Source organism: Aquicoccus sp. SU-CL01552 (genome assembly GCF_040365005.1).
In the GTDB taxonomy this organism is placed as follows: domain Bacteria; phylum Pseudomonadota; class Alphaproteobacteria; order Rhodobacterales; family Rhodobacteraceae; genus Antarcticimicrobium.
In genome coordinates this window covers 1-56,174 of record NZ_BAABWV010000017.1, presented here as the reverse complement: position 1 = coordinate 56,174, position 56,174 = coordinate 1, and the positions used below count along the sequence as shown (strand labels likewise).

At 64.9% G+C, this 56,174-nt stretch carries 54 protein-coding genes, 1 tRNA gene, 1 other RNA gene and 1 other annotated feature (1 of these 57 running past the window's edge); of the genes, 29 read left to right on the top strand and 27 right to left on the bottom strand.

Features of this window, described 5'->3' with window-relative positions; all coding sequences use genetic code 11:
- From ABWV23_RS18035 to ABWV23_RS18005, 7 genes are all read right to left on the bottom strand, one after another.
- Positions 1-14 carry the 5' portion of an ABC transporter permease gene (locus ABWV23_RS18035; RefSeq protein ID WP_353350239.1) on the bottom strand. The gene continues 802 nt to the left of window position 1, outside the view, so 14 of the gene's 816 nt are visible here — the first part of the coding sequence; its start codon is at positions 12-14; its stop codon lies beyond the left edge, outside the window.
- The gene (locus ABWV23_RS18030; protein WP_353350237.1) at positions 11-970 is read right to left on the bottom strand and encodes an ABC transporter permease; all 960 of its coding nucleotides are present in this window, start codon (positions 968-970) and stop codon (positions 11-13) included. The genes ABWV23_RS18035 and ABWV23_RS18030 overlap by 4 nt, the downstream gene beginning before the upstream one ends.
- A gap of 1 nt (position 971) precedes the next feature.
- A complete protein-coding gene (locus tag ABWV23_RS18025; RefSeq protein ID WP_353350235.1) occupies positions 972-2,558 on the bottom strand; it encodes an ABC transporter substrate-binding protein in 1,587 nt (528 codons plus the stop codon).
- A gap of 121 nt (positions 2,559-2,679) precedes the next feature.
- Positions 2,680-4,677 (bottom strand): CocE/NonD family hydrolase, encoded by a 1,998-nt coding sequence (locus ABWV23_RS18020; protein ID WP_353350233.1) that lies wholly within the window; start codon positions 4,675-4,677, stop codon positions 2,680-2,682.
- 31 nt (positions 4,678-4,708) lie between these two features.
- On the bottom strand, positions 4,709-5,812 hold the full coding sequence (locus tag ABWV23_RS18015) for a glycerate kinase type-2 family protein (protein WP_353350231.1): 1,104 nt from the start codon (positions 5,810-5,812) through the stop codon (positions 4,709-4,711).
- Positions 5,813-6,250: a D-aminoacyl-tRNA deacylase gene (gene dtd, locus ABWV23_RS18010; RefSeq protein WP_353350229.1), complete on the bottom strand. Its 438-nt coding sequence runs from the start codon at positions 6,248-6,250 to the stop codon at positions 5,813-5,815.
- Between the two features lie 85 nt (positions 6,251-6,335).
- Positions 6,336-7,004 carry a nitroreductase gene (locus ABWV23_RS18005; RefSeq protein WP_353350227.1) on the bottom strand — a complete coding sequence of 223 codons (669 nt, stop codon included), beginning with the start codon at positions 7,002-7,004 and terminating at the stop codon, positions 6,336-6,338.
- Between the two features lie 155 nt (positions 7,005-7,159).
- On the opposite strand from ABWV23_RS18005, the gene ABWV23_RS18000 reads away from it, so the two are divergent.
- Positions 7,160-7,579 carry an Hsp20/alpha crystallin family protein gene (locus tag ABWV23_RS18000; protein WP_353350225.1) on the top strand — a complete coding sequence of 140 codons (420 nt, stop codon included), beginning with the start codon at positions 7,160-7,162 and terminating at the stop codon, positions 7,577-7,579.
- Positions 7,580-7,714: 135 nt separating this feature from the next.
- Here the strand turns inward: ABWV23_RS18000 and ABWV23_RS17995 are convergent, their stop codons facing one another.
- From ABWV23_RS17995 to ABWV23_RS17970, 6 genes are all read right to left on the bottom strand, one after another.
- The gene (locus ABWV23_RS17995; protein ID WP_353350223.1) at positions 7,715-8,845 is read right to left on the bottom strand and encodes a TFIIB-type zinc finger domain-containing protein; all 1,131 of its coding nucleotides are present in this window, start codon (positions 8,843-8,845) and stop codon (positions 7,715-7,717) included.
- Between the two features lie 51 nt (positions 8,846-8,896).
- The gene (locus ABWV23_RS17990) at positions 8,897-10,021 is read right to left on the bottom strand and encodes an SPFH domain-containing protein (protein WP_353350221.1); all 1,125 of its coding nucleotides are present in this window, start codon (positions 10,019-10,021) and stop codon (positions 8,897-8,899) included.
- Between the two features lie 36 nt (positions 10,022-10,057).
- Positions 10,058-11,029 carry a DUF2927 domain-containing protein gene (locus ABWV23_RS17985; protein ID WP_353350219.1) on the bottom strand — a complete coding sequence of 324 codons (972 nt, stop codon included), beginning with the start codon at positions 11,027-11,029 and terminating at the stop codon, positions 10,058-10,060.
- A gap of 6 nt (positions 11,030-11,035) precedes the next feature.
- Positions 11,036-12,226, bottom strand: a complete 1,191-nt coding sequence (locus ABWV23_RS17980) for a toxic anion resistance protein (protein ID WP_353350217.1) — start codon at positions 12,224-12,226, stop codon at positions 11,036-11,038.
- Positions 12,227-12,258: 32 nt separating this feature from the next.
- The gene (locus ABWV23_RS17975; protein WP_353350215.1) at positions 12,259-13,161 is read right to left on the bottom strand and encodes a 5-bromo-4-chloroindolyl phosphate hydrolysis family protein; all 903 of its coding nucleotides are present in this window, start codon (positions 13,159-13,161) and stop codon (positions 12,259-12,261) included.
- Between the two features lie 192 nt (positions 13,162-13,353).
- Positions 13,354-14,328, bottom strand: coding sequence for a pseudouridine synthase (locus tag ABWV23_RS17970; protein ID WP_353350213.1), 975 nt, complete (start codon positions 14,326-14,328; stop codon positions 13,354-13,356).
- Between the two features lie 62 nt (positions 14,329-14,390).
- On the opposite strand from ABWV23_RS17970, the gene ABWV23_RS17965 reads away from it, so the two are divergent.
- Complete coding sequence (locus tag ABWV23_RS17965) at positions 14,391-14,849, top strand: nucleoside deaminase (protein WP_353350211.1); 459 nt, start codon at positions 14,391-14,393, stop codon at positions 14,847-14,849.
- A 180-nt stretch (positions 14,850-15,029) separates the two neighbouring features.
- Here ABWV23_RS17965 and ABWV23_RS17960 read toward each other — a convergent pair whose 3' ends face one another.
- Entirely contained in the window at positions 15,030-15,725 is a 696-nt protein-coding gene (locus ABWV23_RS17960) for a metal-dependent hydrolase (protein WP_353350209.1), read from the bottom strand.
- A 181-nt stretch (positions 15,726-15,906) separates the two neighbouring features.
- Here ABWV23_RS17960 and ABWV23_RS17955 point away from each other — a divergent pair, with 181 nt between their 5' ends.
- Positions 15,907-17,112: an MFS transporter gene (locus tag ABWV23_RS17955; RefSeq protein WP_353350207.1), complete on the top strand. Its 1,206-nt coding sequence runs from the start codon at positions 15,907-15,909 to the stop codon at positions 17,110-17,112.
- Here ABWV23_RS17955 and ABWV23_RS17950 read toward each other — a convergent pair.
- Complete coding sequence (locus tag ABWV23_RS17950) at positions 16,995-18,887, bottom strand: ATP-binding protein (protein ID WP_353350205.1); 1,893 nt, start codon at positions 18,885-18,887, stop codon at positions 16,995-16,997. The two genes, ABWV23_RS17955 and ABWV23_RS17950, sit on opposite strands and share 118 nt — an antisense overlap.
- A gap of 162 nt (positions 18,888-19,049) precedes the next feature.
- Between ABWV23_RS17950 and gatC the strand changes: the two genes are divergently transcribed.
- The 8 genes from gatC (at position 19,050) to ABWV23_RS17910 (ending at position 25,176) form a co-directional block, all read left to right on the top strand.
- On the top strand, positions 19,050-19,337 hold the full coding sequence (gatC, locus tag ABWV23_RS17945; protein ID WP_353350203.1) for an Asp-tRNA(Asn)/Glu-tRNA(Gln) amidotransferase subunit GatC: 288 nt from the start codon (positions 19,050-19,052) through the stop codon (positions 19,335-19,337).
- Between the two features lie 3 nt (positions 19,338-19,340).
- Complete coding sequence (gene gatA / locus ABWV23_RS17940) at positions 19,341-20,828, top strand: Asp-tRNA(Asn)/Glu-tRNA(Gln) amidotransferase subunit GatA (protein WP_353350201.1); 1,488 nt, start codon at positions 19,341-19,343, stop codon at positions 20,826-20,828.
- A gap of 40 nt (positions 20,829-20,868) precedes the next feature.
- Positions 20,869-21,669, top strand: a complete 801-nt coding sequence (locus ABWV23_RS17935; RefSeq protein WP_353350199.1) for a hypothetical protein — start codon at positions 20,869-20,871, stop codon at positions 21,667-21,669.
- Entirely contained in the window at positions 21,620-22,363 is a 744-nt protein-coding gene (locus ABWV23_RS17930; RefSeq protein WP_353350197.1) for an N-acetylmuramoyl-L-alanine amidase, read from the top strand. The genes ABWV23_RS17935 and ABWV23_RS17930 overlap by 50 nt, the downstream gene beginning before the upstream one ends.
- Positions 22,364-22,433: 70 nt before the next feature.
- Positions 22,434-22,830: RNase P RNA component class A (gene rnpB / locus ABWV23_RS17925), an RNA gene on the top strand.
- Between the two features lie 199 nt (positions 22,831-23,029).
- Positions 23,030-23,197, top strand: coding sequence for a 50S ribosomal protein L33 (gene rpmG, locus ABWV23_RS17920; protein ID WP_007814563.1), 168 nt, complete (start codon positions 23,030-23,032; stop codon positions 23,195-23,197).
- Between the two features lie 138 nt (positions 23,198-23,335).
- Positions 23,336-23,842: a hypothetical protein gene (locus ABWV23_RS17915; RefSeq protein WP_353350195.1), complete on the top strand. Its 507-nt coding sequence runs from the start codon at positions 23,336-23,338 to the stop codon at positions 23,840-23,842.
- 92 nt (positions 23,843-23,934) lie between these two features.
- The gene (locus tag ABWV23_RS17910) at positions 23,935-25,176 is read left to right on the top strand and encodes an Hsp70 family protein (protein ID WP_353350193.1); all 1,242 of its coding nucleotides are present in this window, start codon (positions 23,935-23,937) and stop codon (positions 25,174-25,176) included.
- Between the two features lie 77 nt (positions 25,177-25,253).
- Here ABWV23_RS17910 and ABWV23_RS17905 read toward each other — a convergent pair whose 3' ends face one another.
- Together ABWV23_RS17905 and ABWV23_RS17900 are read right to left on the bottom strand one after the other, a co-directional pair.
- Positions 25,254-25,991: a Bax inhibitor-1/YccA family protein gene (locus tag ABWV23_RS17905; protein WP_353350190.1), complete on the bottom strand. Its 738-nt coding sequence runs from the start codon at positions 25,989-25,991 to the stop codon at positions 25,254-25,256.
- Between the two features lie 191 nt (positions 25,992-26,182).
- The gene (locus tag ABWV23_RS17900; RefSeq protein WP_353350188.1) at positions 26,183-26,392 is read right to left on the bottom strand and encodes a DUF1127 domain-containing protein; all 210 of its coding nucleotides are present in this window, start codon (positions 26,390-26,392) and stop codon (positions 26,183-26,185) included.
- A gap of 123 nt (positions 26,393-26,515) precedes the next feature.
- On the opposite strand from ABWV23_RS17900, the gene ABWV23_RS17895 reads away from it, so the two are divergent.
- The gene (locus tag ABWV23_RS17895) at positions 26,516-27,397 is read left to right on the top strand and encodes a LysR family transcriptional regulator (RefSeq protein ID WP_353350356.1); all 882 of its coding nucleotides are present in this window, start codon (positions 26,516-26,518) and stop codon (positions 27,395-27,397) included.
- Positions 27,398-27,414: 17 nt separating this feature from the next.
- On the opposite strand, the gene ABWV23_RS17890 is transcribed toward ABWV23_RS17895, so the two are convergent.
- Positions 27,415-28,371, bottom strand: a complete 957-nt coding sequence (locus ABWV23_RS17890) for an NADPH:quinone oxidoreductase family protein (protein ID WP_353350186.1) — start codon at positions 28,369-28,371, stop codon at positions 27,415-27,417.
- Positions 28,372-28,643: 272 nt separating this feature from the next.
- Here ABWV23_RS17890 and ABWV23_RS17885 point away from each other — a divergent pair, with 272 nt between their 5' ends.
- From ABWV23_RS17885 to ABWV23_RS17875, 3 genes are all read left to right on the top strand, one after another.
- Entirely contained in the window at positions 28,644-29,015 is a 372-nt protein-coding gene (locus ABWV23_RS17885; protein WP_353350184.1) for a helix-turn-helix domain-containing protein, read from the top strand.
- A gap of 54 nt (positions 29,016-29,069) precedes the next feature.
- Positions 29,070-29,861, top strand: coding sequence for a histidinol-phosphatase (gene hisN, locus ABWV23_RS17880; RefSeq protein ID WP_353350182.1), 792 nt, complete (start codon positions 29,070-29,072; stop codon positions 29,859-29,861).
- 122 nt (positions 29,862-29,983) lie between these two features.
- On the top strand, positions 29,984-31,318 hold the full coding sequence (locus tag ABWV23_RS17875) for an 8-oxoguanine deaminase (protein ID WP_353350180.1): 1,335 nt from the start codon (positions 29,984-29,986) through the stop codon (positions 31,316-31,318).
- An 83-nt stretch (positions 31,319-31,401) separates the two neighbouring features.
- On the opposite strand, the gene ABWV23_RS17870 is transcribed toward ABWV23_RS17875, so the two are convergent.
- From ABWV23_RS17870 to ABWV23_RS17850, 5 genes are all read right to left on the bottom strand, one after another.
- Positions 31,402-33,900, bottom strand: a complete 2,499-nt coding sequence (locus ABWV23_RS17870; RefSeq protein ID WP_353350178.1) for a GcvT family protein — start codon at positions 33,898-33,900, stop codon at positions 31,402-31,404.
- A 222-nt stretch (positions 33,901-34,122) separates the two neighbouring features.
- The gene (locus tag ABWV23_RS17865; protein WP_353350176.1) at positions 34,123-35,520 is read right to left on the bottom strand and encodes an FAD-binding oxidoreductase; all 1,398 of its coding nucleotides are present in this window, start codon (positions 35,518-35,520) and stop codon (positions 34,123-34,125) included.
- A 74-nt stretch (positions 35,521-35,594) separates the two neighbouring features.
- Positions 35,595-37,376: a gamma-glutamyltransferase gene (ggt, locus tag ABWV23_RS17860; RefSeq protein ID WP_353350174.1), complete on the bottom strand. Its 1,782-nt coding sequence runs from the start codon at positions 37,374-37,376 to the stop codon at positions 35,595-35,597.
- Between the two features lie 125 nt (positions 37,377-37,501).
- A complete protein-coding gene (gene thpR / locus ABWV23_RS17855; RefSeq protein WP_353350171.1) occupies positions 37,502-38,044 on the bottom strand; it encodes an RNA 2',3'-cyclic phosphodiesterase in 543 nt (180 codons plus the stop codon).
- Positions 38,045-38,048: 4 nt separating this feature from the next.
- Complete coding sequence (locus tag ABWV23_RS17850; protein ID WP_353350169.1) at positions 38,049-39,035, bottom strand: 2-hydroxyacid dehydrogenase; 987 nt, start codon at positions 39,033-39,035, stop codon at positions 38,049-38,051.
- Between the two features lie 177 nt (positions 39,036-39,212).
- Here ABWV23_RS17850 and ABWV23_RS17845 point away from each other — a divergent pair, with 177 nt between their 5' ends.
- From ABWV23_RS17845 to ABWV23_RS17835, 3 genes are all read left to right on the top strand, one after another.
- Positions 39,213-39,692, top strand: coding sequence for an SH3 domain-containing protein (locus ABWV23_RS17845; protein WP_353350354.1), 480 nt, complete (start codon positions 39,213-39,215; stop codon positions 39,690-39,692).
- Positions 39,693-39,787: 95 nt separating this feature from the next.
- Positions 39,788-39,862 (top strand) — tRNA-Gln (locus ABWV23_RS17840).
- Between the two features lie 292 nt (positions 39,863-40,154).
- Complete coding sequence (locus ABWV23_RS17835) at positions 40,155-42,734, top strand: tyrosine-type recombinase/integrase (RefSeq protein ID WP_353350167.1); 2,580 nt, start codon at positions 40,155-40,157, stop codon at positions 42,732-42,734.
- A gap of 47 nt (positions 42,735-42,781) precedes the next feature.
- Here ABWV23_RS17835 and ABWV23_RS17830 read toward each other — a convergent pair whose 3' ends face one another.
- Entirely contained in the window at positions 42,782-42,985 is a 204-nt protein-coding gene (locus ABWV23_RS17830; protein WP_353350165.1) for a hypothetical protein, read from the bottom strand.
- 57 nt (positions 42,986-43,042) lie between these two features.
- Here ABWV23_RS17830 and ABWV23_RS17825 point away from each other — a divergent pair, with 57 nt between their 5' ends.
- Positions 43,043-43,618, top strand: coding sequence for a DNA-binding protein (locus ABWV23_RS17825; protein WP_353350163.1), 576 nt, complete (start codon positions 43,043-43,045; stop codon positions 43,616-43,618).
- A 265-nt stretch (positions 43,619-43,883) separates the two neighbouring features.
- Here ABWV23_RS17825 and ABWV23_RS17820 read toward each other — a convergent pair whose 3' ends face one another.
- A complete protein-coding gene (locus ABWV23_RS17820) occupies positions 43,884-44,075 on the bottom strand; it encodes a hypothetical protein (protein WP_353350161.1) in 192 nt (63 codons plus the stop codon).
- A gap of 261 nt (positions 44,076-44,336) precedes the next feature.
- On the opposite strand from ABWV23_RS17820, the gene ABWV23_RS17815 reads away from it, so the two are divergent.
- Positions 44,337-45,565 (top strand): IS3 family transposase gene (locus ABWV23_RS17815; protein ID WP_353350159.1). Its coding sequence is split into 2 segments (ribosomal slippage): positions 44,337-44,625 and positions 44,625-45,565, totalling 1,230 coding nucleotides; the frame shifts between segments, so codons are not numbered across the junction.
- Positions 44,618-44,734 (top strand) — a sequence feature (AL1L pseudoknot). Its footprint overlaps the gene before it by 117 nt.
- A 259-nt stretch (positions 45,566-45,824) precedes the next feature.
- Here ABWV23_RS17815 and ribD read toward each other — a convergent pair.
- Together ribD and hisI are read right to left on the bottom strand one after the other, a co-directional pair.
- Positions 45,825-46,511, bottom strand: a complete 687-nt coding sequence (gene ribD, locus ABWV23_RS17810) for a bifunctional diaminohydroxyphosphoribosylaminopyrimidine deaminase/5-amino-6-(5-phosphoribosylamino)uracil reductase RibD (RefSeq protein WP_353350157.1) — start codon at positions 46,509-46,511, stop codon at positions 45,825-45,827.
- A 10-nt stretch (positions 46,512-46,521) separates the two neighbouring features.
- Entirely contained in the window at positions 46,522-46,995 is a 474-nt protein-coding gene (gene hisI / locus ABWV23_RS17805; protein WP_353350155.1) for a phosphoribosyl-AMP cyclohydrolase, read from the bottom strand.
- A 91-nt stretch (positions 46,996-47,086) separates the two neighbouring features.
- Here hisI and ABWV23_RS17800 point away from each other — a divergent pair, with 91 nt between their 5' ends.
- The 9 genes from ABWV23_RS17800 to ABWV23_RS17760 all read left to right on the top strand — a co-directional run bounded on the left by ABWV23_RS17800 (position 47,087) and on the right by ABWV23_RS17760 (position 55,963).
- Complete coding sequence (locus tag ABWV23_RS17800; RefSeq protein ID WP_353350153.1) at positions 47,087-47,548, top strand: CobW family GTP-binding protein; 462 nt, start codon at positions 47,087-47,089, stop codon at positions 47,546-47,548.
- Positions 47,545-47,793: a hypothetical protein gene (locus tag ABWV23_RS17795; RefSeq protein ID WP_353350151.1), complete on the top strand. Its 249-nt coding sequence runs from the start codon at positions 47,545-47,547 to the stop codon at positions 47,791-47,793. The genes ABWV23_RS17800 and ABWV23_RS17795 overlap by 4 nt, the downstream gene beginning before the upstream one ends.
- A gap of 239 nt (positions 47,794-48,032) precedes the next feature.
- Positions 48,033-48,974, top strand: a complete 942-nt coding sequence (locus ABWV23_RS17790; RefSeq protein WP_353350149.1) for an ABC transporter permease — start codon at positions 48,033-48,035, stop codon at positions 48,972-48,974.
- A gap of 89 nt (positions 48,975-49,063) precedes the next feature.
- Positions 49,064-49,849: an ABC transporter permease gene (locus tag ABWV23_RS17785; RefSeq protein ID WP_353350147.1), complete on the top strand. Its 786-nt coding sequence runs from the start codon at positions 49,064-49,066 to the stop codon at positions 49,847-49,849.
- Positions 49,850-49,853: 4 nt separating this feature from the next.
- On the top strand, positions 49,854-51,395 hold the full coding sequence (locus tag ABWV23_RS17780; protein ID WP_353350145.1) for an ABC transporter substrate-binding protein: 1,542 nt from the start codon (positions 49,854-49,856) through the stop codon (positions 51,393-51,395).
- A 71-nt stretch (positions 51,396-51,466) separates the two neighbouring features.
- A complete protein-coding gene (locus ABWV23_RS17775) occupies positions 51,467-52,489 on the top strand; it encodes an MsnO8 family LLM class oxidoreductase (RefSeq protein ID WP_353350143.1) in 1,023 nt (340 codons plus the stop codon).
- A gap of 91 nt (positions 52,490-52,580) precedes the next feature.
- The gene (locus ABWV23_RS17770; protein WP_353350141.1) at positions 52,581-53,183 is read left to right on the top strand and encodes a hypothetical protein; all 603 of its coding nucleotides are present in this window, start codon (positions 52,581-52,583) and stop codon (positions 53,181-53,183) included.
- A complete protein-coding gene (locus ABWV23_RS17765; RefSeq protein ID WP_353350139.1) occupies positions 53,174-53,779 on the top strand; it encodes a hypothetical protein in 606 nt (201 codons plus the stop codon). The genes ABWV23_RS17770 and ABWV23_RS17765 overlap by 10 nt, the downstream gene beginning before the upstream one ends.
- 720 nt (positions 53,780-54,499) lie before the next feature.
- A complete protein-coding gene (locus ABWV23_RS17760) occupies positions 54,500-55,963 on the top strand; it encodes a PAS domain-containing sensor histidine kinase (RefSeq protein WP_353350137.1) in 1,464 nt (487 codons plus the stop codon).
- Positions 55,964-56,174: the final 211 nt, after the last annotated feature.

The window sequence follows — 56,174 nt, the reverse complement described above, 5'->3', positions numbered from 1 at the left end:
GGAATTCTCTTCATTTCGGATGCCTCAGCCGCGGGTTGGACAGGATCGACACGATATCGGCGATCATGTTGAGGCCGATATAGACGGCGGCAAAGATCAGCCCGCAGGCCTGCACCACCGGCAGGTCACGCTTGGAAACGTGATCGACCAGGTACTGTCCCATGCCGGGATAGACAAAGACCACTTCGATCACCACGACGCCGACCACAAGGTAGGCCAGGTTCAGCATCACCACGTTGACGATCGGCGCCACCGCGTTGGGAAAGGCGTGGCGCAGGATGATGTTGAACAGCGTCAGCCCCTTCAACTCGGCGGTTTCGATATAGGCCGATTGCATCACGTTCAGGATGGCGGCGCGGGTCATCCGCATCATGTGGGCCAGCACCACCAGCGTCAGCACCGAGATCGGCAGCGCGATCGCCTGCAACCGGGTGAGCAGGTCGGCGTCGGGCCGGTAGGAGATTGCCGTGCTGGGCAGCCAGCCCAGTTTCACGCCGACCACGAACATCAGCAGGTAGCCGATCAGGAACTCCGGGATCGAGATCGACGCCAGCGTGACCGCCGAGATCAGCTTGTCGGGCCAGCGATCGCGGTAGCGCACCGCCAGCAGGCCAAGGAAGATCGCCAGCGGCACGGCGACGATGGCCGCCCAGAAGGCCAGGAACAGGGTATTGCCAAGTCGTTTGGAAATCTCGGTCGCGATGTCCAGCCCCGAGGTCAGCGCGGTGCCTAGGTCCCCGGTCAGCGCCGCGCCCAGCCACGAGAAGTAGCGGCTCAGCGCCGGTTCGTTCAGCCCCAGTTCGGCGCGCAGGTTGGCCAGCGCCTCGGGCGTGGCGGACTGTCCGAGGATGGATTGGGCGACGTCCCCGGGCAGGATGTTGGTGCCGGCAAAGATCAGGACCGAGACCATCAAAAGCAGAAGCAGGCCCAGCGCGATGCGCTGGACCAGTAGTTTCAGAAGCTGCCCCATGTCAGGCGGCGACCCACATCTTCATCGGGGCGTAGAGATCCATCAGGTCAAAACCCTTGTGATCCTCGACCCAGCCGGCGACGCGGTCGGAGGTGGCGCCGATGAAGTCGTTGAACATCGGGCAGATCAAGCCGCCTTCGTCGCGCACGATGGTGCCCAGGTCGGCATACATCTGCGTCCGCTTGGCTTCGTCCAGCTCGCCGCGGGCAGCGACCAGGAGCTGGTCGAAGGTCTCGTTGCTGAACCGGGTGTCGTTCCAGTCCGCGGTGGAGAGGTAGGCGGTGGAATACATCTGGTCCTGGATCGGGCGGCCGCTCCAGTAGCTGGTGCAGAACGGCTGCTTGTTCCAGACCTCGGACCAGTAGCCGTCATTGGGCTCGCGCTTGATCTCAAGGTTGATGCCCGCCGAGGCCAGCGATTGCTGGAACAGCGCCGCGGCATCGGGTGCGCCGGGGAACGAGTTGTCCGAGGTGCGCAGCAGGACCGAGCCGTCGAAGCCCGACTTCTCGAAGTGGAACTTGGCCTTGTCCGGATCGTATTCGCGCTGTTCGAGTTCCGAGTACAGCGGGTAGGAGGCGTTGATCGGGGTGTCGTTGCCGATCGTGCCGTAGCCGAACAGGATCTTGTCGACCAGCTCCTTGCGGTTGATGCCGTATTTCAGCGCCAGCCGCAGGTCGTTGTTGTCGAACGGCGCGGTGTTGCAGTGCATGATGAACACGTAGTGCCCCGACCCGGCCGCCGAGCGGACCGAGATGTTCGGCGCCCGGTCGACAAGACCGGCGGTGCGCGGCGGCACCCGGTCGATCATGTCGACCTGGCCCGACTGCAGCGCCGCGACGCGCGCGGTGCTGTCGTTGATGACGATGACCTCGATCTCTGCCGCGTGCCCCAGGTCAGCGTCCCAGTAGTCCGGGTTCTTCTCGGCGACGAAGCGCACGCCCATGTCGACTTCCTTGAGGACATAGGGGCCGGTGCCGATCGCCGCAGAGGGGTCGTCCTTGCCGCCGTTGGGCTGGATGATCAGGTGATAATCGGCCATCAGATAGGGCAGGTCGGCGTTGGCCTGTTCCAGTTCGATGATGAACTGGTCGCCCTCGGCGCGCATCGACTTGATGTCACGCAGCAGCCCCAGTGCGCCCGACTTGGTCTCTTCCCCGGAATGGCGTTCGAGGGTGGCCAGAACGTCCTCTGCCGTCACCGTCTTGCCGTTCGAGAAGGTGATGCCGCTGCGGATCGTGAAGGTCCAGGTCTTGGCGTCGGCCGAGGCCTCGTAGCTTTCGGCGACCTTGGGGTCCAATCCGCCATGCGGCGCCAGAACCACCAGCGGTTCGCCCCACAGCCGGCTGACCATAGTCATGGCCGTGTTGGTCGTGGTGGCGGGATCGAGGCTGTCGGTGGTGCTTGCCCCCTGGATGCCGGCACGGATCGTGCCGCCCTTCATCGGGCCGGCGGCCTGCACGGCCTGGGCGAACATCGTGTTCGCCATCGCGGCACCGATCCCGAGCGCACCGGCACGGCCGATGAATTCCCGGCGGCTCATTTTTCCGACGCCGGCACGCGCCGCGAGATAGCTCAGATGGTCGTTCATGGTTGTCTCCCGTTAGTGATTTCCACGACTTGCGCGCGGTTCTTTTTTGATTGGACAGTCAATCGTTGCTCAATCGTTTCACGCTCGCAAGTGTTTAATGGCATGCTGTGGACCGAGGGCGTCACAGGTGATCGCGATCAATGCTATCGGTAATGTCGCGGACGTACAACAAGTTGTCGTTTTCAAAGGCTTCTATTCGGGCGGCCAGGTGGAATTGCGTCGCGTCACTCCACATCTCGCAGCGGGTCTCGGTGCGCAGCCTCCAATCGCCGCGTTCACGCTCGTCGGTCCAGTGGCACCAGCCGCGCGCCGACAGCGGATCGTCGGGGTGGATGCTCCAGCGTTCGCGCGCGATGGTGCCGCCGATCAGCCCATGATCGAGATCCTCGCGCTTGCCGAAATCATCCTCGATCACCAGGGTCACGGTGCCGCTGACCATGTCGGTTTCGCTCTGGCGAACGTGGTTTTCCGGGCGCAGGGCACGGGTCTGCCACGGGGCCTCGGCCTGGGGCGGGGGAAAGGCCCACTCGTCGCCCGCTGCGGGCGCGCGCACCGGCAGGTCCAGCCGCCCGGCCTCCAGCGTAAGCGTGGCGCTTTCGGGGGCCGGCCAGAGCAGCGGCCAATAGGTCGAGGAGATCGCGACGCGGATCCGGTGGCCCGCTGGCACCCGGTAGGCGATCTGATCGAGCGGCACGGCGATGTCATAGGCATGGCCAGGCTCCAAAAGGTGCGGGTCGGCCGGCCCGTCGCGGTGGGACAGGTTCAGCACGCCATAGGTGATCCGCGACGCGGCTCCGTCGGGGTGGACATGGGTCAGCCGCACCGCGATCTGCGCCTGTGGCTTGTCCGCCCGTAGCCGCAGGTGCAGCACCGGCGCGCCGACGATATCGGTGTCGGCCTCCAGCGGGGCGCTGTCGAAACAGGTTGACAGGGCGTCATCGCAACGCTGGTCGCCCGGCATCTCCGGCCCCAGCCAGATCGCGCAATACTCACCGGCGGCCATGCCGCAATGCTGCGGCGAGTTGACGGTGGCGCTGAGCGGGGCGGGGGCGCGGCACAGCCCGGCATCGCCCAGGTGCCAGGCCTCGACTGGAATGTGCGATGTCGCGCCGGTCTGCTCGGCGATCCAGCGACCGGGGCGTTCGGTGTACCAGGCGGCTGGGCGCAGACCGTCCATCAGGTAGGCGCGGTAATCCGGGTCGTCCTCGACCCCGGTGTCGATCCCCTTCAGCCAGCGATCCCACCAGCGCAGCGCCTCTTGCAGGAACCCGATGCGCGGTTCGGGCACGGCGAAATGCGGGTACTTGTGCACCCAGGGGCCGACGATGCCCTTGGCGCCGGGGATATTCTCGACGATCCGCGGTACCGTGTTCTTGTAGGCATCGCCCCAGCCGCCCACCGCCAGCACGCGCGCCTTGATCGCGCTGTAATCCTCGCAGACCGACCCATGCCGCCAATAGGCGTCGCGCCGCTGGTGGCGCAGCCATGTCGCCGGAAGAAAAGGCTCATTCTCCAGCCGCTGCATCCACATCTCGCGCCAGGCCTCGCCGACCAGCGCCGGATCCGGCGCGCGCGAGGAATAGGACCACATCGTTGCGCCCCAGCCGAGGTTCTCGTTCAGCAGGCAGCCGCCCTTGTAGTGGATGTCGTCGGCGAACCGGTCCACGGTCGAGCAGAGTGTGATCACCGCCTTCAACGGCTCTGGCGCAAGCACGGCGACCTGCAACCCGTTGAAGCCGCCCCAGCTGATCCCCATCATGCCGACCGTGCCGCTGCACCAGCCTTGCGCGGCCAGCCAAGTTATCACCTCGACCGCGTCGTCAAGCTCCTGCTGGGTGTATTCGTCCGTCATCACCCCTTGGCTGTCGCCATTGCCGCGCATGTCCACCCGCACGCAGGCATAGCCGCGCTTGGCGAACCAGGGATGCGTCAGCGCATCGCGCGCCGTTGTGCCGTCGCGTTTGCGATAGGGCAGATATTCGAGGATCACCGGCACCGGGTCTTGCGTCGCATCCACCGGGCGCCAGATCCGCGCCGAGAGCCGGCAGCCATCGGAGAGCGTGATGCCCAGGTCGGGCAGTTCTTCGATCTCGCGCAGGGCGTTCAGGGATTTTGTCATGGGGCGACCTTTTGCATCGGGGCAAGGTCTGTCAAGCGCGCAGGGCGATCACCAGATCCATGACGTTGGTGCCGGTGGGGCCGGTGACCAGCAGGGCGTCCTGCGCGGCGAGGAAGCTGCCGCTGTCAGCCCGGTCCAATGCCTCTTGCGCGCCCGGCCCCCAGGTGGCGCCGGTGACAAGGCCGCCGGCGGCCTCGGTCGGCCCGTCGGTGCCATCGGTGCCGCCCACCAACACGGTGATCCCCGTGGTGCCGGCGATCTCCCGCGCCAGCGCCAGCGCGAGCGCCTGGTTGCGGCCACCCCGGCCCGGATTATCGGGCAGAACCACCGTGGGTTCACCGCCAAGGATGATCGCGCCCCGCTCCATCGACCGGAGGCGCGGCCCCCAGTGCCGAGCCAGCGCGTTCATGTCGTCGTGCAGCGCCTCACCCTGTTCCAGCACCTCGATCCCCCGCGCGCGGGCCGCCTGTTCCGCTGCCATGCGGGCGTGTGCATTGCTCGCCACGATGCGGGCGCCATAGGCAAAATCGGGGGCGGCGGGGGCGGCGCCGATGCCCGATCCGATCACCGCGATATCGTCGCCCGGAACGTCCGAGATCGCCAGCACCGAGGCCCGCGCGCCGCGGAAATGCGACAGCAACCCGCCGCCCTTGATCCGAGACAGCCTGCGCCGTTCCGCGTTCATCGCGGCGATGTCCAGCCCGGCACCGAGCAGACGGCGATTAATCGTGGCAAGATCTTCCAGCGTGTTGCCCTCGACCAGATCCTCGGCCAAAGACGAGGCCCCGCCAGAGACCAGCAGCAACAGCTCAGAGCCTTCGGGCATCGCCTCGACCGCTTCGCGCAGCGCCTTGCCGCCGCGCAGGCTGCGGGCGTCGGGCACCGGGTGCGCGGCCTCGATCACCTCGGCCGCCTCGGGCAACCCGTCGCCGTGGCCGTCCTTGGTGACTACCAGCGCGGGAACCTGGGGAAACCGCTCAAGCGCGGCCCGCGCCATTGCCCCGGCGGCCTTGCCGACGGCGAGGATGCGATCAGGCCGCGCGATGCCCTCCAGCGCCACCTTGGTCGCCGCGTATCCATCGACGGCATCCACGCCGGCCTGCCAGAGTGTCACTGCGGTGTCGCGCGGGTCCATTCAGACCTCCATCCAGATGGTGATCGGCCCGTCATTGACCAACGCCACCTTCATGTCGGCGGCAAAGCGGCCGGTCTGCACCGGTACTCCCTGCGCGGCCATCCGGTCCGCGAAATACGTGTACAACCGCTTGCCCTCGTCCGGCGGCGCGGCGGTGGAAAACCCGGGGCGGTTGCCGCTGCGGGTATCGGCGGCCAGGGTGAACTGGCTGACCACCAGCGCCGCGCCGCCCACGTCGAGCAGCGATCGGTTCATCTTGTCCGCGTCGTCCTTGAAGATGCGCAGCTTGGCCACCTTTGCGGCCAGCTTGTCGGCCTGGGCCTCGGTATCGCCCTGCATGGCACAGACCAGGATCAACAGGCCGGGGCCGATCTTTCCGATGATCTCCTCATCGACCGTGACGCTGGCCTCGGTGACACGTTGGATCAGGGCGCGCATGGGGTCTCCTTGCATCTGGGGGCATCGGGGTACGGCACGGCGATGCCATGGGACAGGGCGGCGTGCAACGCCCACATTGGCCGGTTCATCCCCGCCAGTCGACGATATCGCCCACCCCGGCCCGTTCGGTGCGAAACCCATTGGCGGGGTGGTCAGGATCGGCATAGCCGAAGGAAATGGCACAAAGCACCAACCGATCCTCGGGAATGTCGAACCAGCGGTGCAGGAACGGCGCGTGGGAGGCGACGGCGGCCTGCGGGATGCTCGCCACCCCGGCGGCCTGTGCGGCCAGCGTAAAGGCGGTGACGAAGCCGCCGCAATCCAGCGCACCATAGGCCCCAAGTTCCGCCGGGCTGGTGACGATGGCGCAATGGGGTGCGCCGAACAGCGCGAAGTTCTCCATCATCTGCCGGGCCGAGCCGTCGCGGTCGCCCTTTTCCACGCCCACCGCCTCGTAGAGCTGCCAGCCGCAGGTGCGTCGGCGGTCGCGGTAGGCGCCGGAATAGCCGGTGGGAAAGGCAAGGTCGGGATCGTGGGTGCCGGTCCGCGCCTCTTCGATCAGCGCGGCGCGAAAGCGGTCGGTCTCTTCGCCGCTGGTGAGGATCACCTGCCAGGGTTGGGCATTGCACCAGGACGGCACCCGCCGGGCGGCGCCCACGATCCCTTCGATCACATCGCGCGGCACCGGGTCGGGGCGAAAGCCGCGGCAGGAAAAACGCTGCGCCATCAGCGTGTCGAAATCGTCCAAAGTCATGAAATCCCCCAAGGTCCTGCCGGTCTGCCCGCCTGTCGCGGCGCAGAATGGCGGTGGCGCGCCTGGGGTGCAAGGGGTGTGATTTGAGCCGGATCAAGGAAACAAGGTCGCGACTCGGCAAAAATCCGGCCATCCGATTCACAAGGAGAATATCAATGGTTGAGAAATCCGAAACCTCCGGTCTCTGGCCTTCGCTCTATGATCCGCTGCGGGCGCTGGGCACCCGTATTGCCGATTGGCTGAGCCCGGCGACCGAGGCATCGAGTAATGACAATGCCTATGATATCAGCATGGAACTGCCCGGGGTCTCCGAGGACGATATCGAACTGACCGTCGAGGATGGCGTTGTCACCGTGCGCGGCGAGAAGAAGACGCAGCAGGAGAAAAAGGGCGACACCTGGTACTTCAGCGAACGCCAGTACGGGGCCTTTCGCCGCTCGTTCCGCTTGCCCGAGGATGCCGACGGCGACAAGGCCAGCGCCAGGATGGCCGATGGCGTGCTGCACGTGACGGTGCCCCGGCGCAGCCTTGAGACCGCCAAGTCGGCGCGCAAGATCGACATCGCGCGCGGGTAAGCGTTGCGGGAGCGGCCCGTTTTCGACTGGCCACCCTTCCTCGAACACGCACGGGCCGCGCCCACTCATTTCGCTTGTGTCGTCCCCGCTTTTGCGGGGATGACAGTCGGACCATGCCTTGGGCCGGGCCGTCGCCTATTGGTTCATCGCCACGACATAGCCGATGCCACCGGCGACGATCAGCCCCAGCGCCACCGCGATGGCGATCTTGATCGCCGACCACGGGCGTTCGCCCTGCACGCGCCCGGTGCGGCCGTTGACCACGAAACGGTACGTTTTGCCGCGATATTTGTACGCCGCCAGCCAGACCGGCAGCAGGATATGCTTGAAGGTGACGGCAGAGATGTCGGTGTCGATGTCGTGGATGCGCTGGCGGTCACCGCCGATGTCGAACCGCACGTCGCGTTCGATCACCCGGGCCATGTGGTCGCGCGCCTGGGCATAGCCCTCGTCCAGCTCCACCGTATAGGCCTCGGCGCGAAAGCCGGCCAGGTACTCGGGCCGGTAGGGTTCCAGCGCCGGCAGGTCCCAAGGCTCCAGCGCGTCGGTATAGCGTTTCGGCAGGCTTTTCGAGGCCAGCACCAGCACGTCGTCGAAGAACCGCGCGACGCGGCCCGAAGCGGGGGACCAGCGCACCTTAGCCACCTGCTGCTGCACCCGCTTGCCGTCGCGCACCACGGTGCGGGTCTCATAGTAAACGATGCCGCGTTCGCCGCGATAGCGTGATTTGGTATCGGCGTCGAAGGTCCAGTAAGGCACGTAGATGCCCTGCATCCTGCGCCCCTTGCGGGCATAATCCTTGAGCCCGTTCGGCGCGAACCACAGCCGCCCGAGCCAGTCGTTCATTGCCTTGTGGGCCGCGCGTTCGTCGAGGGCAAAGGGCAGCACGCCGCGCGGCTTGATGTGGCGGCTGACGCCGGTGTCGGTGACCACCGGGGTGGCGCAGAACGGGCATTCGGCGGCATGGGTCGCCGGGTCGAACTCGACCTGCGCGCCGCAATTGGGGCAGGAGAGGATGCGGGTTTCCTCGGTCTCGCTGGAGTCGAGTTGCCCGGCGCGGGCGGCGTCGAAATCCAGCTCGCGCAGCCGCGCACCGCCCCAGGGGCCGTTGTCCACCGGCTGCTCATTCCCGCAATGCTCGCAGACCAGCATCCCGCGCGCCGGGTCGAAGCGGTAATCGGCGCCACATTGCTCGCAGGGAAAGCGGTGTTCGTCGGGCGCGGGGGCGGTGGAGGTTGCGGGGGCCGTGGGGGCGGCGTCGGACATGGGAATTTCAGGACTCCGGCGGGGTTGTTTCCGGTGAAAGGACGGGGCGGATCAAACGCCCGGCGGCGGGGGCGGCGGCAGGATGGTAAAGAGCTGCGCCAGTTCTTGAACGTCCTCGGCATGTTTCCAGCCGTCCTGACCGGCGGTCCAGACGTAGCTTTCGCGCGTCAACTCGCCCGCGGTTGCCATCCGGCCCAGGTCGGCGCGGGAGAACGGCCCCTTGGTCTCGCCGCCCTCGGCGATGTGCCAGACATGTTCGACCGGCGGCGGCGGGGGCACCGGGGCGGCGGCCTGTTGCTGGGGTTGCGGTGCCGCGCCCCAGGGGCCGGGCCGGGCCATGTTCTGCGCCATCGCCATCCCCATTCCGGCGCCAAGACCGGCGGCCATGCCACCACCGGCGGGGTTGGAGGCGGCTGCCGTCATCGCCTCGGCCGCCGAGTACTGGGTGAACTTGCCCAGGTCGCCCGCCAGCCCCATCGAGGTGCGCTTGTCCAGCGCCTGTTCCACCGCCGGCGGCAGCGAGATGTTCTCGATGTAGAACTCGGGCATCTCCAGCCCGTATTGCTCGAGCGTGGGCGCGACCTCGGCCACGATCAGCTTGCCCAGGTCGGCGGTATTGGCGGCCATGTCCAGCACCGGGATGCCCGAACCGGCGATCGCGCGGGAAAACTCCTGCACGATGATGTTGCGGATCTGGAAGCTGATCTCGTCCATGGTGAACTCGCCGTCGGTGCCGACGATCTCGACCATGAAGCGGGCCGGCTCCTTGATCCGGATGGTATAGGTGCCGAAGGCGCGGATGCGGGTCGGCCCGAACTCCGGGTCGCGCAGCATGATCGGGTTCTTGGTGCCCCACTTGAGGTTGTTGAACCGGGTCGTGTTGACGAAGTAGATCTCGGATTTGAACGGCGATTTGAAGCCGTGGTCCCAGTGCTGCAGCGTCGTCAGGATCGGCATGTTGTTGGTCTCGAGCATGTAGAGACCGGGGGTAAAGACATCGGCCAGCTGTCCTTCGTGGACGAACACCGCCGCCTGCCCCTCGCGTACGGTCAGCTTGGCGCCGTACTTGATCTCGTGTCCCTCGCGCTGGAACCGCCAGACCATGGTGTCGCGGGTGTCGTCGGTCCAGTGGATGACGTCGATGAATTCGCCGGTGAGAAAGTCGAAGATTCCCATAAAGCCGATCCTTTTTCTGTCAATTCGGGCAGGCGATCACAGCGCCTGTCCCATCAGTTCGCGGGCGATGATCCGGGTGATCGGGCGGGCCTCGGCGGCGGTCATGCCCGGGGTCAGGCGCGGATCGTAGAGCATGTTCAAGAGCAGTTCGTCGTGGTTGGTCAGCAGCGCGAACTCGTCGTCATCGTTGAAGATCGACGGGCGTGCCTCGGGGCTGTCGTTGGGCAGGCCGAGACCCTGTGCGAGTTCCTCGTGGATGCAAGACAGCCGCACCAGGTCCGGGTGTTCGGCCCGGATCAGCGCCACCGCGCGGGTATAGGTGTTGGGATTTCGGCTGCCCGAGACCGCCACGACAAGGCAGTAGAACGAGCGCGGCAGGTTGCGGAACAGCGCCAGTTCCTGGGCGCTGATCGAGGGGATCAGCTGTTGCAGGCGGGTCTGGAAATAGTCGCGATCGTCCTCGCCGGCGACAAAGACGTGGAAGTTCGCGGTCGTGCCGCGCGTGACCGAGACCGGGTGCCCGGTGATCCGGCCCAGCCGGGCGGCATAGCCGGTGATGCTGTTGGTGTCGCGGGTGCGCTGGGCGGGCTGCACGCTGGCGCCGAACTCGATTCCGATCTGCACTGGCGCCGCCCAGCGGCTGAGCTCGCCGCCGGCGCCGCGGGTGCGCCGGGCCGGGATCGCGCCGCCCGCGTATTCCTCGAAAAAGGCGATGGTCTCGAAGTTGTCGACCAGTTGGTCGGCGGTGAACGGGGTGTCGGGGCCGCCGCCGTCGGTGCGCAGCAGGCCCCGGGTGAGCAGATCGCTTTGCACTGCGCGGTAATAGCGGGCCAGCGCGCGGCTTTTCTCGGAGCGCGGTTGCGGCTCCTGCGGCGTGAGCGCGGCGGGGCGTGCCTGCGGCGTGGGCGAGCTGACCAGTCCGGCTTCTTCGCAGCCCGACAGCAGCAGCGGCCCGGCCAGGGCCAGGGCCGCGAGGCCGGATTGCCCTATGCGGCGCATACCGCGCATCCCGCCTCAGCCCGGGACCGCGGTGCCGGCGGTATCGCCCAGCCCGGTCTTTTTCGCCTTGGCGGCGGCCAGCGTGTCGCGCAGCTCGGCCTCCATCTTTTTCAGCTCGGCCTCGGCTACGGCGCGTTTGGCCTTGCCCTCGTCGGCGATCTGAAGGCTCTCCTCGATGGTGCCGATCAGGTCGGCATTGGCCTGTTTCACCGCCTCGATGTCGAACACGCCGCGCTCCATTTCCTCGCGGATCATCTTGTTGCTGTCGCGCAGGTTCTTGGCATTCGCCGTCAACAACTCGTTGGTGAGGTCGTTGGCGTCGCGCACCGCCGCGGCGGCCTCTGCGCTGCGCTGGATGGTGACGGCCTGGGCCAGTTGGGTTTCCCACAGCGGCACGGTGTTGACCATGGTCGAGTTGATCTTGGTCACCAGGCTCTTGTCGTTCTCCTGCACCAGCCGGATCGAGGGCAGCGATTGCATCGTCACCTGGCGGGTGAGTTTCAGGTCATGCACCCGGCGTTCCAGATCGTCGCGCGCAGCGCGAAGGTCGCGCAGCTCCTGTGCTTTCATCACCTGATCTTTTTCGGCGGCCGCCTGCACCTCGGCCTCCTTGGCGGGGATGTCGCTGCGGTCGAGTTCGGCCAGCTTCTCCTCGCCCGCCGCGATGTAAAGCGCCAGCTCGTCGTAGAAATCCAGCGTCTTGGCATAGAGCATGTCGAGCGACTTGATGTCCTTGAGCAGCGTATGCTCATGCTTGAGCAGGTCGTCGGTGATGCGGTCGATCTGGCCTTGCACCTCTTCGTAGCGGGCGGTGAACTTGGCAAAGGGGGCGGCGCGGCCCAGCAGCTTTTCCCAGAACGAGCGTTCGCGCCGCACGTCCAGTTCCGAGACCGAGAAGCCGCGGATCGCGGTGACGATGGTGCGCAGGCTGTCGCCGGCGGGGCCGACGTCCTTGTTGCGCACACCGGCCAGCATCGCCTGGCTGATCTCCTGCAACTCGGCCTGGGCGCCGGAGCCGAAGGCGACGATCGAATTGGTGTCGGACATGTCGATTTCGCCCATGCGCTTGCGGATGTTGGCGCCGACCTCTTCGCCGGCCTCCTCCATCACCACGATGTCGCCGGACGGATCAGAGAGTACGACGGCGGTGACCTCTTCGATCTCGGACAGGGTTTTCTCGGCTTGCTTGCGGACAGTTTCAGACATGGGAGAATATCCTCGTTGAAAAGGGATTTGGGTCAGTCAAGGCGGACGCCCTCGCGGTTCAGCCGGTCACGCAGCACCTCGATCTCGACGGTCAGGTCGCTGTGATCGTCGGTCAGCATCTTGCGGGTGCGGGCGGCGAAATTCTGTTCCAGGTCGTCCAGCAGCGCGGTGTAATCGACGCGGGCCTGTCGGTCGGGGGTGCGGGCATAGAGATCGGCGAACTTGATCGTCGCGTCCCGCGCGCCCATCAGGTAGACGCTCATGTACTTGCGGGCGCCGGTCAGATCGCGGGGGTCCTCTTCGACGGTGCGAAAGAGATCTCGGGCTATTTTCTGGAACTGCTCGACACGGGCCTCGATCTTGCGGTCGCCGGCGCGGCGCACCGCCTCGGACATCGTCGCGAGATAGCCCTCGGCCTCGGCCACGGCGCGGGCGACGCGATCCTGCTGAAAACTGTCGATCCCCTCCATCCCCTTGTTGCGCAGCGGGTCGATGCCAAAGGCCAGTGCGTGCAGCCCCAGCGCCGCCCCACCGTAGAGCAGCGGTGCCACCAGACCCGGTTCGGTCCGGTAGGCGGCCAGCCCGGCGCCGATCCCGGTGAGCAGGCTGGCCAGCATCTTGCGCGGCAGGACCGGGCGGCGCGCCACCCGGCGGGCGGCATAGGCGGCCTCGGCGCGCAGCCCCTCGCGCACCAGCCAGGCCGCCAGCGCCAGAGTGCCGGCGGCAGCAAGTCCCAGCGCCATCGAGACGGCACCGCCGCCGAAGGAGAGAAAGACCAAGAGCGCGGCAGGCAGGAACAGTGCGTTGGCGCGCGCGCCCACCGGATCGACCTGCGCCCCGTGATAGGCGCCGCGCAGGGGCGCGCCCGCGTCGGCGTCGCCCTCTGGCGCTGCCTCGGGGTCCGGGCTGAACTTGCCGCCGAAACGCTGGGCCATCTGCTACAGCCCCCCGAGCCAGCCGGTCGCCACCCCGAAGAGCAGCACCAGAAGCGCCGCGTAGGCGATTTTTTGCATTCCGCTCCGAGACATCGGGCACCCCAGCCTATCGTTACACACCGAAAGGTATGCGATGCGGGGCAGGCTTGCTAGGGGGAACCGCAGCGCGGGCGTGTCAGGTCGTCTCGCCGTCTAATGTCCGCGCGGGGTCGGGGGGCGTTTGCCACCGGGGCGGGGCTTGCCGCCGCGCGCGTCGGGTTTGCCACCGCGCGCCGTGGGCTTGCCGCCGCGTGCGTCGGGTTTGCCTCCGCGCGTCGTGGGTTTGCCGCCACGTGCCTCGGGCTTGCCGCCCCGCGTATCGGGCTTGGACGTCGGGTTGCGGCGCAGCCGGGGTTTGGGCTGCGGGGCCGGGGCCTCCTGCTCGGCCTCAAGGCCAAGCTGGTCGCGCATCACCCGGCGGCGAACCTCTTCGACCTCGCCGGATTTCAGGTTGCCCAGTTGGAACGGCCCGTAAGAAACCCGGATCAGCCGGTTCACGGTAAAGCCCATCTCCTCCATGGCGCGGCGGATCTCGCGGTTCTTGCCCTCGCGCAGCCCGATGGTGAGCCAGGCGTTGGCGCCCTGTTGTCGGTCGAGGGTCACGATCATCGGCTGGAACCGTTCACCGTCGATGGTGATCCCCTTGCGCAGGGGGGCGAAATCCTCGTCCTTGGGGCGTCCCTTGATGCGGGCGCGGTACTTGCGCAGCCAGCCGGTCGAGGGCAGTTCGAGCTGACGCTTGATCGCGCCGTCATTGGTCAGCAGCAGCAACCCCTCGGAGTTGAGGTCGAGTCGTCCGACGCTCATCACCCGCGGCAGTTCCTCGGGCAGGTCGTCGAAGATGGTCGGGCGACCCAACTCGTCGCGCGCCGTGGTCACGCGCCCGGTCGGCTTGTGATACAGCCAGAGCCGCGCCGGTTCTGGCGCGGTCAGCGGCTTGCCGTCGACAGTGATGCGGTCCTTGTCGGTGACGTTCAGCGCCGGGCTGTCGATCTGCTTGCCGTTCACGCTGACGCGGCCGGCCTCGATCATGCGCTCGGCCTCGCGGCGCGAGGCGACGCCGGCGCGGGCCAGCACCTTGGCGATGCGGTCGCCTTTTGGCGTGTCGGGGGGCGGTTGGGTGCTCATGCTTCGGCCTTAGCCGATCAGACGGTCTTGCGAAAGCGTCGATTGCGGGGCAGGGAGGGGTCATGATGTTCCGATCCCACATGGACAAGGCGCTGGAGCAGGCGCGGGCGGCGGCGGCGCGCGGCGAGGTGCCGGTGGGCGCGGTGATCGTCGATCCCTTTGGCCAGGTGGTCGCGACGGCGGGCAATCGCACCCGCGAATTGAACGATCCCACCGCCCATGCCGAGATCCTGGCGATCCGCGCCGCCTGTGCCGCCGCCGGGTCCGAGCGGCTGGGCGGCCATGACCTCTATGTCACGCTGGAACCCTGCGCCATGTGCGCCGCCGCCATCGCCGCCGCCCGCATCGCGCGGGTGTATTACGGCGCTTCGGACCCGAAATCGGGCGGCGTGGCGCATGGGGCGCGGGTGTTCTCGCACGCCCAGGCGCATCACGTGCCGGAGGTGTACGACGGCATCGGCGCGCGCGAAGCCGAGGGTCTGCTGAAGCGGTTTTTCGCGGAGAGACGGGGGAAGGGCTGACCGGGGCGAGGCCGTGTCTGCCCCCCCAGTCACCCACCTGTCACCCCGGGCTTGATCCGGGGTCTCTCCAAGGGGAGCAGGCCGATCCCGGATCAGGTCCGGGATGACAGGATCAAGTCCGGGATGACAGGGCTATGCCGGCAGGGGCAGGGGCCGCCGGTTGGCGACCCGCGCGCCGCCTCAGACCTCGATCGCCTGCATCACCTGCGGTTCGATCACATCGACGCCGGGCAGGGCGGCGGCGAGTTTCTCGGCCGACTGCTCCAGGATCGGGAAGGTGCGGTAATGCCCCGGGATCAGCGTCTTGAAGTTGAAGTACCGCTCGGCGGCATAGGCGACCTTGTCCATGTCCATGGTGAAATAGCCGCCCGCCGACAGGATGCCGATGTCGGGCTTGTAGTAATCGCCCATCCACTCCATGTCCGCCATGATGTCGGTGTCGCCGCTGCAATAGACGGTCTTGCCCTCGGCGTGGATCATGAAGCCGGCCTCGGTGCCGCCGCTGCGCGGCCCCTCCGAGGTGGAGAAAGTCGAGGAATGCACCGCGTTGACCATCGACACCCTGACATCACCGCCCAGGTCGATGGTGCCGCCCTTGTTGAAGCCGACGGTCTCGATCCCCTCGGTCTCGCCCCAATGGGTCATCACGTCGTACTGGCCATGCACCGCGACGCCCAGCTTTTTCGACAGCGCCACCGCGTCGGCGGAGTGGTCGAAATGCGCATGGGTCATCAGGATATGGGTGGCGCCTGCGACGGCGGCGTCGTGGCTTTCCTCGGGCAGCACCGGGTTGCCGGTGAGCCAGGGATCGAGCAGCAGCACGTGGTCGCCGATCTCGAAGCGGAACGAGCCATGGCCAAGCCAGATGATTTTCATGATGGGCCTCCTTCTTGATTTCTGCGGACCCTATCACCGGCGGCGGGAGAATCCATGGCCTGGAAGGGCGACATCTTTGCCCGTCGCGGTGGGCCGATGCCATCAACCTGGCTTCGGCGATGGACCACCCGGGGGTGATCCGTTAACAGTTGAAACAAGGCAAGGGAGAGGGAGGGGCGCCATGCAAGCGCGCTATTTGGTCGTGGCGGGCGCCTGCCTGACGCAGTTCACCATCATCGGGCTGATGTTTTCCTTTGGCCTGTTCTTCAAGGTCTTCGAGGCCGAGTACGGCTGGTCGCGCACGCTGATGTCGGCGGCCTCGGCGCTGTCCTTCCTGGCGATGGGGGTGCTGGGCATGATCGGCGGGCGGCTGAACGACCGGTTCGGCCCGACCCGGGTTCTGGCGGTGACCGGCGTGCTTTACGGGCTGGGCTTTGCACTGCTGTCGCAGGTGAGCCAGCCTTGGCAGCTTTTCGCCATTTGCGGCAGCTTCATCGGGCTGGGGCTGAGCACCCATGACGTGGTCACGCTGTCGACCGTGGCGCGCTGGTTCGAGGGGCGGCGCGGCATCATGACGGCGGTGGTCAAGGTGGGCACGGCGGTCGGCCAGGTGACGGTGCCGCCGGTGGCGGCGCTTATGATCTCGGGGATGGGATGGCAGCCGGCGGTGATGGTGATGGGCGGCGGCGCGGTCGTGTTGCTGGTGTTTGCCGCGCTGATCATGAAGAGCCCGCCGGTGCGGACCGGGCTCTCGGAACAGGCCACCGCGCCTGCCGCGGGGGCGAGCTTTGCCGAGGCGCGGCGCAGCCGGGTGCTCTGGACGCTTTGCGCGGTGCAGTTCTGTTTCTTTTCCGCGCTGATGACGGTGCCGCTGCACCTGCCGATCCACGGTATGGACCTCGGGATGAGCCCAGCGGCGGCGGCGACGTTGCTGTCGGTGGTGGGCGGTGCCAGCGTGGCGGGGCGGCTGGCGGTCGGGCGGCTGGCCGACGTGATCGGCGGACGCCGGGCCTTTGCCCTGTGTTTCGTGGTGCTGATCGCCGGGCTGGGCGGGTTGACCGGGCTGACCGTGCCCTGGTTGCTGTTCACGGCAGTGGCGGTTTACGGGTTTGCGCATGGCGCGCTGTTCGTCGTGGTCTCGCCCACTGTGGCGGAGTATTTCGGAATGCGCGCTCATGGGGCGATCTTCGGCACGGTGCTGTTCTGCGGCACCCTCGGCGGGGCGGTTGGCCCGATCCTCACCGGCATGGTGTTTGACCGCAGCGACAGCTACCTGCCCGCCTTTGTCACCTTGACGGGGATGGCGGTGCTGGCGCTGCTGCTGGTGTTGTCGTTGCCGCGCCCCGATGCGGCGCCACTGGCGACCGCGGAGGGCGCCGCCTCCTGATCACCGGGCACGACGAACCGGTCAAGGCTGGCGGTGATATCGCCCAGATTGAAGGGTTTGCCGATGCAACCGTTCATTCCGGCAGCGAGATAGGCGGCCCTTTGTTCCGGCATCACGTTGGCCGACAGCGCGACGATGGGCGTGTCCTTGTTCAACCCGCCCTTGCGGATATCGCGGGTGGCCTCGATGCCCGATTTGCGCGGCATCTGGATGTCCATGAAGATCAGCTCGAACCGCCGGCGCGCGGCGACCTCGACCGCCTCGACCCCGTCGGCGGCGATCTCGGGATCGACCCCCAGCCTGGCCAGGAACTTGCGGATGATGAACTGGTTGGTCCTGTTGTCCTCGACCACCATGACCCGGGCGTGATCGAACCGCGCAGGGCCCGGGGCGGGCGCCACCCTGATCTGTTCGGTGGGGCGGGCGCCGGCGACCAGCGGAAAGGTGAACCAGAAGGTGCTGCCCTTGCCTGGTGTGCTGCGCACCCCGGTTTCGCCGCCGTGAAGCTTGGCCAGGTTGCGGGCGATGGGCAGCCCCAGCCCGGTGCCGCCATAGATCCGCGCGGTCGCGTTTTCCGCCTGTTCGAATGTCTCGAAGACTCGCGCGGCGGCCTCCTCGGTCAGGCCGATCCCCTCGTCGCGCACCTCGACGCGGATCATCTCGCGCGCGGCCACCTCCTTGTGTGGGATGTCCGGCGCAACTTCGCGCGACACCCGGACCTCCACCGTGCCGCCGTCGGAGAATTTCACCGCGTTGCCGACATAGTTCATCACGATCTGCGACAGCCGCGTCGGATCGCCGACCAGGTAGGGCGGCACATCCTCGGCGAAGGTCTGGCGCAGGGTGATTCCCTTTTGTTCGGCGGGAACGGCCAGCGCGGAAAACACGTTGGTCACCAGATCCTCGCGCCGGAAGGGGATCTTTTCCAGCCGGATCCCGTGTTCGACGATCCGCGAGAAGTCCAGGATGTCGTTGACGATGCGCAAAAGCGCCCGGCCAGAGGTCTCGGCGGTGCGCAACAGCTCCTTCTGGTCCTGCGTGGCAACCTGGTCCTCCAGCAGTTGCACGGCGCCGATCACCCCGTTCAGCGGGGTGCGGATCTCATGGCTGACATTGGCGAGGAAAAAGGATTTCGCACGGTCGGCCGCCTGCGCCTCGCGGCGCAGCCTGTCGAGGTGTTTGGTCGTCTTCTCGATCTCGGAAACAAAGATCAGGATGCCGATGGTGGTCGCGGCGATCACGTTGATCAGGATGACGCCGATCGGTCGCGGGATCGTGCCATGGGTCAGCCAGACCAGGCAGGCGACCACTACCACGCTGAGGGTGGCGCCGTTTCGTGGCCCAAGAAGGGCAATGGAAATCGGCGGAACCACGAAGAACTTGAGAACCATGGCCCAGGACAGCCCCACCGGCGACAGCATCTGGACCCCGATCACGAACAGGAAATAAGAGACCAGGACGACGGAGGCGACCCGCAGTTGCCCGGTCCACCACAGAATGGCAGGCGGTATGAAAAAGGCAAAGGCGGACCAGAGCGTCCAGCCGGCGCGGCTCGGCGAAAGGCCATGTGTTTCGTCGAACCAGGTCAGCCCCTCGATCACGCCCGCGACAGCGGCAATCAACGACAGCGAGGTGAGGATCCGCCGCCGCGCCGAGGTCAGCCTGTCGTCGGGATCGACAGCCGGCCAGGCGAACTCCCGGAGGAAACTCGCAATTCCGTTGGGGGCGACGACAGACAGGGCGCATGCTCCGCAGAATGACCATTCGCAGGTCAAGTTGACGCAAGTGTATTGACAGATCGTTAGCCCGGATCTGCGTGTCTCAGGGCAACAGTGTCGGGGCCGCCGGGGGCGTTCCGGGGGACCGGAGCGAAGCGCAGTCTTGAAGGCGGCGCGCCGGAGGGGTAAACGCCGCAGGGATACAACGAGAGGTCTTCCATGTCGATTGACGAAAGCACCGCCGCCCGCGTGGCCAAGCTTGCCCGTATCCGGGTCGAGGAGGAGGCGCTGCCCGCCCTTGCGGGCGAGTTCAACACCATTCTCGGCTTCATCGAGCAGCTCAACGAGGTCGATGTCGAGGGCGTCGAGCCGATGACCGGGGTCACGCCGATGCGGCTGAAACGGCGCGAGGACGTGGTGACGGACGGCAACCAGCAGGACAAGATCCTGAGCAATGCCCCCGATGCGCGCGAGGGGTTCTTCGCGGTGCCCAGGGTGGTGGAGTAAGACATGAGCGATCTGAACAAACTGGGCCTGGCCGAGGCGCGCGACGCGCTGCGCAAGGGCGATGTCACCTCGGTCGAGCTGACCGAGGCCTGCCTGTCCGAGATCGAGGGCGCGGGGGCGCTCAACGCCTTCGTGCACAAGACCCCGGAGGTCGCGCTGGAGCGCGCCCGGGCAGCGGACGCGCGGATCAAGGCGGGCGATGCCCCGGCGATGTGCGGCCTGCCGATCGGGATCAAGGACCTGTTTTGCACCAAGGGCGTGCCCAGCCAGGCCGGCAGCCGCATCCTCGAAGGCTTCCTGCCGGAATACGAATCGACCGTCAGCCAGCAACTCGCCGATGCCGGTGCGGTGATGCTGGGCAAGCTCAACATGGACGAATTCGCCATGGGGTCGTCCAACGAAACCAGCGTCTATGGCAACGCGGTCAGCCCCTGGCGGCGTGGCGGTGACGATGCGGCGCTGACGCCGGGCGGGTCCTCGGGCGGATCGGCCGCCGCCGTGGCCGCCGACCTGTGCCTGGCCGCGACCGGTACCGATACCGGCGGTTCGATCCGCCAGCCCGCCGCCTTTACCGGCACCGTCGGGCTCAAACCCACCTACGGGCGTTGCTCGCGCTGGGGCGTGGTGGCCTTTGCCTCTTCGCTCGACCAGGCCGGGCCGATGACCAAATCGGTGCGCGACGCGGCGATCATGCTGGGTGCGATGGCCGGGCACGATCCCAAGGATTCCACCTCTGTCGACCTGGCGGTGCCGGATTTCGAGGCGGTGCTGAGCGGCGATATCAAGGGCAAGAAGATCGGCATTCCCCGGGAATACCGCATGGACGGCATGCCCGAAGAGATCGAGACGCTCTGGCACGAGGGCGCCGAGATGCTGAAATCGGCGGGTGCCGAGATCGTCGACATCAGCCTGCCGCACACCAAGTACGCGCTGCCGGCTTATTACGTGATCGCCCCGGCCGAGGCCTCGTCGAACCTGGCGCGCTATGACGGGGTGCGCTATGGCCACCGCGCCACGCTGGAGGCGGGCGACGGCATCACCGAGATGTACGAAAAGACCCGCGCCGAGGGCTTCGGCGCCGAGGTTCAGCGCCGGGTGATGGTGGGCACCTACGTGCTGTCGGCGGGGTTCTACGACGCCTATTACAACCGCGCCCGCAAGGTGCGGACCCTGATCAAGAAGGATTTCGAGGACGCCTTTGCCCAAGGGGTCGACGCGATCCTGACGCCGGCCACGCCGTCGGCGGCCTTCGGGCTGGGCGAGATGGGCCAGGCCGACCCGGTGCAGATGTATCTCAACGATGTCTTCACCGTGACCGTGAACCTTGCCGGGCTGCCCGGAATCGCGGTTCCGACCGGGGTCGACCGCCAGGGGCTGCCGCTGGGGCTGCAACTGATCGGGCGCCCGTGGGAAGAGGGCGATCTGCTGAACACCGCCTACGCGCTGGAGCAGGCAGCCGGATTTGTGGCCAAACCGGAGAAATGGTGGTAAAACGCCCGCCAACAAGAGCAAGAACGGCAGGACAGCAGCCATGCGTTTTCTCCATGCGGCCCTGATCATGGGCGGTTTGAGTGCCTGTGCTCCGGCAATCCCGGACAGCGCGGCAGGGGTCGGGTTCAACACTTCGGTCGAGGCCCAGCGCGCCCGCGAGGCGCAGCTCGCCGGGTTGGCGCCTACCACCACCGGGGTGGCCCCGCCGCTTGCTGTGTCGTCCGAGCCGCTCTCGGCGGCGGGCACCGTTTCGGCCCAGCAATCGCCGCAAGGCACGCAGCCGGTGCAGACCGCAGCGGTCGCCTCCGCCGCGCAAACCGGCGACAGTGCCGCCGATATCGCGGCCGAGACCGCCGCCGCGCTGCAGGCGGCGCGCGCCAATTCCGGGCAGATGCCGTTGCAGGCCAGCCCCTTGAACCCCGCGCCCACGGCGGTCAACAACCCGGGGATCTCGGACGAGAACGATTTCCAGGCTGTCTCCACGCGCGAGTCGATCCAGAGCGACGCTGAGCGCATCGCCCACAACCGCCAGCTCTATACCCAGATCGCCCCGACCGAGGTGCCACGCCGACCGGGTGACCAGCAGCCGAACATCGTGCAATACGCGCTGAAGACCAACAATCCGCGCGGCGTGCAGCTTTACACCCGCGGCGGGCTGACCCCGAACCCGAGGGCGAAGATGGAGCGCAACTGCGCCAAGTACGGCTCGCCCGACCTGGCGCAGATGGCCTTCCTGTCCAAGGGCGGGCCCAAGCGTGACCGGATGGGCCTCGATCCCGATGGTGACGGCTATGCCTGCAGCTGGGATCCCGCGCCGTTCCGCCAGGCGGTCAAGAACTGATCGGGTGACGCCGCTCTGGCATCCGTCCCCCAATTTCGGCGCGCGGCGCGATGGGCTGCGTCCGTCTCTGATCGTGCTGCATTACACCGCGATGAAGGGCGCCCGTGCGGCGCTGGAGCGGCTCTGCGATCCGGCGGCCGAGGTTTCGGCGCATTACCTGATCGGTGCCGATGGCACGGTCTGGCAGATGGTGCGCGAGGCCGACCGCGCCTGGCATGCCGGGGCCGGATCGTGGCGGGGCTGTGATGACATCAACTCGCGCTCCATCGGGATCGAACTGGACAATCTCGGCACGCATCCCTTTTCCGAACCGCAGATCTCGGCGCTGGAGGCGCTGCTGGCGGGGATCATGATCCGCTGGGGCATTGGCCCGGCGGGGGTTATCGGCCATTCCGACATGGCGCCGGGGCGCAAATGCGATCCCGGCCCGCGCTTTGACTGGTCGCGGCTGGCCCGGCAGGGGCTGGCGCTGGCGCATCATCCGCAGGCCGGCGGTGTTGCAGAGGCACAGGGCTTTCGCGCGCTGGCGCGGCGGGCCGGCTATCCGGAGGCCGATGACGGGGATCTGCTGAGTGCGGTGCGCCACCGTCTCCGGCCCTGGGGCAGGGGGCCGCTGTCGCCGGCGGACATGGAGGCGCTGGCGGGCTTCGTGGCGGCGCAGGAGGCCGCGGGCGGCGCCATGCGCGGCACCTGACACCGCACCGACCCGATCCGGCCTTTGCCCATTGACGCCGGCCCCCCTGACCCCCTATCCCCCCATCAGCGCGGAGGGCCGGATGGCCGCGGCGGCCTTGTGTCGTCGAGGAAAGTCCGGACTCCCTGAAGCAACGGTGCCGGGTAACGCCCGGGCGGGGCAACCCGACGGAAAGCGCCACAGAAATGAAACCGCCCCGGATGCGTCCGGGGTAAGGATGAAACGGTGGGGTAAGAGCCCACCGCGCCGCTGGCAACAGGGGCGGCACGGCAAGCCCCACCGGGAGCAATGCCAAATAGGACCCCCGCGCGGGCCGGTCCCCGCAAGGGGAAACCGCCGCTAGGCCCGCTTCAGCCGAGAGGGGTCGGGTTGGCAGCACGAGGCGCGACGCGAGTCGCGTCCCAGATGAATGGTCATCGACGGGGGCAACCCCTGAACAAAATCCGGCTTACAGGCCCTCCGCGCTTATTCTCTCTCCACACCAGGGCTTTCTCGCCCCCTTCAAAACGGGTGTTCGCCCTGGCGACCGGCCATCGCCGCCGGTCGGTTGCGCGACCTTTGGCACCGCCGGGCGAAAACGCGGTTGACTCGGGGCGCGCCATCGTTAAAAGGCAGGCTTCATGAGAATTTCACGGGCGCGGCTGTGCCCGGCGCAGGAGAGATGAAATGGCGAAACCAACGACCATCAAGATCCGCCTGAACTCGACCGCGGGCACCGGCCACTTCTACGTGACCAAGAAAAACGCCCGCACCATGACCGAGAAGATGGTGGTGCGTAAGTACGATCCCGTCGTGCGCAAGCACGTGGAGTACAAGGAAGGCAAGATCAAGTAATCTTGCAATCCGACCGGCCTTGGCCGGATGCGGGGGCCGCGCTTTTGCGCGGCCTTTTTGCGTTTTTCGCCCGGCGCTTGTGTTTTGGGGCCGCTTGGCGCTAGCGTGGCGCAACCAGACCCAACCGACGGCCCTGACATGACTCGCCTGTTTGCCTCTGCCTGCCTGATCTGCACCGTGCTCGCCGCCTGCAACGGCCCGAACTATCAACGTGGCATCGGGTTCACCGGAATCGACGGTGAACCACGTGCCGAGGCCAGCCAGGACAGTGACACCGTCAGTCGCGCGGTCGGCCCGGTCGAGGCGCTGGCGGCGCATCCGCCGCAACGGTTGCGGGTCGCCACCGGCGATCCCGCCGAAATGGCCGCCATTGCCATCGCCCATGGCGGGCAGGGGGCGGCCGATTCGATTCCCGCGACCCTTGGCGGGGCGCCGGTGCGGCTCAGCATGGTCGAGGTGAACGGTCTGCTGCACGCGGTGATGCGCCTGCCCGAGGGGCGGCGCGGCAAGCTTGCCGCCGGGAGTGGCCCGGCGTTTTCCGCCGCGGTGCCGCGCCTGACCGGATGTGTCACCGCCGGCCCGGCCTACCTGCGCGAACGCCCGGCGGCATCGGCCGGTGCGGCGGTGCCGGTCGACTGCCGCTAGGCCCCGGGCCTGACGCCGGGTCTCTGCCGGCTCGGCTTGCGCTCGTCGCCCGAACAGGGTAGCAGCGGCCCCCTTTCCGGGACGCCTGCACCATGCCGACACAGACCCTTGCCATCGACTTCGGAACCTCCAATTCCGCGGCGGCCCTCGCCACCGCGCAGGGGGTCTTTCGCATTCCCATCGAGCGCGGGAACGAAACCCTGCCCACGGCCGTGTTCTTTCCCGAGGACAAGGGCGCCATGCGGCTGGGCACCTCGGCGGCCGAGGCGCTGATCGGGGGCGAGGAGGGGCGGTACATGCGGGCGCTGAAAAGCGTGCTGGGCCTGCCGCTGTTGCATGAGACGCGGCTGATCTGCGGCCATCGTCGTGCCCTGTCCGGGATCATCGCCGATTTCCTGTCGGAATTGCGCCAGCGCGCCGAGGCGGTGACCGGGCAGCGATTCGTTCGGGCGCTGTCGGGGCGGCCGGTGCATTTTCACACCGCCGATCCAGACAAGGACACCCAGGCCGAGGCCGACCTGCGTGCCTGCTACCACGCCGCCGGGTTCGATTCGGTCGACTTCCTGCCCGAGCCTGAGGCCGCCGCCATCGCCTGCCAGGGCATGGGCGCGGAGGGGCAGATCGGGCTGATCGTCGACATCGGCGGCGGCACCTCGGATTTCTCGGTGTTCCGGACCGGCGCGGGGCGGCCCGAGATCCTGGCCAGCCACGGCATCCGCCTTGGCGGTACCGATTTCGATCACGCGGTATCCATGACCCACGCGATGCCGCACCTAGGGCTGGGCGGACAACTGCGTCGCCAGATGGGCGCGGGGCTGCTGCCGGTGCCGCGCGCACCCTATGTCGACCTGGCGACCTGGGCGAAGATCCCCTTTCTCTACACCCCCGAGACGCGGCGGATGGTGGACGACATGGCGCGCCTTGCGGTCGAGCGCGAGAGGATAGCGCGTTTTTCCGAAGTACTGGAGATGGAACTGGGCCACGAGCTGGCCTTCGCGGTCGAGCGGGGCAAGATCGCCGCCAACAGCGGCGGCGCCGGTGGGCGCATCGACATGCGGTTCATCACGCCCGGTCTGGCCGAGGAGGTGACGCCCGACAGCCTGGATACGGCTCTGTCCGAGACCCGCGCCGCACTGCGCGCGGCGGCGGCGGAAACCCTGGTGCTGGCCGGGGTCGGGCCGGAGGAGATCGGGCGAATCATCCTTGTCGGCGGCTCCAGCCTGATGCGCATCGTGTCGGAGGAGGCCCGTGCGTTGTGCCCCGGCGCCGAGGTCCTGCGATCCGAGGCGTTCACGGCGGTGGTCGACGGGCTGGCACTGGCCGCGCGGGGCTGAGTGGGAAAAACGAGCGGGCCCAAAAGAAAGGGGCCGGTCGTACAGACCGGCCCCCGAAACGTACAGGTTCGTCGCTGTTACTCGCGGTTGCCCAGCAGTTGCAGAAGGAACATGAACATGTTGATGAAGTCCAGGTAGAGGCTCAGCGCGCCCATGATGGCGGCCTTGCCCAGCCATTCGCTGTCGCCGGTGTGGGCGTGCTGCAGGTAGGTGGCCTTGATCTTCTGGGTGTCATAGGCGGTCAGGCCGGCAAAGATCAGCACCCCCAGGATCGAGATCGCGAACATGATCGCGGGCGAGCCGAGAAAGATGTTGATGATCGAGGCGACGACCAGACCGATCACGCCCATGATCAGGAAGGTGCCCATGCCGGACAGGTCCTTTTGGGTGGTGTAGCCCCAGAGGCTGAGGCCCGCGAAGGCGATCGAGGTCACCAGGAACACCTGGGCGATCGAAAAGCCGGTGAAGGCGACAAAGATCCAGCTCAGCGACAGGCCCATGACCGACGCGAAGGCATAGAAGAACAGTTGCGCACCGGCCGCCGACAGGCGGTTCAGGGCTGCGCCGAAGGCGAACACCATGATCAGCGGGGCGAACATGACGATCCACCCCAGGATATTGGGTTGCAGGGTCATCGGGTCGCGGAACACGCCCAGCAGTTGCGGGCTGCTGCCCACGGCCCAAGCCACGGCAAAGGTCAGAAGCATGCCCACGGACATGGTGCCGTAGACCTTGTTCATATGGGCGCGCAGACCCGCGTCAATCTGGGCAGTGCGCGCGCCGGCAGCCGTCCGGATTGTGTCGAATTCAGCCATTCATGGTCTCCATTAAAGCCGGTTGCTCCGCCCGCAGGCGCGGACGGCATTCATGTGTGAATATTGGAGGAGATGGCTGAGTTTTCAAGGAAATCCGATGGATTTTCCGTCATTCACGCAGCGAAAATGGCCGCGCACCTGCGATGGCGCGCGGCCGGTCGGCCGGATTCAGTCGAGGGGAGAGGGTCGAATCAGCAGCGCCAGGTTTCGGGGGCGTCCCAGAACGTGCGGCGCGCCTCGGCATGGGCCTCTTCGCGGGTCAGGCCGATATCCTGCAGGGCGCGGTCGTCAAGATCCTTGAGCATCTGCCGCTGACGCCAGACTGCCACGAGGCGGCCCAAGGTGCGGAGCACCGAGGGGCGGCGGGAGGTGTGGCGGTGGGAGGCGGTTGTATAGGTCATGTCTCGTGTCCTTCCTTGATCTGTGATGTGTTTCAGGAGTTCAATCAAATTTCTTGATTTATATGGTGGAGTATGGTGCATTTTAAAAGCGAATGTTTTTGATCCCTTTCATCACAGGATTTGATCATGCGAAATCTCGACATCACCACGCTCCGGTCCTTCGTCGCGGTCGCCGACAATGGTGGCGTGACCCGCGCGGCGGGCTATCTGCACCTGACCCAGTCGGCGGTGTCGATGCAGCTCAAGCGGCTGGAGGAATTGCTGGGGCTGCAATTGCTGGACCGGTCCGGGCGGACCATCGCGCTGACCGCCGCCGGTGATCAGCTTCTGGGTTATGCCCGGCGGATGGTGGCGCTCAACGACGAGGTGATCGGGCGGCTCACCGACCAGGCCTTCGAGGGTGAAATCGTGCTGGGCGTGCCCCATGACATCGTCTACCCGGCGATCCCCAGCGTGTTGAAGCGGTTCAACGCCGCGTTTCCACGGGTCAAGGTCCAGCTCCTTTCCTCTTACAGCCGGCAGCTCAAGCATGCCTATGGCCGGGGGGAGTGTGACCTGATCCTGACCACCGAACCGACCACCAGCGAGGGTAGCGAGACGATCGCGGAACTGCCGTTGAACTGGGTCGGCGCGCAGGGCGGCTCCTGCTGGCGGCAGCGCCCGCTGCGGCTGGCGTTCGGGCGGCAGTGCATGTTCCGCCCCGAGGCGATCGAGGCGCTGAACGCCGCCGGCATCGACTGGGAAATGGCGGTGGAAGCGGACTCCGACCGCACCATCGAGGCCACGGTCAGCGCCGATCTGGCCCTGACCGCCATGCTCGACGGCTCCGAGCCGCGCTTCCTGGAGCAGGTCGATCACGGGTCCGCGCTGCCCGATCTGCCGGCGCACAAGATCAACCTTTATGTGCGGGACCTGGGGGGCAACCCGCTGGTCGGTGAACTGGCGGCCCTGATTCGCCAGACCATCCGCGGTCATGCCGCATCGCCGCTGCGCGTGGTGGGGTAGGGGCGGGGTCGGGCGCCCTAGGGCGTGATCACCACCTTGCCGGTGGCGCGCCGCTCGCGCAGCAGCGTCATGCCCTCCTCGACCTGCTCCAGTGGCAACAGGTGGCTGACATGCGGTTTCAGGCGGCCCTGCCGGTACCAGTCCAGAAGCGTGCGCAGGCTGTCTGCCACCGCCTCGGGGCGGAACTTCAGGTACCCGCCGATGTAGAACCCGATCACGGTCAGGTTCTTGACCAGCAGGTGATTGGCCGGGATCTGCGGCACCTCGCCCCCGGCAAAGCCGATCGGCAGCAGCCGCGCCTCGGGGTTGCAGGCGCGGAAGGCGGCCTTGAAGGTGTCCCCGCCCACCGCGTCATAAACGACATCGGCGCCGCCCAACTCCAGCACCCGGGCGCGCAGGTCCTCGGAGGCGTCGATCAGGTGATCGGCCCCTGCCGCGCGCGCGACCTCCAGTTTGTCGGCGCCACGGGCCTGGGCGATCACCCTGGCGCCCATCAGCTTGCCGATCTCCACCGCCGTCAGCCCGACCCCGCCGGCCGCGCCGGTCACGACAAGGGTCTCGCCGGGCTGCAACCGCGCCCGGTGGTCCAGCGCCATGTGGCTGGTGCCATAGGCGATCTGGAAGGCGGCGGCATGGTCAAACGGCATCTCGTCGGGAATCCGCACCGCCCGCACCGCGTCGAACACGCCGTACTCCGCCAACCCGCCCTGACCTGCATAGACCGCCACCCGGTCGCCGACCTGGGGTGTGGTCACCCCATCCCCGACGGCGTCCACCACCCCGGCCACCTCCATGCCAAGGGTGAAGGGAAGGTCGGGCGTATCCTGATAGGTGCCCTTCTGCATAAGCAGATCGGCGAAATTCAGCCCGCAGGCCCGAATCTGCAACCGGATCTGCCCCGGGCCGGGATTCGGAATCGGCTGATCGCACAGTCGGGCGGGTCCGCCCGGGAGGTCCATTCGATAGGCGCGCATGAGTTCCCCTTGGGTTTTCAAGGCATTTGCGGGAAATGACGTGGCCATGTCAAACCGGTGCCCGGGGGCGGAAAATCACAACCACAGGGACAAATATCGCTGATGGAAATCAACTGTCTTGTGTGAAACGGCAAATCGCCTTACATTTGGGAATGTATATTCGGGCCGCCTGCACATATGCGAAGAAAATCGCGGGTGTGTCTGGAGGAGACGATCCCGAGCCTTACATAGGCAGTTTCGAAAGGTCGTTTGTGACATTCAAGGAGAAAGCCATGCCACATCGGGTTGACGTACACGTCGGCAAGAGAGTCCGGCATCGCCGTTGGCTGGTCGGCATGACACAGCAGCAACTGGCGGAGCAGGTCGGGATCAAGTTCCAGCAGATCCAGAAGTACGAGACCGGGGCCAACCGGATCAGTGCATCCCGGCTATGGGATATCGCCGAGGCGCTCGAGGTTCCGGTCAGTTTCTTTTTCGAGGGGCTGGAGGAAACGGTGAGCGCGGACAGCGACAAGCCCAAGGTGCCGGCAGATCTGCTGGGGGACAAGGAGGCGCTGGACCTGGTCCGCTCCTACTACGCGATCCCGGAAAACCAGCGTCGCCGCCTGTTCGATCTGGCGCGGGTGCTCAGCGACGTCGCCTGAGCAAGGGCTGCGCGGCGCTTGCATCCGCCGTCGCCGCGTGGCACCTGAACGGCCATGACACAGGCCGCCCCAACCGATCTCGAAATCGCCGAAATTCTCGCGGAGGCCGCCCGCGCGGTGATCCTGCCCTATTTCCGGAACCCCGAGCTGGTGGCGGAGAACAAGCAGGCCGACGGTTTCGATCCGGTGACCGAGGCCGACCGCGCCGCCGAGGCGGCGATGCGGGATATCCTCATGCACCACCGGCCCGACGACGCCATCCTGGGCGAGGAATTCGGCGCCCGGCCCGGCACCAGCGGGCGGACCTGGGTGCTGGACCCGATCGACGGCACCCGTGGGTTCCTCAGCGGCACGCCGACCTGGGGGGTGCTGATTGCCCTGTCCGAGGCAAACGGCCCGGTCCTGGGCATCATCGACCAGCCCTATACGCAAGAGCGGTTCATCGGTGCGCCCGGATTGGCGGTTCTCGACGGCCCGCGCGGGCGCGTGGCGCTGTCCACCCGATCCACCGAAACGCTGGACCGCGCGATTCTGTTCTCCACCTTCCCCGAGGTCGGCACGCCAGAGGAACGCGCCGGGTTCCAGGCGGTGGCCGAACAGGTGCGCCTGACCCGCTATGGCATGGACTGCTATGCCTATGCCTTGCTCGCGGCGGGCCAGATCGACCTGGTGATCGAAGCCGGGCTTAACGCCTATGACATCCAGGCGCCGATCGCGGTGATCGAGGCCGCCGGCGGCATGGTGACCGATTGGCAGGGAGGTCCGGTCCATGAGGGTGGCCGCGTGCTCGCCGCCGCCAACGCCACGCTGCACGCCGCCGCGCTGGAGATCCTGCGCCGGACCTAGGTTCGCTTGCACCCACGATCCACGGCCAGTATCCTCGCCCCGCGCCGAGTCCTTTGTCCGTGTTCTGTCGGCGCCCCTGTCACACTTCGCAATCGAAACGGGCCAGACCGGAGTGTGCACGAATGACCGAAATCCTGATCCGAAATGCCGAATCCCTCCTGACGATGGATGACCAACGCCGCGAGCTGGCGGGCGCCGATCTCCTGATCCGTGACGGCGCCATTGCTGCCATCGGCCCCGATCTCGAAACCAAGGGCGAGGTGGTCTTGGCCACCGGCTGCGTCGTCACCCCCGGCCTCGTCAACACCCACCACCACTTGTACCAGAGCCTGACCCGCGCGGTGCCCGGCGGGCAGGATGCGCTTCTGTTCGGCTGGCTGCAAACGCTCTACCCGATCTGGGCGCGTTTCGGTCCCGAAGAGGTGCATGTCTCGGCCCTCACCGGGCTGGCCGAACTGGCGCTCTCGGGCTGCACGCTGACCTCCGATCACCTCTATCTCTACCCGAACGGGGCGCGGCTCGACGATACCATCGCCGCGGCGGGGGAGATCGGGCTGCGCTTTCACCCCACCCGCGGCGCCATGAGCATCGGCGAGAGCGACGGCGGCCTGCCGCCCGACGCGCTGGTGGAACGCGAGGCGGATATCCTCGCCGATGCGGTCCGGGTAATTGATGCTTTTCACGACCCGGCCGAGGGCGCGATGGTACGCGTCGGCATCGCCCCCTGTTCGCCCTTCTCGGTCAGTCGCGACCTGATGCGCGACGCTGCGCTTCTGGCCCGCGACAAGGGCGTGATGCTGCATACCCACCTGGCTGAGAACGACGAGGATATAGCCTATAGCATCGCCCATTTCGGCTGCCGTCCGGGCCAGTACGCCGAGGATCTGGGCTGGACCGGACCGGATGTCTGGCATGCCCATTGCGTCAAGCTGGACGGGCAGGAGATCGACCTTTTCGCCCGCAGCCAGACCGGCGTTGCCCATTGCCCCTGTTCCAACTGTCGACTGGGCAGCGGCATCGCGCCGATTCGCGCGATGCGCGATGCCGGCCTGCGGGTGGGGCTGGGCGTCGATGGCTCGGCCAGCAACGACACCGGCAACCTGGTGCAGGAGGCGCGGCAGGCAATGTTGTTGCAGCGGGTGGCCAACGGCGCCAACGCGATGAGCGCCCGCGAGGCGCTGGAGATCGCCACGCGGGGCGGCGCCGACGTGCTGGGCCGGCCCGACTGCGGCCGGCTCGAGGTAGGCAAGCGCGCCGATATCGCGCTCTGGGACGTGACCGGCATCGACAGCGCCGGGAGCTGGGACCCCGCCGCGCTGCTGCTGGCCGGCCCCTCCCGCGTCAAACACCTCTTCGTCGAGGGCCGGCAGGTGGTGCGCGACGGGCAGATCGCCACCCTCGACCTGCCGCGCGTGATCGAGCGGCAAAACGCGCTGGCCCGCGCCCTGATGGGCTAGGCCGGCCCCGCTTCTTCTCTTTGTCAAATTCGCCCGCAGGAGGCACCGGGGCGCTTGGCGCCCCGGCCTCGGTTCGGTTTCGCTCAGCCGTCCTTGCGGATGGTCTCGTTCTTGGGATCATAGGGGCTGTCCGCGACCACCTCGGCCTCCCACAACTGGTCGAACATCCGCACCTTGAGCCTGGTGCCCGGCACGGCAAGCTCGGGTTTGACATAGCCCATGCCGATGGATTTGCCGAAGGCCACGGAATAGCCGCCCGAGGTCAGACGCCCGACCTTGGTGTCGCCATCATAGAGCGCCTCGCGCCCCCAGGGATCGGCATCGTCGGGCCCGTCGATCAGCAGGGTGCAACATTTTGAGCGAATGCCCTTGGCCTCCAATGCCGATTTGCCATGAAACTCTTTCGACAGATCCACGAAGCGCGGCAGGTCCGCCTCGAGCGGGGTGGCGTCGCGGCCCAGTTCGGTGCCGAAGGCGCGATAGGATTTTTCCTGGCGCAGCCAGTTCTGCGCCCGTGCGCCGACCAGCTTCATGCCGTGCTTTTCCCCCGCCGCCATGAGCTGATCCCAGAGATAGTTCTGCATCTCCATCGGGTGATGCAACTCCCACCCCAGCTCGCCGGTATAGGCGACACGGATCGCGCGCACCGGGCACATGCCCAGCTCGATCTCGCGCATCGACAGCCAGGGGAAACGCTTGTTCGACAGCACAGTCGCGGGATCGGCATCCTTGACGATCTCGTTCAGCACGTCGCGGGATTTCGGCCCGGCGATGGCGAGGACACCCCATTGGCTGGTGACATCCTGGATCTCGATATAGCCGAACTCGGCGGCCTTGTCCGCGGCCGCCTTGCGCAGGTAATCCGCGTCATAGGCGCTCCAGGCGCCGGCGGAGACGAGGTAGTATTCATCCTCGCCCAGCCGCACGATGGTGTACTCGGTCCGCGTGGTGCCGGCAGAGGTCAGCGCATAGGTCAGGTTGATGCGCCCCACCTTGGGCAGCTTGTTGCAGGTGAACCAGTCGAGGAACTGCGTGGCCCCGGGCCCCTTGACCACATGCTTGGTAAAGGCGGTGGCGTCGATCAGGCCGACACCCTCGCGCACCGCCTTGGCCTCCTCGACCGCATATTGCCACCAGCCGCCGCGGCGAAAGCTGCGGGCGTCGTGGTCAAAGCTGTCGGGTGCATTCAACGGACCGTAATAATTGGGCCGCTCCCAGCCGTTCACACAGCCGAACTGCGCCCCCAGCGCCTTTTGCCGGTCATAGGCGGGGGCGGTGCGCAGCGGGCGGCAGGCGGGGCGTTCTTCGTCCGGGTGGTGGAGGATGTAGACATGCTCATAGGCCTCCTCGTTCTTGCGGGCGGCGTATTCGGTCGTCATCCAGGACCCGTAGCGCTTGGGGTCGAGGCTGGCCATGTCGATCTCGGCCTCGCCCTCGACCATCATCTGGGCGAGGTAATACCCGGTGCCGCCGGCCGCCGTGATGCCAAAGGAAAACCCCTCGGCCAGCCACATGTTGCGCAGCCCCGGTGCCGGGCCCACCAGCGGGTTGCCGTCGGGCGTATAGCAGATCGGGCCGTTGAAATCGTCCTTGAGCCCCACCGTCTCCGAGCTGGGGATGCGGTGGATCATGCTCATGTATTCCTCCTCGATCCGCTCCAGGTCGAGCGGGAAGAGGTCGGCGCGGAAGCCTTCAGGCACGTCGTAGAGGAATCGGGCCGGCGCATTGCGCTCATAGGGGCCAAGGATCCAGCCGCCGCGTTCTTCGCGCACGTACCACTTGGCGTCGGCGTCGCGCAGGACCGGGTGTTCGGGCCGGGTCTTGCGGTAGTCCACCAGCGCCGGGTCGGGCTCGGTCACGATATACTGGTGCTCCACCGGGATCGCGGGGATCTTCAGCCCCAGCAGCCGCGCGGTGCGCTGCGCATGGTTGCCGGTGGCGGTGACCACATGTTCGGCGGTGATCACCTGCTGTTCCTCCGACGGGACGAGGTTGCCGCCCTTTTCCACCATCCGGGTAACGGTGACGCGCCAGTCGCTGCCGGTCCATTCGTAACCGTCGACCTGCCATTTGCGCACGATTTCGACGCCGCGCTGGCGCGCGCCCTTGGCCATCGCCTGGGTGACGTCGGCGGGATTGATGTAGCCGTCGGTGGGGTGAAAGATCGCGCCTTTCAGATCCTCGGTGCGCACCAGTGGCCAGCGTTCCTTGATCTGCGCCGGGGTGAGCCATTCATAGGGGATGCCCACGGTTTCGGCGGTCGAGGCATAGAGCCTGTATTCGTCGATCCGCGCGTCGCTCTGGGCCATGCGCAGGTTGCCGACCACGGCAAAGCCGGCGTTGAGGCCGGTCTCTTCTTCCAGCGTCTTGTAGAACTTCACGCTGTAGTCGTGGATGTGGCTGGTGGCGTAGCCCATGTTGAACAGCGGCAGCAGCCCCGCCGCGTGCCAGGTCGAGCCGCTGGTCAGCTCGTCGCGCTCCAGCAGCATCACGTCGGACCAGCCGGCGCGAGCGAGGTGATAGGCGATCGAGGCGCCGACGGCACCACCGCCGACGACCAGGGCTTTGACATGGGTCTTCATGATACCGCGCTCCGGAATTGAGTCTGTTGTCCCTGATGTATGCCATGCGCGCAGAGCGGCTCAGAGGCCATCCGACAGGATTTGCGGCAAAACCGACCTCGCGGCGATTTCGACGCAACGAAAAAGGGCGGCCGCGCCGCCCCTTCTTCTCTTTTCAAATCCTCCCGCCGGAGGCCACGCGCCAGGGGCGCGTCCCGCCCCTGTCAGATGACCTCGCCCCGGTCAGATGATCTTGCCCGGGTTCATGATGTTGTCGGGATCAAGCGCCGACTTGATCGCGGCCATGTAGCGCGTGGCCGCACCCAATTCCTTTTCCAGATAGGGCCGCTTGCCCTGGCCGATGCCATGTTCACCGGTGCAGGTGCCGTCCATCGAGATCGCCAGGTCGTTCAGCCAGCCGACGAATTCCTCGGCCTTCTCGATCTCCTCAGGGTTATCCATGTCGATCAGCGGCAGGCAATGGAAATTGCCGTCGCCCACATGCCCGACGATGGGCGAGATCAGGCCCAGCTCCTCGGCCTTGGCCGCCGCGGCGCCGACGCATTCGGCCAGTTTCGAGATCGGAACACAGACATCCGTCGACAGCCCCTTGGCGCCAGGGCGCAACCCGTGGCTGGCCCAGTACATGTCATGGCGCGCCTGCCACAGCTTGTTGCGTTCCTCGGTGCTGGTGGTGGCGGCAAAGCCGCTGCCGCCGAACTCCTCGGCGATCCCCTGGAAGGTTTCGGCTTGTTCGACCACACCGGTTTCCGAGCCGTGGAACTCCAGCAGCAGCAGCGGCGTTTCCGGGAGGTCCAGCTTGGAATAGGTGTTGGCGGCGCCCACGCTCAGCGCGTCCAGAAGCTCCATCCGGGCAACGGGGATGCCGTACTGGATGGTCATGATCACCGCTTGGCAGGCGGCGTCGACACTGGGGAAGGAGCAGCGCGCCGAGGAGATCGCCTCGGGGATGCCCTGCAGGCGCAGGGTGACCTCGGTGATCAGGCCAAGGGTGCCCTCGGCGCCGACCATCAGGCGGGTAAGGTCATAGCCGGCCGAGCTTTTCTTGGCGCGCTGGGCGGTGCGGATCACCCCGCCGTCGGGCATCACCACCTCGAGCGCGAGGACGTTGTCCTTCATGGTGCCATAGCGCACCGCGTTGGTGCCCGAGGCCCGGGTCGAGGCCATGCCGCCGAGGCTGGCGTTGGCGCCCGGGTCGATGGGAAAGAACAGGCCCTGGTCGCGCAGGTGGGTGTTCAGATCCTCGCGGGTGACGCCGGGCTGTACCACGCAGTCGAGATCGCCGGGATGCACGGCGAGGATCTTGTTCATCTGCATCAGGTCGACCGAGATGCCGCCGGCGGGGGCGTTCACATGCCCCTCCAGCGAGGTGCCGGTGCCAAAGGGGATCACCGGCACCTTGTGCGCGGCGCAGGTCTTGACGATCTCCGAGACCTCCTCGGTGCTGTGCGGGAACACCACGGCATCGGGGGACTGGTTCTGGATATAGGTGGTGGTGTGGCCGTGCTGTTCACGGATCGCCGCCCCGGTCTGGCATCGGTCCCCGAGGCGCTGTTTCAGGATGCCCACAACGGTTTCGATTCCGGTTTCGTTGCGCGGCAGGGCTGTGGCCTGGACCATTGGTAGGCTCCTAGATTGGGGAATATGCCGGGGAAATTGCCCGATCTGCGGGCCGGGGGCAAGGAGCGTGTGTTTCAGCGCCCCAACGCGATCCCCTCGCGGCGCGGATCGGCGCCACCGCGCAGGGTCTCGCCGATCTCGATGGCATGCAGGCCGGAGTTCAGATCCCTCAGGGTCACCTCGTATCCCAGCGCCTGCAGCGGGGCCTGAAGCGCCTCGGCGGGTGTGCCGGCCTCGAGGTCATAGGTGCCGAAGCGGTTGACCGCATGGGGCTGCGACACCACCTGCTGCACGTCTAATCCCCAATCCAGCCAGGCGATCAAGGCCTGGGCAACATAGCCGATGATCCGGCTGCCACCCGGGGAGCCGAGGGCGAGGACGGGGCGGCCGTCCTCCATCACGATGGTCGGCGCCATCGAGGAGCGCGGCCGCTTGCCCGGCTCGACCCGGTTGGCAATGGGCACGCCGTCGCGGTGGCTGCGAAAGGAGAAATCGGTCAACTCGTTGTTCAGCAGGAATCCTCGCACCATCAGCCGCGACCCGAAGGCGTTCTCGATCGTCGTCGTCATCGACAGCACGTTGCCGAACCGGTCGACGATGGTGATATGCGATGTCGAGGGAAACTCGATCGCCTCGTCATCGGCCCAGTTCCGCGCGTGGTCGAACTCGGGTTTGCCCGGCGCCACCTCGGGCAGCGCGTCATCGCCCCGGAGCAGTTCGGCGCGCGCGGCAAGGTAGGCCGGGTCAATCAGCCCCTTTGTCGGCATCGGCACGAAATCGGCGTCGGCCATGTAGCGGCCCCGGTCGGCAAAGGCGAGGCGCGAGGCATCACCGATCAGCCGCCAGGCCTCGGGATCCTGCGGGCCGGGCAGGGGGCGGGTGTCCAGCATGCCGAGGATCTGGCCGACGGTGAGTGCGCCAGAGGATGGCGGCCCCATGCCGCAGACCTCATGCGCGCGGTAGGAAACGCAGGCGGGCGGGCGTTCGCGCACCTGGTAGAGCGACAGATCCACCTGCGACAGCACGCCGGGATTGCCCGCGGCGCTCTGCACCGTACGAGCGATGTCGGTGGCGATGGGGCCGGAATAAAAGGCCTCGGCCCCCTTGGAGGCCAGCTGGCGCAGCGTGTCGGCATAGGCGGGGTTCGTCAGAGCCTGCCCCGCAGTCACCGGTTGGCCGCCGGGCAGGAAATAGGCCGCGGTGGCCGGGAACCGTGCCAAGCGGTCGGCGTCCCGGGTCACCAGCCCGGCCAGCCGGGGCGAGACGGAAAAGCCGCCCTCGGCCAGGGCGATGGCGCCGTCGAACAGCGTCGACCAGGCGCTGCGCCCCCATCGGCGGTGCGCCTCGGCCATGAGCGCCGGTGTGCCCGGCGTGCCGACGGACCGCCCGCCAACCACCGCGTCGTAGAACCCCAGCGGTTCGCCGGTGTTGTCCTGGAACAGGGTCGGCGTGGCGGCGAGGGGGGCGGTTTCGCGCCCGTCCAACGTTGTCAACTTTCCGCTCGCCGCGTCGTACCAGACCAGGAAGGCGCCGCCGCCAAGGCCCGAGCTTTGCGGCTCAACCAGCCCCAGCACGGCCTGCGCGGCGACCATGGCATCGGCGGCGCTGCCACCATCGGCCAGGATCGCCGCCCCGGCCTCGGCCGCATGCGGGTTGGCTGCCGCGATCATCCAGTCCCGGGCCATCACCGGCCGCCCCTCGCGTTTCGCGGCCAGTGCCGCTGCCACGGCGGGGGAGGCCGGGGCGAACACGCCCTCGGTCGCGGTCTCCGGCGCGACGGCATCGGCGGCCTGCTGGGCGGTTCCCGGCGTGGCAAGGGCGAGGCTGGCGGCACAGGCGATCACGAAACGGCGCATGGGGTTCTCCCTTCGGATGGATGCGGGAACTGTAGCGGATCGGGGCGGTCTGGCAATCGCGGCGTGGTTGTCGGGAAATGCGCGCCCTTCCATTTCGGTGGCCCCTCCTCGGGGCGCGCCGGCGTTTATCCCAACGGGTAGCGCGCCAACAGGTTATACCGCGCGCCGGAGGGATGCAGGGTGGATTCGTAGAGGCCGAAACCCGTCACCGGGAAAGAGGGCAGGGGGGTATCGCCGTGATCGGACAGGAACCGGTGCAGGCGGGCGGCGGTCCCGGGCGTGGCCCGGCTACCGAAGCGGGCCAGCGTTACATGCGGGTGGAACCGGGCACGCTGTACCGCGACCCCGGCCCGGTGCAGCGCCCCGGTCACCCGACGATGCAGATCGGCAAGCGCGGGTTCGGTCCCCACATCGGCAAACAGGATGCGCGGCCGGTCACCGCCGAACACCCCGAGCCCGGAGAACCCCAACGCAAAGGGCTGCACCCGGATCGTTTCCAGTTCAAAATGCAGTGCCGCCAGTACGGCCTCTGACTGATCGCCCAGAAAGGCCAGGGTCAGGTGCAGGTTCTCCTCGGCCACCGGCCGCCCCGCGGGCAGCAGGGATTGAAGCCGCACCAGCGCCGCCGTCACCTCCTCGGGCAGGTCGATGGCGATGAAGGCGCGCATGGCCTCACAGCATTGCCGGTACCACCTGGTCGGGCGGGCGATGGCCATCCTCGAAGGTCTTGATGTTGATGATGACCTTTTCACCCATCTCCATCCGCCCCTCGACCGTGGCCGAGCCCATGTGCGGCAGCAACACGACGTTGGGCAGTTCGCGCAGGCGCGGATTCGCCTTGGCGCCCTGTTCGTACACGTCGAGCCCGGCACCGGCGATCTCTCCCGCGCGGATCATCCGGGTCAGCGCGTTCTCGTCGATCACCTCGCCACGCGAGGTGTTCACGATCACCGCGCTGGGCTTCATCAGCTTGAGACGGCGCGCGTTCATCAGGTGAAAGGTGCTGGGCGTCGACGGGCAGTTGATCGAGATCACGTCCATCCGGGCCACCATCTGGTCGAGGCTGTCCCAATAGGTGGCCTCATGCGCCTCTTCGATCTCGGGGCGCAGGCGGCGACGGTTGTGGTAATGCACCTGCATGCCGAAGGCGGCAGCGCGCCGGGCCACAGCCTGGCCGATCCGGCCCATGCCGAGAATGCCCAGCCGCCGGCCGCCGATCCGGCCGCCCAGCATCGCGGTCGGGGCCCAGCCGCCCCAGTCGCCCTTTTGCATCAGCGCCAGCCCCTCGGGGATCCGGCGGGTCACCGCGAGGATCAGCGCGATGGTCATGTCGGCGGTATCGTCGGTGACCACCCCGGGGGTGTTCGACACCAGGACCCCGCGCTGGCGCGCGGTGGCCACGTCGATGTGATCCACCCCGGCGCCGTAGTTGGCGATGAGCTTGAGCTTATCGCTGGCCTGGGCGATCAGGCCCGCGTCGATGTTGTCGGTCAGCGTGGGCACCAGCACATCGGCTGTTTTCACGGCCTCGACCAGTTCGGCGCGGGTCATCGGCGTATCATCCTCGCGCAGGCGCACGTCGAACAACTCGCTCAACCGGGTTTCCACCGCCCCCGGCAACCGTCGCGTGACGACAACACTCAACCGTTCTCTTGGCACTTATGCTCCTCCGATGCTTTTCAAACCGGCCTGTTCCGTGGCATCGTGGCGCAGGAACCGTCGGGGCACAAGAACCCCATGCGCAATTGACGCAGGCTTTCCGTGATGAGGCGACCAGAGAGAACGGGCAGACCGTCTGTGAGTGTATTCAATCAGCTGATACGCCATGCCGTGGCGATGGTTCTCGTGGTGCTGCTGGCCGGCGCCGGCCTGGCGCAGCAAACCGGCGCGCGCGGTCCGGTGACGAACCTTCCGCTGCCGCGTTTCGTGTCGCTGAAGGCCAGCGAGGGCAACGTGCGACGCGGCCCGTCTCTGACCCACCGGATCGACTGGGTCTTCAAGCGCCGTGACATGCCGTTGCAGGTGACCGCCGAGCATGGCCACTGGCGACGTGTGCAGGACCGCGACGGCGCTGGCGGCTGGGTGCATTACGCGCTGCTGTCGGGGGTGCGCACGGTGCTGGTCGAGATGGACCTGCTGCCGATTCACACCCGCCCGGACGACGCTGCGCCGCTGGCCGCGCGATTCGAACTCGGCGTGGTCGCGCGCCTTGGCGACTGCACCCCCGACTGGTGCCGCATCTCGGCCGGAGGCTATCGCGGCTGGGCGCGCAAGGCGCATCTCTGGGGCGTTTCCCCGGATGAAATCCGCGACTGAATCGGCCTGAGTCGAGAAACACGCATTCGGGCCGATTTTTTTGCCAGATGGCCCTTGAACAGCCCGGACAAGCCGAGTAATTAGCCGCTCACCGTTGGGGTGTAGCCAAGTGGTAAGGCAGCGGTTTTTGGTACCGTGTATCGTAGGTTCGAATCCTACCACCCCAGCCATGATCCTGAAAAAATGCATACTTCCCAATGGGATAGCCGTGATCAAGCGGCCAGCCTCCCGTCTGCACATCGCGGTGCTTCACAAACTGCTTCACATTCCCGGGGGTGTGGCCGGCGTGATGCCCGCAGGAAATGGGGGCTGCACCTCGTCCGAAGAAACCAAATCTTCCAATTTCGGCGGCGTTGGCCGGAGAGACTGAAAAAACTGGGCGCGCCCGCGTTTCTGTCTGTTTCTCTTCGTACCGACGTTCTCTCCGTCGCCGCCGCGCGGTCCTGCAGACTGCGTGCGGCTGTGGAAGAGGGAGAACGGGAATTGATCGCTTGTCTTGCCGACCGGCCAGTCTGTGCCGAAACGACTCGATCGCTGCTGCGCGAGATGGTGCGCAGCGCTGTGCAGAAGATGATGGAAGATCTCGAGGCACCTGTGGCCTCGACACTGGACACCGAGCGCCTGCCGGCCATCGAGGCGGAACTCAGGGAGATAAAACTCGCCTTGCGCCAGCGCGACTGGTCCACCGCACCCGCCGTCGCGGCCCCTTGTGTCGCAGGGTTCGAGATCCAGGCGCAGGACCTTTCACAACCGGCTATTGCCCGGCAGCTCTTGCTGACACGTCTGCGGCTCCTGGAACTGGAGGCCGAGGTTGAGGAGACTTGCGACGATCCGCTGCACCTCGGGCGCGATCTTCTCGCCCAGCATGATCTGCTCCCCCGTAGGGACGCGTTGAGGCCACCGATGAGGCTGTCGGAGGCTGTCGAGAAAGCCGCGGATGCCGCCCCGGCCTCGGTTGAGGTCAAGATCCGAACCGTCGGCGTCTTGGCGCTTGATCATTTCGGCGATATCGCGATGACGACGCTGACCTACGGTCGAGTTGAGGAATTCCTCGAGTTTCTTTGGTGGATGCCGAAGCACTGGGGAAAAAGCCACGGCAAGAACCGGTTCAACCAGGAGGGGCGGGATCTGCGACCGAGTGAAGAGCGCATCCTCGCCGATGAGCGGGACGCCGCTATCATCGAGGCGGTTCTGGCGGATGACAGTCTTTCCCGTCCCGACAAGCGGCGGCGCCTTGTCGACGACCTGACCCCGCGCCTTACTGACGGCTATCTCATCGTTCAGAGGGACATGTTCCAGAGGATCGTCGCGGCCGCACTCGGAAACCGCCGTGTTGGTCGCGACCTCGACGATGACGAGCGGATCGTGCCGTCGCACAAGCAGTTGAAAGACGCGATCGCCAAGTGGCACAAGAACGCGAAAACCTCATGCGGTCTGCCCCGGCGCGTTTCCCGTCCGAAACGGCGCCGTTCCTGGTCGATCGAGCATATTGCGAAGCTGTTGCTTTCGCCGATTTATCGAGGGGCAAGTTCGGAAAAACAGCGGGGACGCCGGGCGCGCGGGCGCAAGCGGGTCATCGTCAGGGATGCGCTCTACTGGGTGCCTTTGATCATGATCACAATGGGGGTCCGGCCGGAGGAAATCCTGCAGTTGCCTTTGACAGCTGTTGTGCGCCGGAACGGCGTCTATTGTATCGAGGTCGCGGACACGTATTCCTTGTTGAAGAACGAGCAGTCCCGGCGCTCTATTCCCATCCCTCAGCTTCTGCTGGATCTGGGGTTCCTGCAATGGGTTCGCTTCCAGATCAGGCAAAAGAAAATCTGGGCGTTTCCGGAGATTCCGGAAGACAAATCACACGACAAGAAATCCCAGATTTTCGGCGGGCGGCTGCGCAATATCTTCCGAACCCTGAAGATCGAGTGCCCGCACGAGGATGTGTACGCGATGCGGCGCACGCTTGCCTCGAAGCTCTTGCACGCGGGCGTAGATACGGGCGTGCGTCAACGCATTCTGGGGCATCTCGAGGGGACGACAGTCGATCGTCACTACTCCGATGACGGTTTGTTGGAGTTGAAAGACATGCTCGATCGTGTCGATTACGGCATCAAGGTCGGGCGTGAAAAGGGGGTCGGCTTTCCGCTCATCACGGGATGCTCGGCCCTCCTGTTGCCAACTGCTGCGGTTGATATCGAGTTGCAGGACGATGCGCAGATCGCGGGCGTACGTGTTGCTGACAGCGATACCGGAGAAATCCTGTTCGAGGCACGCTTGGACGGTGCGAATCTGCAAGCGAAGAGCAGCCTTACCGATGCGCCATCGAGAAGCGCGCAGGAATGCGCAACGCAACTGGTCGATTTGGAAATGGCCTACGATTTGGCCTTGCCCGCCAGCGAAGAAGCCATGCGCGCCTTTCAACACTTGCTGATCTTCGCTGACGAGGACCAGAAAAATGTGACGGCCAAGGTTCGACGTCCGGTGATCTCGGATCCATTTGCGGCTGTGGAGCGTCAGGAAGAAGGCCTGTCGGGTGACCTCGCACCTGACGCGCCCTCGGTGAGACCACAAGCCGCAAGGTTGCCGGAAGAAGTTGGTACATCGGTGGGCCAAACAGTTCTTTGCGTGTTCCCTTTGCGCGGCGCTCAGCGGGGCGACGGGCAACCTCGCCCCGGTCTGGTTGTCGGCGAGAAAGTCCTGTCCGGGAAAAAGTATCTTGATATCGCACAAGGCGTGTCGACAGATGCAAAGCAACCGAGGAGGTATGATCTGCTGTTACAGACGGCAGAGGACCTGAACGCTTCACGTTTGAAGACAGCCACATGCTTCGATATGCGCAAACGGATTCTCGTTCACGCCGAGGATGAGAGCCGAGTCCAAAGGATACTCGGAACTTTGCCAAAAGACGCGAGGCTCAGAATGAACGAGGCTCTACTCGCTGCCGGTGATGTAGCGCCTGTCCCGGCTTCTGAGGTGCGCGCGGGTCGGAAAGAAACCGTCGTGGAGATTCACCATCCCAAGAGGCTTCGGCAGCCGGAAGTGTATTGATCAGAGGTTGTTGCTGTTTTGAATGGCGTCTCGCTGAGCGGTGTAGCTTAGCCATTATTCCATCGTGGCCCAGCTGCGCCACTTGGGAACTGTTTGATGCGGCTGTGCCGCAGTTCATCTCCCAACGCTGTTGACAACGTTGCTTCAATGATGTCCCGGGCGGCGCTTTTGGTTTTTGCGAAGTGCGGAGCGAAATTTTTCTTCCGCGCGCGGAAGGATGGGCCAATTTCGTCAGTAGCGATCTCCGCCACGCAGTAGTGAAAGTAATACCGCTACTACCCATTACCACTATCGGGAAGGATAATATCATGCCCGCGACCTCAAAACCTGCAAACACGCCGACGGCTCTCTTGAAAAAGGTTGAGAAGGCCTTTGATACGCTTGAGAAGGCCGGCCGAAAACCCACGGTTGAGGCCATTCGCGGCGAGATTGGTGGTTCCTACACCAAGCTCTGTCCGGCTGTACGCATCGTGCGTGAGCGCCGGGCAGAAGATCGCCGGCAGGCTGAGGCGACACCGGAAATGCCTGACGAGGTACGTGAAATCTTTGAAACCGCATGGGTTCAGGCCCACCGCGTTGCGGATGAGCACAACGTAGCGGCACGGAAGAGCTTTGCCGAGGAAATCGCGCGCAAGGAGGCAGAGGTTGAAGAACGTGAGGCTGCACTGTTCAACCTTGAGGCCGAAAACGAGAAACTCGAACGGGATCTGGGAGCGGCTCAGAAAATCGCGCATGAAGCCGAACTTCGCGCGACCAAGCTGGAGGGCCTCTTGGGACAGCGTGAACGGGATATTGAGATCGCGAACGCCAAACTCGAGGAGCGCGATGCCATTCTGACACCATTGTTTTTCAACAATTTCAAGGCGAACGAAAGAGCTGGGTAGTCCATCCAGGACTGTTCACGTGGTTTTGGTTTGCGGCCAAAGCGGCCAGTCAACCGCCAGCTATGCGGAGAGCGCGGCTGGCGGGCCGTTACTGCCGTTTGCACCCACTACGCGCAGCCCCAGATTGGCCCAATGTTACGCCGACCAATAGCCTCCATTTTTTCACAGCCGTTGACGCTTCATGGGAACAAACATGATCTCTATTGGTTGTGTCGACGGTAGCCGCGCTTGTCGTGCTTGAATGGCGCCTTTCGGCCCTTTCCGGTCATTCACCGGTCGTGCCGTCGCCGCAGCGCAGCTTCACGAGACCGGTCGTTCGTGCATCTTGCAGCATCCGAGCAGGGGTGAAGGTCAGGAAGCGGACTTTGCCGCCGTCCGGATGTTCTTCTGCAATGGCAGCTTTGACCTCTGGGTGGGAGGTGAGTGCTGAGTTCGTTGCGAAGCGGGATCCGACCATGACCACCTAACAGTAGATTCTCTACAGGAATGTGACGCTCGGTCTTTACGGTAGCGCCTATGAGGTCGCCGAAGTGAGGAGTCACTTGTCTCGTTCCGCGTAGAGAGGTTCGAGAAGACCGTGTTCACTGTTCACGCGAGACGCGCCCGAGGGCCTCCAGCTCTTGCCCCGACTCGACCTTTACACAACAGACATCTTCCCGACGTCTGAACCGCCCCGGGTTTGCCGGAGGCTTCAACTCCTGAGTAGGATGAAGCCACAATGAGCAAGACAACAAACAAATATTCTCCTGAGGTCCGCGAGCGTGCGGTGCGGCTGGTGCTGGACAACCAGGGCCAGCACAGTTCCCGCTGGCAGGCGATCATGTCGATCTCCGCGAAGATCGGCTGTTCCGCGCACACGTTGAATGAGTGGGTCAAGAAGGCAGAAGTCGACAGCGGCAAGCGGGCGGGCGTCCCGACAGATGTGGCCGACAAGATGAAGGCGCTGGAGCGGGAGAACCGCGAGCTGCGTCAGGCGAACGAGATTCTCCGCAAAGCCTCCGCGTATTTTGCGATGGCGGAGCTCGACCGACGGTCGAAGTGATGGTGTCATTTATCGACATGCATCGCGGTGAGCATGGGGTCGAGCCGATCTGCACTGTCCTGCCGATTGCCCCTTCCACCTATTATGAGCACCTGGCGAAGCGGGCTGATCCGGCCCGGTTGTCGGACCGTGCCCGGCGTGACCAGGCATTGCGGCCCGAGATCCTGCGTGTTTTCGAAGAGAACTGGCGGGTCTATGGCGTGCGGAAGGTCTGGCGGCAATTGCAGCGGGAGGGTTTCACTGTTGCCCGCTGCACGGTTGCCCGGCTGATGAAGAGCATGGGTATTCAAGGCATTATCCGGGGCAAGCCGCACAAGACCACGGTGCCCGACAAGAAGGCGCCATGCCCGCTGGACAAGGTGAACCGGCAGTTCCGTGTGCCCGCGCCCAACATGCTCTGGGTCAGCGATTTCACCTATGTTGCCACCTGGAAGGGGTTCACCTATGTCGCCTTCGTTATCGATGCCTATGCCCGCAAGATCGTTGGTTGGCGTGTCAGCACCTCGGCGCATGCCGGGTTCGTTCTCGATGCTCTGGAGCAGGCTGTTCACGAGCGGCGGCCGACAAAGGCGATGGGGCTTGTTCACCACTCCGACCGCGGCAGCCAATACCTGTCGATCAAGTACACAGAGCGGTTGGGAGAAGCTGGTATCGAGCCCTCTGTCGGCAGCGTCGGAGACAGTTACGACAATGCCCTGGCCGAGACGATCAACGGCTTGTTCAAGGCCGAGGTCATTCACCGCCGCGGCCCTTGGCGCAACTTCGAGGCAGTGGAATACGCAACACTCGAATGGGTGGACTGGTTTAACAACCGCCGTCTGCTTGAGCCTATCGGGAACATTCCGCCGGCAGAAGCAGAGGCCAATTTCTATGCGGCTATGGAAACTGAGGAACGAGCCGCGTAACTAACTGCAATCAGCCTCCGGCAAACCCGGGGCGGTTCACTTTGGCAGCGGGCTTGTGGATGATGAGACGGGTTTCGCGGAAACTCAGGCTTGTTATGCGCACCTCGGTCGCCGGTCCTGCGCAGCCCGGGGCGGTGCAAATCGTCTCACGCACCGAGACAAGGCAGGCTGCGCCGCTGCCAAGGTGCGCCCGGACCAGTCGCTTGATGTGCTGTGTGTGCCAGAGAGCCTGTGCGGCTTGCATTCTGTCATACTGCCTTTAATCCAACTCCGTGCTTTCTTTGAGCAGCAATGCCTCGGCGACCGGATCCCGTGCGGAGACTGCGACGGTGGTCAGGCCGATGTCGGCCAGTCCGACCAGGAGGCCAAACGCTGTGCCTTCGGAGATCGGCGTCGTTTTCACGCTCTGTGACGTCCTGGTCCGCAACGATAGGGCGCCGTCGATTGTTGACAGCAAAGCGTCTGCGCCATCGGGGACGGTCGCGGTTGTGTGCTCCAGAACCAACAGCTCGGGTCGGCCTGTTCGGATGCGATGGAAGAAGCCTGACATCACCTGCGTTGCCTCCTGCGCGCAAAGTCCGACCGAGACCTCGATCCCGGCGTCTTGTAGCCGCTCGAAGCCGCCGCCGTTCACCCTTGGATCCGGATCCCGAACTGCGCAAACGACGCGGCGCACACCTGACGCGATGATCGCATCCGTGCAGGGCGGGGTCTTGCCCCAGTGGCAGCAAGGTTCCAGCGTCACGTAGAGGGTCGCGCCTTTGGTGCTGATCCCGCTCCTTGCCGTGGCCTGTTCGATCGCGGCCCGCTCTGCGTGGGGGCGGCCGCCGGGCTGGGTGGCAGCCTCTGCCAGAACCGCGCCCTCCTTGACCAGCACGCAGCCCACCGGTGGATTGGGCCAGACATGGCCGCGCGCGTCCTTGGCCAGCGCAAGGGCGCGCTGCATCCAAGCGAGGTCAGAGTTGGGTTGGGTTCGGCGCATCGCCATACACCGCCACGGGGTCGAATGTCTTGTGCTCTTCGAGGAAGGTCAGCGGGCCGCCGGCCTGTGCGCCAAACGGAACCGCCCGGTAGAAGCAGGAGCGGTAGCCAACGTGGCAAGACGCCCCGGACCCGGTGACATCGACGCACAGCCACAGCGCATCCTGATCGTCGTCGACGCGCGCTTCGACCACCTTTTGAACCAAGCCAGAGGTCGCGCCCTTGTGCCACAGCACCTGCCGTGCGCGGCTGAAGTAATGGGCCTCACCGGATTCGAGGGTCAGGCGGAAGGCTTCCGCGTTCATCCAGCCGAGCATCAGCACCTCGCCTGTGGCGGCATCGGTGGTGATGCAGGGCAGCAGACCATCGTCGCCGAATCTGGGGGCGAGGTCAGTGCTTTCTTCGACCTGTTCCAGGGTCTTGCGGGATTGAAATTTCAATTGTGTCATCTCGGTCCTTTTGAGGCTCTTGCGGTCTGCTGTGTTATATCATAACAAAACGGGCTAAAAGCAGATACATGGTTAAGGGGCGAGCCCCGCAATGGCATTGGAGGACACACGCGTTCCGGTCACCTTGTTGACGGGGTTCCTCGGGGCCGGGAAGACAACGCTTCTCAACCACCTGATCCGCGATCCGGAGGCCGGGCGGATTGCCGTCATCATGAATGAATTCGGTGATGTGGGTCTTGATCACGACCTGATCGAGGAGGCGACCGAAGAAACCGTATTGCTGCAATCGGGGTGCCTGTGCTGTGCGATACTGGGGGATCTGGCCAAGACGCTTGCGGCCTTGATCGCAAAACGTACCGCCGGAAAGGTGGATTTTGACCGGGTCGTGATTGAAACCAGCGGCATCGCCGATCCGGGTCCGATCGTCCACACCCTGGCGACGGATCATCAGATTGCGCAGGCATTCCGGCTCGATGGTGTCGTGACGCTGGCTGACGCGGCAACGGGCCTGAAATCGAACTGCAATATTCCCTGCCGGATGTCTGGTCTGTGAGGATCTTCGTGGCGTTGTGCCGCAAGAACGGCATTCGCCCCTACCGTTATCCCCGGCAACGGCGCACGACGGTGATGGTCCGGGTGCGGCAGTCGCGCTTCGAGCGGACGGTGGCCGAGGAGTTCCGTACCCTGCATCGGGAGCTCACGGGGTATTTCGACGAGATGGTCGAACATCTGATCGCAGACGTGATGAAATCGGACGGCGATGACGAGACACTGGAGCAACGCCGGTTGCCGGGTTGATGGATCAAGAGCAGCCCATAGAGATGTCCGGGGTCGGGCAAGTCTGAGTATCGGCTTGACAGCAATATGTTTATTCTCGATAGAAACAGTCAGATAACCTGAATCGCCAGCTTCGCAGCCAGCATAAATTCCAAAATTGCGCGAACTCGGACGATTGGGCATCCTATGCTGGACTGGTATCTTCTCGGCTCAACGCCGTATCCTGCATCAGCTGGGTGGCAATGGCAGGGGGGGGCGGCATGATCCTGCGCCGCCTCATTCTGCGGATTTTGTTCTCTGTCTTCCTGCTGGTTGCGGTCGCGGTAATCTCATTTTCGCTTTTCCATCTCATCCCCGGCGATCCCGCGCTGAGGCTGCTTTCTGATGAGATGGGCGGTGCGCAGCCGACCGAAGAAATGGTCGAGGTTTTTCGCCGCGCCCACGGGTTCGACCGCCCTTATCCCGAGCAGTTCCTGACCTTCGTCACGCGGGCAATGTCCGGGGATCTTGGAACCTCGTTGCGGACCGGCCAGCCGGTTGCAGAAGAAATCGCTCATCGGCTGGGTCAGACGCTGCAGCTCGCCTCGGCGTCCTTGGCGCTGACGTTGGTCCTATCGCTCGGGCTTGGGTTTGCCACGGCCTTGCGACCGCAGGCCCGCTTTGATCGGATCGTGCGTTGGTGGACCTCGCTGATGCTTGCCACACCGGGGTTCTGGCTGGCGTTGGTGTTGCTGCTGGTCTTTTCATTGCATCTGGGCTGGTTGCCTGTCGCCGGCTACGGAACGCCCGCTCATATCGTGATGCCGTCCGTGGTCGCAGCGCTGGTTAGCAGTGGGCTTTGTATCCGCTTTGTTCGCGACAGGGTGCGTCAGACGCTGCAACTCCCGCATCTGCAAACCGCACGGATGAAGGGGCTTTCGCCTGCACAAGTCTTTTTGGGTCATGCATTGCCCTTTGCGCTGCCAGCGCTCATCGCCTTGTTCGGGCTTCAGGCGGCGCGGATGATCGACTCTCTGATCGTGATCGAAACAGTGTTCGGCTGGCCAGGTCTCGGTTCCTATATCGCCGAGGCTGTCATGGGGCGCGACCTGCCGGCTATGCAAGCCTCTCTTATGACCGCCGCCGGGGTTTATATCCTCCTCGGGCTTCTTAGTGACATCCTGATCGTTCTGGTCGATCCGCGCGCAGAGGCGGTACTATGATCCGAGTGCCCCACGAGCCGACGAGATGGGACCGACGCGGGTGGTGGTTGTTGCGGCGACCGGGGCCGTGGCTTTTCGTTGCTGTCCTCGTGCTGGTTCTGTTCGGAGACGATATTGCGCCTCATGACCCCCAGCTACGCAATTTGCGAAACCGTCTGCTTCCGCTGAGCCTTGATCACCCTCTGGGCACCGACGCGATGGGGCGGGATATCCTGTCGCGTCTTATGGCCGCGTTCACCGTCACGCCGGTGGCCGCCTTCGTCACCGTCGGACTGTCGAGCTTGATCGGCACCGCGTACGGTTTTGTTGCCGCGATGGTGTCGCGTCCGTTGTCATCGATGATGATGCGGTTTGTTGACGGCGTGTTGTCACTGCCATTGATAGCGGTCGCTCTGGTGGCGAGCAGCATCTTCGGCGTCGGCCTCTATTCCATTGTCACCGCACTGGTGCTGCTGCACTGGGCCGATTACGCTCGGGTGGTGCGTAGCGCCCTGGCCGCCGAGATGAGCCGAACCTATGTGTTGGCGGCGCAGGCGCTCGGAGTACCGCCGCTCCGTCTGGCGATGACCCACCTGGTGCCTGCCATGACCGGTGCGCTTCTGGTGCTGGCCTCGCATTCGCTGGCGGTTACGATCCTGACCTTCGCGGGTCTGTCTTTCATTGGCCTCGGAGCCGAGCCGGGATCACCGGAATTCGGTCTGATGGTGGCTGAATCCCGTGATCACATGCGCTCTTCTCCGCACCTGATGATTCTTCCGGGTCTCGCTGTTTTCGGATTGGTCCTGATGTTCAACCGCTTTGCTGACACCTTGTCGGATCGCGATCCGTTGGCAGGTCCTTTCCGCACGCCCTCTTCCAGAAAAAGGAGAATCTGAAATCATGAAGCTTTTAAAGACCTTGCGGGCTGGTCTGGTGGCCGGCGCGCTGGCCACCGCCGCGGTTGTAAGTCCGGCATCTGCCCAAGCCGTCGACAACCAGACGCTCGTGGTTGGCACCATGTGGGAAGCGCTGCCCTACAAGATGACCGCGCGGCGCGGTCGCTTGTTCAACGAGGTCGAAATCCTCGATACCCTGGTCAAGCTCGACTACGACATGTCCTTGAAACCGGGGCTGGCGACGGACTGGACCCAGGAAAGCCCGACCGAATGGGTCTTCACCCTGCGCGAAGGGGTGGTTTTCCACGACGGCGAGAAGCTGACCGCCGAGGTGGTGAAAAATTCGCTGGCCCACGTGATGGAGTTGCTGCCCTACGCGTCGGGTCTGCTGGCCATCGACCGGATGGAGGCGATTGACGAAATCCATCTGAGGATCGTGACCAAGGTCCCGTTCTATGGGCTGCCCAACCAGCTGACCGATGCCTTCACCGGAATTTACGCGCCATCTTCCTTCGGGCCGGACGGAGCCTTCGTCAAGCCGGTGGGGACCGGGCCATACATGCTCAAGGACTACGTGGAGAAATCCCATACAGACGTGGAACGCTTCGACGAATATTGGGGGGAAAAGCCGGCCATTCGTACAATTCGCCTACGCTATATTCCCGATCACAATGTCCGTGTGATCGCGCTCGAAGCGGGGGAGATCGACTTGGTTGACAACCCGCCCCCCGCCGAAGCCAAGCGGTTGGAGGCGGAAGGCAAACAGGCCGTCTATCGCGCACCTGCCGCCGGCCTTTATTACATGGTCATGAACACGCGTGACAACAGCCCGCTTTCGGACGTGCGCGTGCGTCGGGCGGTGGACCGGCTCATTGACCGCAGCCTGATCACCGACTTCGCTCTGGACGGGGCCGGCTACCCGGGCGAAACCTTCTTCTCACCCGAATTGGGTGGGTTCCCCGAGGAGAAACCGCGCGAGGTCGATCCCGAAGCCGCGGCAGCGCTTCTTGAACAGGCCGGTTACAGCAAGACCGATGGCCAGTGGAGGAAAGACGGAAAGCCGCTGGTCCTCGATCTGGTTTCCTATGCCAGCCGTACCGAGATGCCTGCCATCACCGAAGCAGTGGTCGCCTTGCTTGCCGAGGCCGGAATCCAGGCGACCCTGAACATGGAGACCTGGGGCGCGCTGGTCGATCGCACCAAGCAAAGTAAGTTCGATGGCGCCATCGTTTTCTGGACGCCGGAGATGACCGGCCATCCCGACCTGCACCTGATGCCCCACCTGCATTCGTCGAGTAACCTGGACTACAACGGTTATGGCAACCCAGCGCTGGATGCGTTGCTGGAAAAGGGCCGGAGCCTGCCCGAGGGTGATGCGCGCGACGCAACCTATAGTCAGGCGCTGGAAATCATCGTGGAGGATGTTCCGATCGTGCCCTTGGTGCACAAGATGTACCTCGCTGCGGCCAACAAGAGGTTGCAGGGCTATCGTATCCATCCGTCGGGGTTCTTCTACGACTTCAAGAACGTCCATTGGACGGACTGATCTGGCCGCATGATCATGGTGTCCGGGGCCGCACAAGCCCTGGGCATCGATAAAATTAGGGAAAGACCGAAATGAAGCTGTCGATCCTCGATGCTCTTCCCATCTGCCTCGGTGAAACCGGGCTCGACGCGATCCGCAACGGGATCGAGCTTGCCCGGCATGCCGATCGGCTCGGCTTCCACCGCTATTGGCTGACCGAACATCACGGCGTGCCTTCGGAACCGGCGACCGCGCCCGAGCACTTGATTCCGTCGCTGTTGGCAGAAACGCAGAACATACGGGTCGGGGCTGGTGGCATCCTTCTGAACCATCACAGCCCCTACAAGGTTGCGTTGAATTTCCGCACCCTGTTGGCCCTTCACCCCGAGCGGCTCGACCTTGGAGTCGGGCGGGCCTCCAGCGGTGCCGCAGCAGACCTGGCGCTAATGCGTGACAGGGAGGCCGCAAACCAAATTGATCGCGATGCTGATCTCGATGAGCTTGTGCGCTGGCTCGGCAAGGAACCGCAAGCTGATGCGCGGCTGAACGGGTTGGCGATCCTGCCGGAATTGCCGCCGGGCCCTTCACCCTGGGTCCTTTGCGCCAGCATACGCTCGGCGCGCCACGCCGCCGAGAACGGGCTGTGTCTCGCCTTCGGCGCCTTCATCGCCCCGCAAGAGGCCGAGGCCGCGTTGCAGGCTTACTTCCAATATTTCCGCCCCGCCTCGCATCGCGCCGGCATCGCCGAGCCAAAGGCGATCCTGGCGGTGCGGGTGGCTGTTGCGGAAACCCGGGAACAAGCCGAACGCCAGGCGATGCCGATGCGCCTGATGATGAGGCTGCGTCGCGGCGAAGGGCGCTTCATCGAGCGCCTGCCTACACCCGAGGAGGCGATCCGCCAATGGGGAGGAGTTGTCCCTGCCGAAGGGCCGCCAGAACCGGGGGGGGCATGGCCGGATTACGTGGTTGGCGATGCCGCGCGCGTGGCCGACACGCTCGACCGGATGGCAAGGATCACAGGCGTGGGCGAAGTGATGATCCAAGACTTTGTCCCCGTGCATGCGCAGCGTTTGCAAACCTGCAGCTTGATCGCAAAGCAGTTCGGGGGCCGGTGATGCAACCTGTGGCACAACAACGGATCAGCGAGAGAAGAAATACAAACGGCGGCGGGGTGAGGTTGGTCGCCTCTTCCGGAAAGGAAGCAGGATGCGCGTGATCTGGCTGCAATCGGACTTGGACGGTCCTCCCCCGACGGTGGCCGCCCATGCTGCCACCTGGATCATCTCACAGGCCGAGCTTTCTGTCACACATCTGGAGCAGGCTGGCGGGCTGGTGACTGGCCGGCCTCTGGACCAGAATGCGTTGCTGGCTTTGCGTCCGGCGATCGAAGCATTTCTCGACCGTGGTGGCCGTTGGTTCTTCAATGGTCATGTCGTCCGGCCTTTGATCGACGGGCTGGCCCCTTTCGAACCGATGGCCATGCCCAAACGGCCCGATTTTGATCAGACCCGCCTTGCGCCGCATCCGATCTTCGACGGGATCGAAATCGGCAAACTTGAAACCAACAAGGGGGTTGCCGGCTTCTATGGACGAGGCGCCAACCCGATGCCCCCTGGGGCCATTGCCGTGACCGGCCTGCGCGGCGGAACCGTGCCGGTAGATTGGGTTTGGTGTCGCCCGAGGGGCGGGCGCGTGTTTTCCCACGCGGGCAACGACCTTGGCCAGATGGGGCTGGAATGGGGCCTTGCGGCGCTGCTGCAAACCCGCATCCTCGACTGGGCCGCGGGAGGGGCCTGCCTATGCGACTGATTGCCCCTTGCTCCGGGACCTACTACCAGATCGAGGCGCTGGAGGCGCCACGTTACGCCCGGTTCTTCGATCATGTGATCGCGCCCGAGGCGCTGGCCGGGGTGCTGACACCCGGTGATTGCCTCTTCGTGCCCTGTCGCACGCCGGCCCAGCGGATGATCGCGCAAAAGGATGTGATTTCTCAACATCTCGCCAAAGGCGGTACGGTCGCCGCGATGGGGGAGAGCCATTCCGAACTGTGGCTGCCCCATGTCACCTTTCACGAACGCCCCACCAACTGGTGGTGGTGGTTGGAGCCCGGGGCCGATTTGGGCAACCGCGTCATCGCGTCGGACCACCCACTGATGCGTGACATCGGCAAGCCCGAGATTACCTGGCACCTGCACGGCCATTTTGACCCGCCCGAGGGCACCGACGTGCTGGCGACCGACAGCGAAGGGCGCGCAATACTTTACTTGGACGAGGTCAGCACACCGGGCAGGATGGTTGTTACCTCGCTCGACCCGATCTATCACCATGGCAGCCATTTTATGCCGGCGACAACGCGGTTCCTTGATCGGTTTCTGCCAAACCTGAAGGTTTGGCTTCAGGAATGAGATCGCCGAGACTGAAAAAAACGTATGAAATTATTTTCGCCGGGGGCATCGTTTCAGGCCAGAGATATGGTGTCTCCTTTCCATAACGAAGTCATTCCAGGTAGTGTCCCGGAAAGTGGTGTGGAAACTGGCATCCACCTGTCCTTTGTTGCAATAAATGCTATCAAAGGAGCGGCATCAAACCGCGACAGGTCCAGCTGGTCACTCATAGCGTGTTGGTGGCCAGACAGATTGGGCACCATAAGGAGTTTCAAGTGATATACATCGCTATCCGGCATGATTTGATCGAATCGAGTCTCAGTGAATAATGCGCATCACAATTTTGACCCTGTGCGCTTCAACAGTTGGCTTAGTCGGACAGGTCATCGAAGGTGACGAAAACACCCTTGCTCACAAGTTTTGCTCTCGCGTTGTGATGGTATTTCTTCGATGGTCTTTGCCGCGTCGTTAGGTATTCAGCCATCGCCTTCGCAGCCCTGGCTGGTGTTTATTCCGATCGACCCAGGTTGAGCAATCGCTCAACGGGCGGAGCTTTCGTCTCACGCAGCGTGGCCGGCGATTGCGGTAGTCAAAACGTCTTGACACGCTCTATTTCTCAAGTTTGAATTAGTGATCAAATTATTGATAAGTGTACTGTAAAAAATTTTGTACGGGGAAGGGCAGTTGTATAGAGGACGGTTTCCGGGCATCTCGACAGGGGGTGCTTCGTTTCCAGCGTACTTGGTCGGCGCAAACTATCCTGTCGAGGGTGATCTTGAGGACCTACTTGAAGGAACCTTCTTTGGGAGGGTTCTCAACTCTCATGCGATCGTCAGTATCGCGGATGTCAAAGGGCGGATTACCTACGTAAACGACAAGTTTGTCGAGATTAGTGGTTATTCCAGAGAAGAGTTGATCGGCCAGAACCATCGCATGTTGAAGTCAAGTGAGCACGATCAAGACTTCTATCATTACATGTGGCGAACAATTGCGAACCGGGGAACCTGGACAGGTGAAATCAAGAACCTGAACAAGAACGGCGACCCTTACTGGGTCAAGGCCACGATCGCACCGCGGCTGAACCAGTTTGGGAAACCATTCGAGTACCTCTCGATACGAACGGACATCACCGAAGAAAAATCGGCCGAAACCTTGCGCGCACAGCAATCGACTTTGGATATGGTCAGTCGGGAAGTCTACATGTTCTGGGCTGATACGCTCAAGTTCTTTTATGTGAACCGCAGAGCTCAAGAGCGGCTGGGTCTCAATCAAGGGGAGCTTCGCCAATGCACTCCTCTGGACCTATTAGAGGGGGCGACAGAGGCTGGTTTCACCGGGGCAGTTCGCCCACTCATGTCAGGTGAGAAAAAGGCTTTGGAATGCGAGATGGAGCTGCCGAGTGTAGACGGGACGAAATTTCCGGGCGAAGTGAAACTCCAATTGATCGAGCCCGAGCAGGGAAGAAACAGGTTCGTGGCCGTAATCCGGGATATCACTCTCCGGAAGCAGGCGGAAATCGCGAAAGCGAACTTCCTCGGGATCATGAATCACGAATTGAGAACCCCGCTTACCGCCTTGAAGGGTGCGTTGGACCTGCTTCAATCGGAAGAAAGGCAAGGAACCATCGATCAGGACAGACGTTTGCTGGATCTCGCGTTAAAGAGTAGTCAGAAACTGGAAACGCTGATAAACGATCTCTTGACTGTACAGCTGAAGGATGCCGGTCAGAAGATCTCCAAAATCGGGAAAACCGACCTCGCGGCCGTGGTCGCGGCTGCGGTGGAGGATCTTCTTGAGCAATCTCCGCAAGAGCGAAAGCGGGTCGTTTTCGCACCCCCACAAACTCCGGTCCCCGTTAGGGGTGACAGCGATCGGTTGGCGCAGGTTGTCGTCAACCTGCTCTCCAACGCTCTTAAGTTTTCCGGCGATGCCGAGCCGGTCGAGGTGACGCTCGCGCAGGAAGGGAGATACGCCAAGGTAGCGGTCAAGGACTACGGCATGGGGGTCCCTGAGGAAATGGAACTAAAGCTCTTTGACCGGTTCTTCTTGGCGGATTCATCGGACCGGCGGCGCTCTGGGGGCACGGGGTTGGGGCTTTCCATCTCAAAAGCCATTGTCGATGAGCATGACGGAACCATTGAATTTGAAAGTGTGCCAGGAAAGGGTTCGCTTTTTTGGTTCTGCCTCCCCCTCGACACCGACTGAGAAGTTACCCCTCGGTGCCATAACCGCAGCGGTCGCTGCGCCTGGCTCTCTGGCGGTATGGGGCCACCAAGACCGTCGGCTTTCGGGCGGCCACGTCGCCCATGCCACAGTCTTGATTAAGAATTTTTAACGCGGGCACAACGTAACCGCCCGATTGGCACCGCGGGCTAAGCAGCAGCGGCGTTGCGGTGTTCAGTGCTCCAATTCCATG

Coding starts and splice junctions, on each gene's coding strand:
- ABWV23_RS17800 (WP_353350153.1), top strand. CDS start 47,087: ATGGCATTGGAGGACACACGCGTTCCGGTCACCTTGTTGACGGGGTTC.
- ABWV23_RS17845 (WP_353350354.1), top strand. CDS start 39,213: ATGGTTCTCGTGGTGCTGCTGGCCGGCGCCGGCCTGGCGCAGCAAACC.
- ABWV23_RS17970 (WP_353350213.1), bottom strand. CDS start 14,328: ATGAGCACCCAACCGCCCCCCGACACGCCAAAAGGCGACCGCATCGCC.
- ABWV23_RS17985 (WP_353350219.1), bottom strand. CDS start 11,029: ATGCGCGGTATGCGCCGCATAGGGCAATCCGGCCTCGCGGCCCTGGCC.
- ABWV23_RS18015 (WP_353350231.1), bottom strand. CDS start 5,812: ATGGACCCGCGCGACACCGCAGTGACACTCTGGCAGGCCGGCGTGGAT.
- ABWV23_RS17790 (WP_353350149.1), top strand. CDS start 48,033: ATGATCCTGCGCCGCCTCATTCTGCGGATTTTGTTCTCTGTCTTCCTG.
- ABWV23_RS18025 (WP_353350235.1), bottom strand. CDS start 2,558: ATGAACGACCATCTGAGCTATCTCGCGGCGCGTGCCGGCGTCGGAAAA.
- dtd (WP_353350229.1), bottom strand. CDS start 6,250: ATGCGCGCCCTGATCCAACGTGTCACCGAGGCCAGCGTCACGGTCGAT.
- ABWV23_RS17935 (WP_353350199.1), top strand. CDS start 20,869: ATGCGTTTTCTCCATGCGGCCCTGATCATGGGCGGTTTGAGTGCCTGT.
- hisN (WP_353350182.1), top strand. CDS start 29,070: ATGACACAGGCCGCCCCAACCGATCTCGAAATCGCCGAAATTCTCGCG.
- ABWV23_RS18005 (WP_353350227.1), bottom strand. CDS start 7,004: ATGACTTTGGACGATTTCGACACGCTGATGGCGCAGCGTTTTTCCTGC.
- ABWV23_RS17865 (WP_353350176.1), bottom strand. CDS start 35,520: ATGGTCCAGGCCACAGCCCTGCCGCGCAACGAAACCGGAATCGAAACC.
- ABWV23_RS18030 (WP_353350237.1), bottom strand. CDS start 970: ATGGGGCAGCTTCTGAAACTACTGGTCCAGCGCATCGCGCTGGGCCTG.
- ABWV23_RS17875 (WP_353350180.1), top strand. CDS start 29,984: ATGACCGAAATCCTGATCCGAAATGCCGAATCCCTCCTGACGATGGAT.
- ribD (WP_353350157.1), bottom strand. CDS start 46,511: ATGCAGCGCGCCCTTGCGCTGGCCAAGGACGCGCGCGGCCATGTCTGG.
- ABWV23_RS17780 (WP_353350145.1), top strand. CDS start 49,854: ATGAAGCTTTTAAAGACCTTGCGGGCTGGTCTGGTGGCCGGCGCGCTG.
- gatA (WP_353350201.1), top strand. CDS start 19,341: ATGAGCGATCTGAACAAACTGGGCCTGGCCGAGGCGCGCGACGCGCTG.
- ggt (WP_353350174.1), bottom strand. CDS start 37,376: ATGCGCCGTTTCGTGATCGCCTGTGCCGCCAGCCTCGCCCTTGCCACG.
- ABWV23_RS18020 (WP_353350233.1), bottom strand. CDS start 4,677: ATGACAAAATCCCTGAACGCCCTGCGCGAGATCGAAGAACTGCCCGAC.
- ABWV23_RS17995 (WP_353350223.1), bottom strand. CDS start 8,845: ATGTCCGACGCCGCCCCCACGGCCCCCGCAACCTCCACCGCCCCCGCG.
- ABWV23_RS17915 (WP_353350195.1), top strand. CDS start 23,336: ATGACTCGCCTGTTTGCCTCTGCCTGCCTGATCTGCACCGTGCTCGCC.
- ABWV23_RS17980 (WP_353350217.1), bottom strand. CDS start 12,226: ATGTCTGAAACTGTCCGCAAGCAAGCCGAGAAAACCCTGTCCGAGATC.
- thpR (WP_353350171.1), bottom strand. CDS start 38,044: ATGCGCGCCTTCATCGCCATCGACCTGCCCGAGGAGGTGACGGCGGCG.
- ABWV23_RS17775 (WP_353350143.1), top strand. CDS start 51,467: ATGAAGCTGTCGATCCTCGATGCTCTTCCCATCTGCCTCGGTGAAACC.
- ABWV23_RS17910 (WP_353350193.1), top strand. CDS start 23,935: ATGCCGACACAGACCCTTGCCATCGACTTCGGAACCTCCAATTCCGCG.
- ABWV23_RS18000 (WP_353350225.1), top strand. CDS start 7,160: ATGGTTGAGAAATCCGAAACCTCCGGTCTCTGGCCTTCGCTCTATGAT.
- ABWV23_RS17990 (WP_353350221.1), bottom strand. CDS start 10,021: ATGGGAATCTTCGACTTTCTCACCGGCGAATTCATCGACGTCATCCAC.
- ABWV23_RS17965 (WP_353350211.1), top strand. CDS start 14,391: ATGATGTTCCGATCCCACATGGACAAGGCGCTGGAGCAGGCGCGGGCG.
- ABWV23_RS17975 (WP_353350215.1), bottom strand. CDS start 13,161: ATGGCCCAGCGTTTCGGCGGCAAGTTCAGCCCGGACCCCGAGGCAGCG.
- ABWV23_RS17900 (WP_353350188.1), bottom strand. CDS start 26,392: ATGACCTATACAACCGCCTCCCACCGCCACACCTCCCGCCGCCCCTCG.
- gatC (WP_353350203.1), top strand. CDS start 19,050: ATGTCGATTGACGAAAGCACCGCCGCCCGCGTGGCCAAGCTTGCCCGT.
- ABWV23_RS17960 (WP_353350209.1), bottom strand. CDS start 15,725: ATGAAAATCATCTGGCTTGGCCATGGCTCGTTCCGCTTCGAGATCGGC.
- rpmG (WP_007814563.1), top strand. CDS start 23,030: ATGGCGAAACCAACGACCATCAAGATCCGCCTGAACTCGACCGCGGGC.
- ABWV23_RS17870 (WP_353350178.1), bottom strand. CDS start 33,900: ATGAAGACCCATGTCAAAGCCCTGGTCGTCGGCGGTGGTGCCGTCGGC.
- ABWV23_RS17820 (WP_353350161.1), bottom strand. CDS start 44,075: ATGGTCGGATCCCGCTTCGCAACGAACTCAGCACTCACCTCCCACCCA.
- hisI (WP_353350155.1), bottom strand. CDS start 46,995: ATGACACAATTGAAATTTCAATCCCGCAAGACCCTGGAACAGGTCGAA.
- ABWV23_RS17765 (WP_353350139.1), top strand. CDS start 53,174: ATGCGACTGATTGCCCCTTGCTCCGGGACCTACTACCAGATCGAGGCG.
- ABWV23_RS17890 (WP_353350186.1), bottom strand. CDS start 28,371: ATGCGCGCCTATCGAATGGACCTCCCGGGCGGACCCGCCCGACTGTGC.
- ABWV23_RS17825 (WP_353350163.1), top strand. CDS start 43,043: ATGCCCGCGACCTCAAAACCTGCAAACACGCCGACGGCTCTCTTGAAA.
- ABWV23_RS17930 (WP_353350197.1), top strand. CDS start 21,620: ATGCCTGCAGCTGGGATCCCGCGCCGTTCCGCCAGGCGGTCAAGAACT.
- ABWV23_RS17885 (WP_353350184.1), top strand. CDS start 28,644: ATGCCACATCGGGTTGACGTACACGTCGGCAAGAGAGTCCGGCATCGC.
- ABWV23_RS17770 (WP_353350141.1), top strand. CDS start 52,581: ATGCGCGTGATCTGGCTGCAATCGGACTTGGACGGTCCTCCCCCGACG.
- ABWV23_RS17905 (WP_353350190.1), bottom strand. CDS start 25,991: ATGGCTGAATTCGACACAATCCGGACGGCTGCCGGCGCGCGCACTGCC.
- ABWV23_RS17955 (WP_353350207.1), top strand. CDS start 15,907: ATGCAAGCGCGCTATTTGGTCGTGGCGGGCGCCTGCCTGACGCAGTTC.